Raw genomic sequence first — 57,671 nt, 5'->3', positions numbered from 1 at the left:
AGAGAAGGGTGTTTCCTTCTCAGCCGTTGGCATCCGAGTTTGTTCCATTTGCCCACAGGAATGGTGACGACCCACGCATGGAACTCCATTCCACGTTTGTGGCACTCGTCTATGGCAAACTGAAGGGCATCGTATCCCGGCGATTGCCCTGGATTGCCACTCAGGCAACCATCCCAAGGCTCAAGCCGAGAAGGGTAGATAGTTGTGCCTCTCACGCGTGTCTGCATAAGGATAGTATTAATGCCGGCTCGCTGATAAAGATCCAAAAGGGTGCGGAGTTCGCTTTTCTGTTTCTCAATCCCATATTGGTTTCTGGCGTAGTTGTGTGGCCAGTCCAACCCTCCGATAGTGGTTAGCCATACAGCACGAACTTCATGCTTGGGGGTAACGCCGGATTGGGCAAGAAGGGTAATCCATGAAAAAAATATATATAATGTGATGACAAAGCGTCTGTTCATTTGAATACAATTTGTTTACAAAGATAGTTATATTTTTTCGTTATTTCAAAAATAAACATTACTTTTGCAAATGATAGATAGGCTTTCTACCTGTTGCCTTGGCGATGAAATTGCGGGAGTGTGGCATGTAGCGAGATGTGTCAGGACTTTAGTGTTATATTAACATACAGTACAATTTTATGAAGAAATTTTTTATGCTTTTAACCGTACTGATGCTGACGGTTACAGCAAGTGCACAGTTTGAAGTGGACAAGAAGTATGTCGGTGCGTCGCTCACGGGTTTTGACTTGAGCTATAATGGATTGCAAGAGTTTCGTCTTGGAGTTTCTGCCCATGCAGGTTATTTTGTGGATGACAACCTGATGCTTCTTGGAGAGTTGGCTTACGATAATCCCGGAAAAGGTATTCCCGATGTTGTCTCGGTCGGAGTTGGAGGCCGATATTACATTGAACAAAACGGAATTTTCTTAGGTGCGAACTGTAAATATGAGCATGCTAAGAACTACAATGACTTCATGCCCGGCGTAGAGGTGGGGTATGCTTTCTTTCTCAGCCGTACGGTTACCGTTGAACCATCCTTGTATTATCAGCAGAGCTTTAAGCAACATTCTGACTATTCCACTATCGGTCTGAAGATAGGGGTTGGTATTTATCTTGAGTAGGATAGCAGGGCAGAGCTAATTTATAACATGGAGCAATATCCTTCGGCATTACTTGAAAAGGCAGTTTCGGAGTTTTGTAAACTGCCGGGCATTGGGCGCAAGACATCCTTGCGCCTTGTGCTGTATTTGCTGAGGCAACCTGTGAACCGTGTCAATGCTTTTTCTGACGCAATCTCATACGTGAGGAATAACATCAAATATTGCAAGATATGCCATAATATCAGTGACACCGAAGTGTGCTCAATATGTTCGGATACTCGTCGTGACAGCACAACGGTGTGCGTGGTTGAGAATATCCAGGACGTAATGGCCGTGGAAAGTACTCAGCAATATCACGGACTCTACCATGTGCTTGGTGGTGTGATTTCTCCAATGGATGGCATTTCCCCTGGTGATCTTCAGATCGATTCGTTGGTGGAACGCGTTGCACGCGGCGAAATCAAGGAGATAATCTTTGCGTTGAGTTCCACGATGGAGGGCGATACAACTAATTTCTACCTCTCTCGCCTGCTCAAGAAATACGACGTCAAGCTGAGCCTGATAGCCCGTGGTATCTCTGTAGGCAATGAATTAGAATATGCTGACGAGGTTACATTAGGACGGTCTATACTCAATCGTACGCCATTGGACTAAACTTCACCCCATTATGATGAAATCTGTTCGCAAAACATTAAGTATTCTGTTTGCGGTTCCAATCTTCCTTAGTCTCATTATAGTATTGCTCTATGAATGTGATTTGTTGATAAGTGGTGAAATGGAGAGAGATGCAGTGCTTGAATATCAATTAGTGGGCACCATGGAACTCATCACCATTTGTCTTATTCCATTGGCTTTAAGGCTCTTTAAGTTTAAGTTTGTGCATCGTCAGATCACAGACGAATCTGTCAAGGGCATGAAAAAATGGGGAATCCTGCGCATTGCCATGATAGCGATTCCCATGCTCGTCAATACTTTCCTATATTATCAATTTGTTAACGTAGCATTTGGATATATGGGGATTATAGGGTTGTTAAGCCTTGTGTTTGTCTATCCATCGGAGGAGAGATGTAGACGTGAAATGGGGGATGAGGCTTGAAACTTTCGATTATTATAGTAAGTTACAACGTCAAGTACTACCTTGAGCAATGTCTGTTGTCTGTTCGACGGGCGATTGAAGGCATTGATGCAGAGGTAATCGTGATTGATAATAATTCTCAAGACGGTTCAGTTGATTACCTTTCCAAGCGATTTCCTGATATTATCTTTCTTAAAAGCGACCAGAATTTAGGATTTGCTAGAGCCAACAACAAGGCTATAAAGCATAGTCGTGGAGAATATGTGTTGCTGCTTAACCCTGATACTGTTGTTGGTGAGGATGTGTTGCGAGAGAGTCTACGCTTTATGGAAACGCACCCGAAAGCCGGTGGAGCTGGAGTGCGAATGCTCAAGACCAATGGTGCCGATGCCAAGGAATCAAGACGTGGCATTCCCACTCCTATGACGTCATTTTACAAGATGATTGGACTCTGCAGCCGTTTTCCCAAGAACAAGGTGTTTGGAAAATATTACATGGGTTACCTGCCTTGGGATATCCCGTCTCAGATAGAGATTGTTAGCGGAGCATACTTCATGCTCCGTCGCAAAACCCTTGATGAGGTTGGCTTGCTCGATGAGGATTTCTTCATGTATGGCGAGGATATAGATTTAAGTTACCGTATCATCAAGGGCGGATGGGAAAATTGGTATTTGCCATTGAGGATTCTACATTATAAGGGAGAAAGCACAGAAAAAACCAATTTCCGTTATGTTCATGTTTTTTATGAAGCTATGTTTATCTTCCTTAGAAAACACTATGGACATCTAAGCTTTTTCTTTTCCTTGCCTATTCGTTTGGGCATATATAGTAAAGCGTTTCTGAGCATGTGCTCTATGTTTGTTGACAAGGTCAGGCGTCGTATCGTAAACGGAGGTCGTGAAACGACAGCCGGCGCAAGCTATTGCTTTGATGTGGAGGAGAGTCATCGCCATGCTTGTCAGGCTTTGATCCGGAGAAATGGTCTAAGTGCCCGATTTTACACGGATACTGACGGACAGAGTGAGACAGTTGGAGCCAGTGGATTGACTTATATGGTGTACGATATATCTAAAAACTCTTTCAAGGAAATATTGGAGAAAATCTCTTCAGGAGAGCATCCGGGAACCACAGTGGCTTTTTACAATCCAGACAACCAATCCGTCATCACAGAGTCAAACCTATTAGTATAAGCAACATGAAAGATCTTCCAGAAGTAACGCTTAGGGCTCTCGAGCCAGAGGATTTGGATATGTTATACCTCATAGAAAACGATCCGGAACTGTGGGATGTTGGCGTAACCAATGTTCCCTACTCGCGTTTTGCACTTCGTGAATATATTGCCAGCGCCTCAGGAAACATCTATGTTGATGGACAAGTGAGGCTGATGATATGTAATACACAGGGCGAGGCAGTAGGAGTGGTGGATTTAGTCAATTTCAATCCTCAGCACAACCGTGCCGAGGTGGGCATTGTTATTCAGACGCCCTATCGTAGCAAGGGTTATGGCATGGCAGCTTTACATCAGTTAATTTCTTATTCCCGAAAAACTCTTCACCTGCATCAATTGTATGCTTTGGTGAATGAAAATAATAATAGAAGCATTCAAGTTTTTGAACGGGTTGGCTTTCAGAGATCTGCAGAACTGAGAGATTGGCTTTATGATGGAAGCAGATACAATAATGTTGTAGTATTGAATTATATTTTATAAATTTCTTGTAGAAATGTTTGGTTGTGTGGAATAAAAATGCTACTTTTGCACCCGTAAAATTCAAACGGTGACCCATATAAAGTGGTTCTGGTGCGTTAGTTCAGTTGGTTAGAATGCCTGCCTGTCACGCAGGAGGTCACGAGTTCGAGTCTCGTACGCACCGCAGGGTTATATAAAGGGCATCATTTTGGTGTGTTAGTTCAGTTGGTTAGAATGCCTGCCTGTCACGCAGGAGGTCACGAGTTCGAGTCTCGTACACACCGCAGGACTTTCGAAACGCAATGTTTCGAAAGTCTTTTTATTTGTTTTTCATTGATTTACATCAAGAAATAAACCGTTTTTTGATTTAAAAGTCGTTTTGGCTCAATATTTTTTAATAATTCCAAGCCCTTTTAAAAAAAAACATTTAATTTTGCCAATGATGAGTTATAAAACAATAATTTGTTTTAATTCTAATATATTTTTTAGTTATGGTAGAAAAGAAAGAAGCAGTAAAGAAGGTTGCAAAAAAGACAACCGCAGCCAAAACCACTTCAACTCGCAGAAGCGCCGCCAAGAAGGCTGAGGTAACCGTAGACGCAGAGAATGCCGGATTCCGTGCAGGTGATGTTTATCAGGCTCTCTCAGCATCAGGTGCAGCACTGTCAGTGGCAGAGCTTGCCAAAGCCACAGAGAAGACCGAGGCTGAAGTTCTCCTCGGTATTGGATGGTTGCTCAAAGAAGGTAAGGTTAAGGGCGAAGGTGGCAAAGTTGTCTTAGCTTGATACTGAAAAACTGACAATAGAAAAGTCGGTTTAATAGCAATTCCTCTCTAAGATAGATAATAGAGGATTTCCTTCTCAATCACATGACGAACCATTGCTGGTCATTGCTCCCGTAGTAATGACAGTATGGTTCTGTTGTATATATACGGCTGAGAAACGAAAGAGAATTTGTTACGTTTACATTGGGATTATTTTTCGGTTCAGCACCAGATAGGGATGGTAATGTTTATTTGTTGAACATTACCATCCCTATATAAAGTAGTTGGATAAACCACATACCCACAGCATGATATCTCCAAGCTTGAAGGTCGAAGTAGGGTCAGCGTTTATCAATATTGGATGTCATTCCATTATGGTTACATGGCAAAGATATTGAATCCACCGTCTACAACTGCCACTGTGCCGGTTACAAATTTTGACGCATCGCTCATCAGATAGTGTATGGTGCCACACAACTCTTCTGGGTCACCCATACGGCCAAATGGTGTCTGTCGAATCACGTCCTGCCCACGCTGCGTGTAGCTTCCGTCAGGATTCGTGAGGAGTGACCGGTTTTGCTCCGTGATAAAGAAACCAGGTGCAATGGCATTCACGCGGATTGTTTCACCGAATTTCTTGGCAGTTTCGTGTGCCATGTAAGCTGTGAAATTTGAGACTCCGGCTTTGGCTGCAGCATAGCCGCAAACACGTGTCATAGGTCTGAAAGCTGCCATCGAACTGAAGTTAATGACGGTTCCTTTACCCTGCTTTACCATTGGTTCAAGAAAAACTTGGGTAGGGATGACCGTGCCCGTAAGGTTCAGATTAAGAACAGTTTGGAACTGTGCCGGATCGAGGTCAAAGAAGTTTTGGTCCGGGCCAATGGTGGCACCTTTCATGTTTCCACCTGCTGCATTGAGAAGGGTGTCAACGCGACCGAAGTCTCTGAGAATGTCCTCCCGATTCTTTTTTACAGTTTCTATATCCATGACATCAGTCTTGTAAAACTTGGCAACACCGCCAGCTTTCGTGATGTCGTCTACGATGGCTTGCCCGACGTTCTCCTTTCGGCCAAGAATGGCAACCTTTGCGCCATTCTGTGTGAGATACTTGGCGATGCAACGGCCGAGTATACCGGTTCCGCCTGTGATGACTACAACGTAGTCTTTAATGTTGAATAAGTCATTCATGTTTGTAGATGTTAAATTGGTAAGCTTGATTTAGTCAAAAAATCCCGGTTGCTTGTATTCAATTCCCAGTTCCCGGTCTATTGTGGCAAGAATCCCCTGAACCTGCCCCATAGCCAGCATCCGTCCCAGGAAACTATAGCCGGCGTTGTAACCACGACTTTCGTCACCCAGCATCGTCATACCATGGTCTACGCGCATCGGCAGATTTGGATTCTCCTTCTCGAAGATACGCACCAATTCAATGATGTCGGCGCGCCCGCCCAGGTGGCTTGCTTCAGTAAAGTCGCCATTGGGGAAGATGTGACAACTGCGCAGGTGGACAAACGAAGTTCGGTTGGCATATTTTCTGGCCAGGTCGGTCAGGTTGTTGTGTGCGCCTGCCGAGAGCGATCCTGCACAGAAGGTCAATCCGTTGTGTTTGTCGGGAACAGCATTAAGGAACCATTCTATATCCTCATCGCAAGTCACGATACGTGGCAGACCGAGTACCTGGAAGGGTGGGTCATCGGGATGAACACACATGTATATATCACATTCGTTGCAAGTTGGCATGATGGCTTCGAGGAAGTATTTCATGTTTTCCCGTAGTTGATCTCGGTCGATGCCTTGATATAATGCAAGCAGTTCGCGGAATAATTCGACGGGATGTTCGTCACCCTCCTTAAAGTTTCCGGATACAAATCCCTGTGTCTTGATCACAATATTCTCCACCAAGGCGTGATCCTTCTCGGGCGTCATCTTCTTTTTCAGCTCATCTACCTCTTTGAGGATATCCCGCCCGTTTGGTTCTCCGTCGGGTCCGAGCACCTTAAAGTTGCTCCAATCTTCACGGGCTCCCTCGCGTTTAAGGATATGAATGTCAAAGTAGGCAAATTCCGGTATACTAAAGTAGAGGTTGTATGCGCCATTGGGATTCTCGTGCATCAGGTCGGTTCGTGCCCAGTCCAACACCGGCATAAAGTTGTAGCAAATCGTATGTATGCCTTCTGCGGCTAAGTTGCGCATACTCTCTTTATACACTTCTATCTGCTTGTCGCGGTCAGGACCTCCATACTTGATGGTTTCTGTCACGGGCAGCGACTCCACCACACTCCAGCGCATGCCATAGCTTTCGATATATGACTTGAGGTCATGAATCTTTTCACGAGACCAAACTTGCCCAAGGGGCACGTCGTGCAAGGCGGTAACAACACCTTCAACACCAATTTGCTTCAGCATGGCAAGCGTTATTTTGTCATGCTTGCCAAACCATCTCCAAGTTCTTTCCATTCTTGATTTGTTTATTTAATGTATTATCTGACAATCCTATTTAAAATTAGCTCGCGCAGATCTGTAATCTGATGCGCCACTATCTTTTCTTATACAGAATCGTTTCAACGACCTCTGTATTTCCATCATTGGGTGCCGGTAATATACCCAAAACCTTGCATAGCAGCATATAAACATTCACATTTTCAAAATGAGGCAGTGAGACATGATCGAAGTCAGGTCCTATGGCACGGAAAACGGCATGCATATCTGACAGCGTTGGGTCATAGCCGTGCGTTCCACCCTGGGTGATGGGTTCATCGTAGACGACATATCCGATATCCGGACTGACCACCACGTCGCCTACCCGCTCATGCTTTCCATAATGCAGATAGGCTGGAATCTCTTGTTTTTTCCACACCTTCGCATGGTCTATGTGCTGCAGGGCCATATAAACCGAGTCCTGATATCCCTTTTGAGTATAGATGTTGCAGGGCACACTACCACTGATCATCAATGTCCATTCAGGTTTCAAGAGGTGTTTTATACCTATTGCATGGTGATTGTCCACCCAAGACATGCCGTGGTCGGATAATAGGATGAGATTAACGTCGTCGGCGTATGGCAGTGCTGCAATACTGTTGTACAGCGTTTGCAGCAGCGAGTCCGTGACGTGTACGGCCTGTCTTGTATTCTTGTGCTGTGGACCATACGTGTGTCCGTTGGCATCGGGTTGCTCCAGATAGGCCATGATCAGGTCCGGACGCTCACTTTCCGGGCGGCGCAACTCTTCTATCACGCCTTCAAGGCGGGCCTCCATGGACAGTCTGGGGGTCTTGTCGTATATGAGGAATTTATCAGGATATCGCCCATTGACTTTGACATCGGACCCTGGCCAATAAAACACGGCCACGCGTTTCCCCTGTCTTTGAGCCGTGTTCCATATAGGTTCACCGCCATAGAACCTTGGGTTCAATTTCTGTTCCTGACATTTCAGCGCGAAGTCAGTGTGTGTGACGGGATCGTAGAATTCATTGGCAACAATGCCGTGATGATCAGGGTATAGTCCTGTGGCGATGGTGTAGTGATTGGGAAATGTTTTCGAAGGGTAGGAGGGTATTAATCCCGACGAAACTCCTTTGTTGGCCATGAAGTCGATGAATGGGGTGTCATACCATTGCGGGTAGTCCCACCGAAAACCATCAAGTGACACCACAACTGTATAGTGCCTGGCCCGAACCGGCACCAACCACAACAAGCACACGGTGGCTAACACCAGATATTTTGTAGACTGCTTCATTGTTTCAATTTGTTACAAAGGTAGTGTTTTTGTTTGGACTGTGTATGTCAACACAAGTATTTCTTTCAAAAAAACATGCGATTTGATATCCAAACAGGAATAAAGTTGGTATCTTTGCAATTCCAGCTTTTAGTATTGAAAAGGATAACTATGGAAGAAAAGAATTTTAAATATACCGACGAACATTTTGCAGATATACAGATGTTGCGTTACCAACTGAATGGTTTTGACAAGCTGTCGTTGGGACAAAAGAAATACATTTACTATTTATCACAGGCCGCATTGGCCGGTAGGGACATCACGACCGATCAGTTTGGCAAATACAACCTTGTTATTCGCAAGGTGTTGGAAGTCTTATACACTGCGTATCAAGGCGACCGAACGTCTGATGATTACAAGGCCATGGTCGTGTATCTCAAGCGATTGTGGTTTTCCAACGGTATATATCATCATTATGGATGCGAGAAATTCGAGCCAGGCTTCAGCAAAGCATGGTTTTGCAAGGCGGTAGAATCCCTTAGTACCGAACAATTGCCGCTCGAATATGCTTCGTCCGATGATATGCTCGATGAAATATGTCCGGTGATTTTCGATCCCGACTTTTTGTCTAAGCGTGTCAACCAGAACGATGGCGATGACCTTGTGCTGACCTCGGCATGCAATTTTTACGAGGGCGTGACCCAGCAAGAGGCACAGCATTTCTATGCACAAAAGAAAGACCCCGAGCTTGGAGACAGGCAACCGTCATGGGGCCTCAACTCCAAGCTGGTTAGCAGAGACGGACGAATTTCCGAGGTGGTCTATTCTGCCAAAGGACTTTATGGTCGTGAGATTTCAGAGATTATATCTTGGTTGAAAATGGCTCGGGAAGAATGTGAGAATCCGCAGCAGGAGAAGGTGCTGGACTTACTGATAGAATATTATCAAACCGGAGACTTGAAAGTTTTCGATCGATATTCCATTGAGTGGTTGAAAGAGCAGGAGGGACAGGTGGATTTTATCAATGGATTCATTGAGGTCTACGGTGACCCGCTTGGACTCAAGGGCTCGTGGGAGGGCTTGGTGGAATACAAGGATCTTGTTGCCACGCGTCGCACACAGCTCGTTTCGCAAAATGCGCAGTGGTTCGAGGACCATTCGCCCGTCGACCCACGTTTCCGCAAGCCTCATGTAACCGGTGTCACAGCCACCGTGATTTGTGCGGCGATGCTTGGCGGTGATATGTACCCTGCCTCAGCCATTGGCGTCAATTTGCCTAATGCCGACTGGATACGAGCACAATATGGCTCCAAGAGCATCACGATAGGTAATCTTACTGAGGCCTACAAGAAAACTGCGCATGGCAATGGGTTTGACGAAGAGTTTGTCATCGATGAGGATACGCGGGCGCTGATCGACCGATATGGTGACTTGTGTGATGATCTCCACACCGACTTGCATGAATGCTTGGGACATGGCAGTGGCCAACTTTTGCCTGGCGTGGCGCCAGATGCACTGAAGTCGTATGCCAGTACCAATGAGGAAGCCCGTGCTGATCTGTTCGGTTTGTATTATCTCGCCGACCCAAAGCTGGTGGAATTAGGCCTCTTGCCCGATGCCGATGCTTACAAAAGCCAGTATTACCACTATATGATGAACGGTCTGATGACACAATTGGTGCGTATCAGACCAGGCCATCAAATTGAAGAGTCGCACATGCGCAACCGTGCACTGATTGCTCATTGGTGTCTTGAACAAGGTGACCATGTGGTGGAGTTGGTGAAGAGGGGAGACAAGACCTACGTTCAAATCAATGACTATGTTGCCCTACAGCAACTGTTCGGACAGCTGTTGAGCGAGGTTCAACGCATCAAGAGCGAGGGAGATCTTGAGGGTGCACGCCGATTGGTGGAACGTTATGCAGTGAGGGTGGATGCCGACTTGCATGCTGAGGTGCTTGCTCGATATGAAAAATTGAACATTGCACCCTACAAGGGCTTTATTAACCCATGGATGAAGCCTGTGGTCAATGCCTGTGGCGAGATTGTGGATGTCACTCTTGACTACACTGAAAGCTATGATCACCAGATGCTTCGCTATTCCAGGGAATTTGGCAGGTCATTCATTCATCATTCACAATCTTGAAGATATAGAGCCGTAGCAGCAAATGACAGAGGAAACAAGCACAAGAATAAGACAAATCAAGCAAGAGTTTCGCTTGATGATGAACGGTGAGGCATCTCGTTCCATGCGTGAAAAAGGCTTGGACTATCACCTCAACTGGGGTGTCTCGTTTATGGATTTGAAGAAGATGGCTGGTGAAATAGGACAGGACTATGAACTGGCCATTGAGTTGTGGAAAGAGAATATTCGAGAATGTAAGATTCTTGCCACGCTTCTCATGCCACCCGACGAGATGCCGATTGAGGTAGCACGGATATGGATGGAACAAACGCACTCGCAAGAGATGGCCGAAATGCAGGCTTTCAATCTCTACCAGCATGTGCCCTATGCCCCGGTCCTTGCCTATCAGTGGATGGCGCAGGAACGTGATGTTGAGCAGATTTGTGCCTATAACATTCTGAGTCGTCTTTTTATGAGAGGACAGGAGCCAAATGAGCGAGGAATCCACGAATTTATAGATCAGGCTGTTACGGCCATGCAGTCGGGTTCGGCCGGTGTTACCCATGCCGCCATGAATGCCGTGTCGCGTTTTGCCGAACTTGGCATCATGTATGAACGTATGGCCAAATCGGCACTTGCCCGACAGGGACTGAACTGGCTGTAGCATACCAATTGACCTTGGTGTTTCTCCAGATGTTTAAAATCTACGTCAGGCGAAAGCGACAATCTGGCTTGGTTGTTTCCCACGAATTCACAGTCTCAAGCACGAGAGGCTTTTCTCATCAAATGAACTATAATCACAAAATCAAGAAATGAATAAAAAACTTTTTTTAGCTGCTGGTATCGTAGGTATGCTGGCAACGGGCTGTGCAGGCATTGGAGGCGGAACCAAGGGTGGTTCCTCGTCTTCTTCGACACCTTCTCATACGGGTAATGTGTTGGGAGAAATCCTGGGAGCGGTAACCAATGGCGAGGCTTTGGGAAATGTGTTGAACAGTGTCATCGGAAGAGACAAACTGTCGCAGGAGGAACTCTGCGGTACGTGGAGGTATGATGGACCGGGTTGTGCTTTTACCTCGGAAAGTGCCTTGGCTAAGGCTGGTGGTGAGGTGGCGGCCACCCGGATCGAGGAAAAACTGGAACCGGAATATGCTAAACTCGGCCTAAACGCCAACAACACCTTTATCACCTTCAAACAGGACGGTACTTTTGTGTCCAAAATCGATGGCAAGAGATGGAGCGGAAACTACACCTATGACCCTCAAACCAGTGCTTTAACCCTGCGCGGATTACTCTTCAGCCTCAATGGGTTTGCTACTCGAAATGGGTTCGGAATCAGTGTACTGTTTGAGTCAAGAAAACTTCTGTCTCTCATACAGACCATTGCGGCCTTCAGTGGCAACACCACCTTGAATTCAATTGGAGAAATTAGCAAAAACTATGATGGAGTAAGGCTGGGTTTCGACATGAAGAAATAGCTGCAGAGGAGCTGCTTGTTGTCAAGAAAACTTCACTAAAAACAGACCATTTGATTTTCTCGTTTTAGAAACAAGATGTCACTGTTTGGATGGGAACAGTTTTGATTTTTATCCTGAAAGCTCAGATAGAAATGCGATTGCGGCTTAGTGACAGTGCGGTTAAGGCCTATCCGAACTGCCACGAAAGTCTAACCATGAAGCGATTAGGGCTTAGACGTGTTGCGATTAAGCCTTTGACGCATGGGCAAAATTAGGGCTTTATAATCCCATTTTTGTTCTTTGACTTGTAACTCTCAGTCAGAGAGAACGTTGTGAAACTATTGATTTTTTCACGAATTTTCGGTTCTGACTTGTTCGTTTTTAAATTCTTGCTGTATTTGAGGCCATTTGTCAATAAATTTAGAGGAATTTATTCTATTGTTGTTCGTATTTTCGTTCTGAATATTAATTCCAAGGTCAACTTTTCTGACAGTGTGAAAATAAGCTATTATAGGATGTTCTTGTTTTAAAAGTTTTTAAATCAACGAGATGCAGAGGCTTTTTAATATACTTTAGTAAGTATCTTTTTCTGCTCTTAAGATAAAATTGTATTTTTGCGCTTAAATTGAACATAAGTTAAAAAGCAAATATTATGGCAGAATCAGTAGATATTCGTGAATTAAACGCCAGAATAGAGCAGCAGAGCGGTTTTGTGACCCAATTGACGACCGGAATGAACCGTGTCATTGTGGGTCAAAAACATTTGATTGACATGTTGCTTATTTCTCTCCTCAGTGATGGACATATACTCCTGGAGGGTGTGCCTGGACTGGCTAAAACATTGGCAATCAAAACTTTGTCACAACTTGTCGATGCTGATTTCAGTCGTATACAGTTTACGCCCGACTTGCTTCCTGCAGATGTCATCGGAACGATGATTTATTCGCAGAAAGACGAGAAGTTCCAAGTTAAAAAGGGACCGGTGTTTGCAAACTTTGTATTGGCCGACGAAATCAACCGTGCCCCTGCGAAGGTGCAAAGCGCATTGCTCGAAGCCATGCAGGAGCATCAGGTGACCATCGGTGAGAGCACGTTTGTGCTGCCAGAACCTTTCTTGGTGATGGCGACGCAGAACCCTATCGAACAGGAGGGTACCTATCAGTTGCCCGAGGCTCAGGTTGACCGTTTCATGCTGAAGGTGGTTATCAACTATCCAACACTCGAAGAGGAAAAGCTCATCATTCGCGAAAACCTTGCAGGCAGCATGCCTGTCGTGACACCTGTAACTTCGGCCCAGGAAATATTGAAAGCGCGTGAGGTGGTGGGGCAGGTCTACATTGACGAGAAGATAGAGCGGTATATTGCCGACATTGTGTTTGCCTCACGATACCCTGACCGTTATGACTTGGCAGAGCTGAAGGATCTGATAACCTTTGGTGGCAGTCCGCGTGCCAGTATCAACCTGGCCAAGGCATCGCGCGCATACGCATTTATCAAGCATCGTGGTTATGTGGTTCCGGAGGATGTGCGTGCCATTGTACACGATGTACTGCGCCACCGCATCGGTTTGAGTTATGAAGCTGAGGCTGCCAACGTGACCAGTGAGGAAATTGTGAGCAAAATCGTGAACAAGATAGAGGTGCCTTAACCGAAAGACACCCCGATTGAGATAAAATGGAAACAAGCGAGATTTTAAAAAAAGTTAGGAAGATTGAGATCAAGACCCGTGGGTTGAGTCGCAATATCTTCGCCGGACAATACCACTCGGCTTTCAAAGGTCGGGGAATGGCCTTTTCGGAGGTCAGGGAATATCAGTTTGGCGACGATGTGCGCGATATCGACTGGAACGTGACGGCTCGTTTTCATCATCCCTACGTTAAGGTCTTCGAGGAGGAACGGGAACTCACCGTGATGCTCCTGATTGATGTTTCCGGCTCTTTAGATTTTGGCACGAACACACAGATGAAGCGTGATATGGCAGCGGAGATAGCAGCCACTATTGCCTTTTCGGCCATTCAGAACAACGACAAGATCGGTGTGATATTCTTTTCTGACCAAATCGAAAAATATATTCCACCCAAGAAGGGTCGCAAGCACATTCTCTACATCATTCGCGAGATGCTGCATTTTCGTCCGGTAAGCAATAAGACCGACGTTGGAATGGCTACGGCTTACCTCACAAGGGTGATGAAACGACGTTGCACATCGTTTGTTATCAGCGACTTCTACGACAGAAGGGATTTCTCCAGAGAGTTGGAAATAGCCAATCGCAAGCATGACCTGATGGCAATACAGGTATATGATCCGCGAGCCAGAATGCTGCCCGATGTGGGACTGATGAAGGTGCGTGACGCGGAGACGGGACATGAGATGGTGATCGACACATCGAGTGCGAAGTTACGTCGGGCGCATACGCGCCATTGGATGGAGCGTGAAGCCGAACTGAAACAGATGTTCTCCCGTAGCCAGGTGGACTGGACATCAATCGCCACGAACGAGGATTTCGTCAAGTCGCTGATGCTGCTATTCAAGCAGCGTACTTAGACTATCCTCTAAAATTCAAGATAAGCAAAATGAAAAAAAACATACGCAACGCATTGATGCTGCTTTTCCTTCTGAGCACAGCGACTGTCAGAGCACAGGTCGTGGTGGAGCAGACTGTCGATTCAGTGGGCATACTCATTGGCGAACAGGCACATCTGCGGCTCGGGGTGACCATGCCGAAGGGCGCAAGCCTGCAATGGCCTGAGCTAAAGGCGACTCAGTATGTTGTACCCGGAGTAGAGGTGGTGAGCATTGCCGATGGCGATACGGCAAAGGCCGATAATAACCAAGTGAAGATTGAAAGAACATACACCATTACTTCGTTTGATGAAAACCTCTATGCCATACCTGCCCTGACTGTGAAGGTGGACGGCAAGCCCTACAAAGGAGGTACGGCTGCGCTCAAGGTGATTACCATGGATGTGGACACGTTGCACCCCAATCAGTTCTTTCCGCCCAAAGACGTGCAGGCCAATCCATTCCTGTGGTCGGAGTGGAGCCCATGGTTCTGGTTGTCGTTGCTCGTGCTGTTATTGGCTTTGCTGGCATATTACCTCATTGTCCGACTTCGGGAGAATAAGCCCATCATCACCCGAATACGAATCGTGAAACATATTCCGCCCCATCAGCGTGCGTTGAATGCGATTGATAAAATCAAGGCTGAGCACTTGCAGACAAGCGAGGATCAGAAGACCTACTATACGCGGCTCACTGACACACTGCGCCAATATATTCGGGAACGATTCGGTTTCAATGCTTTGGAGATGACTTCTTCAGAGATAATCGAGCGCTTGCAAACGATGGGTGACCGCAGAATGCTTGACGAACTCACGGAACTGTTCAACACGGCAGACCTTGTGAAGTTTGCCAAATATTCCACGCTGGTCAATGAGAACGACTTGAACCTTGTAAATGCTGTCAACTTTATTGACAGCACGAAGGTTGAAGGTCAGCCCACGGAGGAGAAAATCGTACCGAAATTGTCGGATGATGACAAGCGCAAGCAACAGAGTCGTAAGACCATCAAGGGAATGCTTTGGGCGCTTGGCGTACTTATTCTCGGTCTGTTGGCATACATTGTATATAATGTGTACTTGCTGATGACCTAACGTACGGCGAATGGTTGCCGATGGATTAAAAGAAACAGATGTAAATGGAATTTGCAAATAAGGAATATTTCCTGTTACTCTTACTGCTCGTCCCTTACGTGTTGTGGTATTTCCTCTACCGTAAGCGCAGTGAGCCAACGATGCGCATGAGCGACACCTTTGCTTACCAAGCAGCGCCGAAAAGCTGGCGTGTTAGGCTGTTGTCGGTGCCGATGTTGCTCCGCTGCCTCACGTTTGTGCTGATCGTGTGCGCCTTGGCGCGTCCGCAGACACACAACTCGTGGGATAACAGGACTGTGGAGGGTATCGATATCATGCTGGCTATGGATGTGTCGACTTCAATGTTGGCCGAAGATTTGAAGCCCAACCGGCTGGAGGCTGCCAAGGATGTGGCCTCGGAGTTTGTTTCCGGACGTCCCAGTGACAATATCGGCCTGACTATTTTTGCTGGTGAATCGTTTACACAATGTCCCCTGACAATAGACCATGGCTCGTTGCTGAATCTGCTCAACAACGTGCGGACCGATATCGCTGCACGTGGACTTATTCAGGATGGAACGGCAGTGGGTATGGGACTGGCTAATGCCGTTTCGCGCCTGAAAGGGTCGAAGGCCAAGAGCAAGGTGGTGATTCTGCTGACTGATGGCAGCAACAACATGGGCGACATTTCACCGTTGACCGCTGCACAGATCGCACGTTCGCTCGGTATACGCGTTTATACTATAGGTGTGGGAACCAACAAGGTGGCTCCTTATCCTATGCCGGTGGCTGGTGGAGTCCAATATGTGAATATGCCGGTGGAGATAGATACCAAGACTTTGAGTGACATCGCTGCCATAACTGAGGGAAACTTCTATCGTGCAACGAACAATCGCGAATTGAAACAAATCTATCGAGACATCGATAAACTGGAGAAAACCAAGATGAATGTTACCAAGTTCTCCAAACGATATGAGGCATTCCAACCGTTTGCCATAGCTGCCGTGATTTGTTTGCTGTTGGAATTATTGCTTAGAAACACGATTCTGCGTCGTATTCCTTAGCGGGGAGATGATGCAAAATGAAGTGTAGCATGAGAAAAAGATATGGATATGCTGAGATTTGATGCTCCTATATATTTATGGCTGTTGCTGATCATACCGCTGTTGGCGTTGATTAGACTGCTCGTCGCCCGTCGTCAGAAAAGGAGACTGAGAAGGTTTGGAGATCCCGTATTACTGAAAGAGCTGATGCCTGACGTCTCAAGGTTCCGCCCATTGGTGAAGTTTGGACTACTCCTGACAGCCTTGGCCGTACTCACTCTGATGTTGGCGCGACCACAGATGGGTACGAAGATTTCTCACGAGAAGCGTGATGGGATCGAGGCTATCATCTGTATGGATGTCTCCAATTCGATGAAAGCTGAAGATGTGGCACCCAGTCGATTGGACAAGAGCAAAATGCTCGTGGAGAGTATGACGGAGCACTTTACCAACGACAAGTTGGGACTGGTGGTATTTGCAGGTGATGCCTTTGTGCAGCTCCCCATTACCAGTGACTATGTTTCGGCCAAAATGTTTTTACAAAATATTGACCCGTCACTTGTGTCGACGCAGGGAACTGATATTGCCAGAGCCATCACGGTAGGTATGCGCAGCTTCACTCAGCAGGAAAAAGTGGGGCGGGCCATTATTGTGATTACCGATGGAGAAGACCATGAGGGTGGAGCCATGGAGGCAGCAAAAGAGGCCAGAAAGCGTGGTATCAATGTCTTTATCCTTGGAGTGGGAAGCACGAAGGGTGCGCCGATACCCACGGGCAATGGCGGATATATGACTGATGCCACGGGACAAACCGTGATGTCGGCACTGAATGAGGAAATGTGTAAGGAGGTGGCCAAGGCCGGCAGTGGCACATACATCCATGTGGACAACACCTCGGATGCTCAAGAGCAGTTGAACGATGAGCTGACCAAGCTGCAGAAAGGCGAAACCAGTTCGGTTATCTACAGTGAATATAATGAGCAGTTTCAGGCTTTCGGCATTCTGGCCATACTCCTTCTGATAGCAGAAATATGTGTGATGGAGGCGCGGAATCCACTGTTGAGGAACGTACGACTGTTTAAAAAGAAGTAGAAATCGCAATGAAGATACGAAAATACATACTGACTGTACTTGTTCTGACGCTTTTCTCCCAGGTTGTGAATGCTCAGACCGACCGGCAATTCATTCGCAATGGCAATAAGCTGTACCATCAGCAGGAGTATGCGAAAGCTGAGACGGAATACCGAAAGGCCTTGGGACGGAACGGGAGTAATGCACAGGCCATGTACAACTTGGGCTGTGCGCTGATGTCGCAGCAGAAGGATTCGGCTGCCATCGTTCAGTTCGAACACGCCGGTAAGCGTGAGTCGGCGGCTAAACGCAAAGCTATGGCCTATCACAACATTGGCGTTATTTGTCAGAAACACAGAATGTACAATGAGGCCATCGAAGCTTATAAGGAGAGCCTTCGTAATCATCCGGAAGATCATGAGACCCGGTATAATCTCGCACTGTGTAAGCGTCTGGCTAAAAATCAGCCGGACAACAAGGATAAGAAGAACAACAAAAACGACAAAGACAAGAATAAAAAGGATAAGGAAAAACAGAAACAAAAACAGAATCCTGACCAAAACAAGCAGGATAAACAGAATCAGCAACCTGAAAAACAGATGAGTAAGGATAATGCAGAACAGTTGCTGAACTATGCAATTCAAGAAGAAAAGGCAACGCAGCGACGCATGAAGCAGCAACAGCAACAGCCACAGCGACGTCGACTGCAAAAGAATTGGTAAATCAAAATTAATGACACGTAACACGTTACATATATTTTTCTTATGGCTTTGCCTGTTTGGAGGAATACTTCCCTTGCAGGCACAGATTAAAGTATCCGTACCCTCACGCGTCGCCACTGGCGAAAACTTCCGCCTGTCGTACACAATCAATACGCAGGATGTGGACGATTTCCGAGCAGGCAACATCCCCAACGGCCTGGAAGTCATAGCCGGCCCCTACACCTCTCAGCAATCGAGCTACCAAATGGTGAACGGACACACGAGCAGTTCATCGTCTATTACGTTCACTTATACATTATATGCTGACAAGCCCGGCACCTATACCATTCCAGCTGCAAAGGCGAAAATCAATGGGAATAGCGTGTCATCTCGTTCTGTTAAGGTGACAGTCTCAGGAAAGGCACAGTCCAATGGCAGCGGAATGCCACAGATGCATCAGGACGACAACGAAGGAAGCCAGATGCGTGCAGCTGGTTCGAGGATATCCGGAAAAGACCTATTCATCAAAGTTTCAGCTAATAAGCGCCGTGTGCATGAGCAGGAACCGGTGTTGCTCACCTACAAGGTCTATACTCTTGTAGACCTTACTCAACTGGAAGGAAAAATGCCCGACTTGACGGGATTCCATACGCAGGAAGTGCCGTTGCCACAGCAGAAGAGTTTCAAGATTGAGCGAGTGAACGGCCAACCCTATCGAACCGTGACTTGGAGCCAATACGTGATGTATCCGCAAATGGCGGGAAATCTTAAAGTTCCTGCCATCACTTTTAAGGGTATTGTGGTGCAACAGAATCGTGCGGTAGACCCTTTCGAAGCATTTTTCAACGGTGGTTCGGGTTATGTTGAGGTTAAGCGCGAAATACAAGCACCGGGACTGACGATACAAGTAGACCCCCTGCCTACCAAACCTGCTAACTTTTCGGGCGGCGTGGGTAGGTTCAATATCTCGTCTCAACTGAGCAATACAGAAGTCAAGGCAGGCGAACCGATCACCATGCGCATTGTAATCGGAGGAACAGGAAACCTGAAGTTAGTGAAACTTCCGGAGATCAACCTTCCCAAAAACTTTGACAAGTATGATCCGAAAGTAACCGATAAGACAAAGCTTACGGCCAATGGCGTGGAGGGAAACATGGTTTATGACGTTCTCTTTGTGCCTCGCTCACAGGGAAAGTATACCATTCCTGCGGTAGAATTTGTGTATTTCGACGTGAAGAGTAATGGTTACAAGACCATTCGTACGAAACCGATAGATATTAAAGTAGACAAGGGTAGCGGTCGCAATTCAAGTTCGAATTACAACACACCTCGTGATAATGATATACGAAATATTAAGTTGGGTGCTGTCAGTCGCTATGGTACGAACATGCATTTTGTGGGCAGTGCCATATATTGGACGGCTCTATTGTTGCCGTTATTGGTTTTTGTCATCCTGCTGATAGTTTTCCGAAAACGTGCTAAACTCCATGCTGATGTCACCAATATGCGGCGAAAGAGAGCGGATAAGATAGCCCGCAAACGTCTAAGGAAGGCCAACCAACTGATGCAGCAAGGCAAGGGTGAGGCATTCTACGATGAGGTTTTACATGCCCTTTGGGACTATGTTGGATATAAACTCAATATGCCGGTCGAAAAACTTTCGCGTGAAAACATTGCCGATGCGTTTACGTTGTACGGAGTTAATCAGGAAGTCATCGATAAGTTTCTGTCAGCTCTTGATACCTGCGAGTACGAACGTTATGCTCCGGGCGATCCAGCCGGCAACATGGAGAAGACCTATGACACGGCTGCAGAAGTGATCAGTGAAATTGAAGGCGTAATGAAAAGGAGTCGTAAGCTATGATAGGATACCATTTTAATATAAACAGAGATTCGGCGACAAGCATTCTCCTACTGATATTTATGTTGCTTTGTACACCCGGATCCTCCATGGCTGTAACAAAACGAGATGCTGATATGGCCTACAGAAGGGGCGATTACCAGCATGCAATAGCAAGTTATCAAAATCTGTTGAAGCAGCGAAAATCTGCCGACATCTATTATAACCTTGGGAACGCCTACTATCGTTCAGACAGTATTACAATGGCTATACTGGCTTACGAACGGGCTTCCTTGTTGTCGCCGGGTGATAAGGACATCAGGTACAACTTGCAGTTTGCCCGTTCAAAAACCATCGACAAACTCACGTCGGATAGTGAAGTGGTATTCACAACATGGTATCGAAGTTTGGTTAATTTTACGACGGCAGATATTTGGGCACTGATCAGTATTGTGTCCATCATTCTTGCTTTCATTCATTTGCTTGTTTACTTTTTCGTTCCTCAGCTTGTTTGGCGCAAGGTTGGGTTTTTCGGCGGAGTACTGTTCATTCTTGTCTTTGCCTTATCCACACTCTTCGCATGGAGCCAGCATAAGGCTTTGGCCGAGGGAAAAGGAGCAATCATTATGGCACCATCGGTGAATGTGAAGAGTACACCGGTGCAAAACAGTGAGGATTCATTTATCCTGCACGAGGGAACACGCGTTGATGTTACCGACAGTAGCATGAAAACCTGGCGAGGAATCCGCTTGCCGGACGGACGGGAAGGATGGATGCCAGCCTCGCAGTTGGAGATGATTTAACACTATTATTTTCGTGTAATGACATTAGAAAGTCTGATAGACCTTGACCAAGCTCTCTTGTTGTGGTTCAACGGCAGTGACTCTTTGTTTTTGGATCGCTTCGTTGAGATGCTCACCTGGGGATTCACATGGACACCTCTTTATGTGGCTCTGTTTTATCTCGTTGTTAAAAATAACGAGACCATGTTGCAGATAGGTCTTGTGATGGTGTGTGCCGGATTATGTATCCTGCTTGCCACTGGTATGGCCGAGGGCATCATCAAACCTTTGATAGCCCGACCGAGACCATCATTGGACCCATATCTTAAATACACGGTGAATGTAGTGGACAACCATCGGGAATCCGGCTTCAGTTTTTTCTCGGCTCATGCAGCTAACACCATGTCGCTGGCAGTCTTTGTCAGTCTCTTGGTGCGCAACAAGTTCTTTAGTGTGGTTATGGTCGTTTGGTCTTTGCTGAATTGCTGGACCCGACTGTATCTTGGAGTACACTATCCGATCGATATACTCTGTGGCATCGTATGGGGCATCATATCAGGTCTTGTCAGCTATTGGGCATTCTATAAATTCTATTTCAAAGTAAGTCCTAAAATCAATTATATCTCCTCACAATACACGCCAACCGGCTATTCTACAACAGATATTGACGTTGTGATGGCTGTCATTGCCTTGATATTGGCGGTGGCTATGCTGCTCTCGTTGTCAGTGTCTTGACTTTAGGAATGATACATTTTTTTCGATTATGAATACAAAAAACATTCACATCTCTGATTATAATTACGAACTTGCCGATGAGCGTATCGCCAAGTTCCCCTTGACCCAACGCGATCACAGTAAATTACTGCTTTATAACAAGGGCAAGGTATCTGATGACGTGTTCTACAACTTGCCCAACTATCTGCCTGAGGGAGCACTTTTGGTTTGCAACAATACCCGTGTCATCCAAGCGCGCATGCATTTCCGCAAGGAGACAGGTGCCCTTATCGAGGTATTTCTGATGGAACCGGCTCTACCTGCCGACTACGAACAGATGTTTCAAAGCACGGGGCGGTGCAGCTGGCTCTGTATGGTCGGGAATCTGAAAAAATGGAAAGAGGGGACGCTTGAACGTGATTTTCAGATCAAGGGACATCGCCTGACTCTCACTGCCTCGATGGATCGCGACAGAACCCAGGAACAAAGCGGTGGCACCAACTATTGGATAGACTTCGTTTGGGATAACAGTGAGGTTAATTTTGCCGACATACTGGAAACCGTTGGCGAACTGCCCATCCCCCCCTATCTGAACCGTGAGGCGCAGGAGAGTGACAAAACTACTTATCAAACGGTTTATTCCAAGATTAACGGCAGCGTTGCCGCCCCCACGGCCGGATTACATTTCACTGATGAGGTGCTTCAGGCCATTGATGCCAAGGGTATCACGCGTGACGAGGTAACGTTGCATGTGGGTGCGGGAACGTTTAGACCTGTCAAGTCGGAAACAATCGACGGACACAGCATGCACACCGAGTATGTGGTGATTCACCGTCATACGCTCCAACGACTGCTGGAACATGACTGCCAAGCCATAGCCGTAGGTACAACGAGCGTACGCACACTTGAAAGCCTGTATTACATGGGTGTGAAGCTCTCCCAATGTTCCGACCTGACCGAAGACCAGTTGCACGTGAATCAATGGGAGCCTTATGATTTGCCTCATGATGCTGAAGGGCTCGTACTTGTTGAGGACAAGGCTGTAACGGTAAGGAGTGCCATTCAGAATCTTTTGGATTATCTTGATCGTGACAACCTCGACACGCTACACTCCAGCACACAGATCATCATTGCGCCAGGCTACACCTACAAGATTGTCAAGATGCTGATCACCAACTTTCACCAGCCCCAAAGCACACTGTTGTTGCTGGTGAGTGCTTTTCTGAAAGGCGACTGGCGCAAAGTTTACGATTATGCTCTCGCCAATGATTTCCGCTTCTTGAGTTATGGGGACTCAAGTCTTTTGATACCGTAGGCATATGGGGGTCGGCAGAGTAGGGAGAGTGGGAGATGGCCACAAATCAGATTGGTTCCACGACAGGCAGTGAAAAAGCTACCTTCACTTGACAAGACACTGACCACTCCGACCCCTTGAATTTCTCATTTAACATATAGACAATGAAAATAGGAGACAAAGTAAAATTCCTCAATGAAATTGGCGGTGGTATCATAGCCGGGTTTCAAGGGAAAAATATTGTGTTGGTGGAAGACGAGGACGGCTTCCAGATACCGATAAGCATCAATGAAGTCGTCTTGGATCAAGCCAACAACTACAACACATCGCGTGTGGCAAAGACCAATATAAACAAGTTTGGATCAAAACCAAACAATGCTTTCGAGAATCCGGAGAGCCGTTCGGTCAAAGCATTGTTACGTGAAGGACAGGACGAGGACGTTGATATGTCGGTGGCAGATGTCATCGACGACACCAAAGAAGTTACTTTCAGGGCGAAGCCCCGGGAGCGTAAGGGTGGTAACCAGTTGTCTGCTTACCTGGCATTCGTGCCTGTTTCGGCGGGAGGGGATGACGTCTCACGCTACGAGATGTACTTTGTAAACGACAGTAACTACTACATGCGTTTCGCTTGTTCCAAACGTACTGACAATCGATGGGAGCTCCAATCTGATGGCGAAGCTGAACCCAATGCCAAGCAGTTTTTAGGAAAATTCACCCGGGAAGAGGCGGCAGGACTTGGAAAGCTGGCCGTACAGATGATGGCTTATAAGCGCGATGGAGCTTTTGATTTGAAGCCATCGGCAGATGTACTGTTGCGAATCGACCCCCAGAGATTTTACAAGGTTCACACATTCAAGACCAATCCGTTTTTTGAAACAGCATCAATCCTATTCACCATTGTCGAAAACGACAAGGTTGACCGCCCCCGTGACATTGATGCCGAAAAGCTTAAAAATAGCATGTTTAAGGCAGCCGAGGAAGAGAAGACTGACCGGCAGTCCCTCTCTAAGAATCAACGCGAGCAGCTTGTAAGACGTTATGCTGACGACCAGCGCAAAGGAGGTCGGCGGAAAGCCCCCTATATGCACCACAAGGATTCCGACGACACTGTGGTTGTAGACCTTCATGCCGGACAGATACTCGACACCACTATGGGAATGGAGGCTGGTGATATATTGGAATATCAGCTTCAAGTTTTTCGCGACACCCTCGAAAAGTTGTCAGGCAAGAAAGGACAGAGGGTCGTGTTCATCCATGGCAAGGGCGAGGGCGTTTTGCGACGCGCCATCATCAGCGAACTTACCTATAGGTACAAGCCGTACACCTATCAGGATGCCTCGTTCCAAGAATACGGGTATGGAGCCACGATGGTGACGATTAAATAACATTCAAAACAGTGCACAACTCTAATTTGTATCAATATGAACTACGGATTTATTAAGGTAGCCAGTGCCATTCCTACTGTCCAAGTGGCCGATTGCAGGCAGAATATTATAGGGATAGAGTCTCTCATAGCCCAAGCTGAGGGCAGGGGAGTGGAAATAATTGTGTTCCCGGAGCTGTGCATCACAGGCTATACTTGTCAGGACCTCTTCAGGCAGCAGCCGTTGCTTGATGCGGCAGAAAACAGTATGATGCACCTGCTCGACTTCTCCCGCCAGCTTGACATTATCTCTATTGTTGGACTGCCTATCGTCGCGGGCGACCTTCTGCTCAACTGTGCTGTGGTTCTCCAAAAGGGTCGCATCCTGGGCGTCGTTCCTAAGACTTATCTTCCCAACTACGGCGAATTTTATGAAAAGCGATGGTTTGCATCTTCGCAGGATCTGCGGCCCACAACGCTGCGTTTCGCCGGTTGTACGATTGAAGTATCCTCCCGTCCGCAGCTTTTCCGCACATGTGATGGAGCCGTATTCGGCGTGGAACTGTGCGAGGACGTATGGGCTCCGACGCCACCCAGCAACGGTCTGGCTTTGGCTGGAGCCGACCTTATCTTCAACCTCTCGGCCAGTGATGAGCTGACTGGCAAGCATGCCTACCTCAAGAAACTGATTGCTCAACAAAGTGCACGCACCATCACCGGATATGTGTACAGCAGTGCCGGATATGGTGAGAGCACACAGGATTTGGTCTATGGGGGCAATGCACTGATTTACGAGGACGGTGTATTGCTGGCGGAGAGCGATCGTTTTGCCATGACCAGTCAGATGCAAGTGGCTCAAATTGACATTGACCGGTTGCGCAGTGACAGACGTAACAATACGACGTTTATCAATGCCCAACGTGTCATGCTCGGTGAACAGGCAGAGTTTATTGACACAGAAATCATTCAGACACGAGACTTCAAGCTGGAGCGCGATGTAGACCCGCATCCGTTCATCCCGGCAGCGTCCAATATGCAGGAGACGTGCGACGAGATACTGAACATTCAGGTCATGGCGCTGGCCAAACGAATAACCCATACCCAAACGAAGACATTGATCATAGGGGTCAGTGGTGGGTTGGATTCCACGATGGCTCTCTTGGTGTGTGCAAGGACTTATGACAAACTGAAAAAAGACCGCAAAGATATCATTGGAGTCACCATGCCCGGGTTCGGTACGACAGACCGTACCTATACCAATGCCATTGCACTGATGAAAAGTTTAGGCATCACAATCCGTGAGATCAACATATCCCAAAGCATCATGCAGCATTTCGAAGATATTGGTCACGACCCCAATGTGCACGATGTGACCTACGAAAATGCACAGGCTCGCGAGCGAACACAGATACTCATGGATCTGGCTAACCAGCTTCATGGTATGGTAATCGGTACTGGCGACCTGTCTGAATTGGCCTTGGGCTGGGCCACCTATAATGGCGATCACATGTCGATGTATGCTGTGAATACCTCGATACCCAAAACGCTGATGCAGTTCTTGGTGAGGCATGTGGCAACGGAGATGGACGAGGCTGTGGCTGCAACCTTGCTCGACATTGTCGACACACCGATTTCGCCTGAACTTATACCAGCTGACGAGGAGGGAGCGATCAAGCAAAAGACCGAAGATTTAGTGGGGCCATACGAGTTGCACGACTTTTTCCTGTACTATTTTTTGCGTTATGGCTTTGGTCCCCGTAAGATTTTCATTCTGGCACAAAAAGCTTTTGCTAACACCTCTGCCGAACGTACTGTAGGAAACTATGACGACGAGACCATTATCCATTGGCTTCAAGTGTTCTGCCGACGATTCTTTAGTCAGCAGTTTAAGCGTTCTTGCTTGCCTGATGGCCCCAAAGTGGGGTCGGTGAGCCTTAGTCCGCGCGGCGATTGGCGCATGCCGTCAGATGCTGTTTCGTCGCTTTGGTTGCGCGAGGTCGAGTCTCTCGGCAGTTAGAATACTGTCCGATTTGATCGTGCAAACATTTTTTCTCTGGTGTATTACGCCCGTCATACAAGCGTATGTCGAATGTCATCCAAGTGTATTGCGGACGCCAAGCACCTGTATACCGGGCGTGATACGTCAAGAAATAAACAATCTGTTACGAGTTCACATGTCATTTGTAATGGACAGCGACGCTAATTCGCCCTTAAAATAAATTAAAAACAAGAATTAGGTTGACAAATGTTTTGCTGTTTTAGAAAATATTTGTAATTTTGCACACTGTTTGGAATAAGTATCAAAATTGAAATCAAAAACAAAGAATAGCAATGTCTAAGATTTGTCAGATCACAGGAAAGAGGGCACAGATAGGTTGTAATGTGTCTCACTCAAAGCGCCATACAAAGCGGAGCTTTGATGTTAACCTATTCAGCAAGAAGTTCTACTATGTAGAAGAGGGTTGCTGGATTTCGCTCAAGATCAGTGCTGCTGGTCTCCGTCTTATCAACAAGGTAGGTCTTGATGCTGCTTTAAAGCAGGCAGTTGCCAAAGGATATTGCGACTGGAAAGACATTAAAGTAATAGGAGAATAATCACCATGGCAAAATCTAAAGGTAATAGAGTGCAGGTTATATTGGAATGCACCGAGATGAAAAATTCCGGTCTTCCCGGCGAAAGCCGTTATGTAACCACAAAGAATCGCAAGAACACTCCGGGACGTCTTGAGCTGATGAAGTATAATCCACTCCTGAAGAAGATGACGCTCCACAAGGAGATCAAGTAATCTTGCATAATCATTAAACGAAGGTAAACAATGGCAAAGAAAGCGGTCGCTACCCTCCATGAAGGATCAATGGACGGACGTGCGTATACAAAGGTTATTAAAATGGTAAAGAGCCCCAAGACCGGTGCTTATGTTTTTGACGAGCACATGGTTCCCAATGAGGCAGTTAAGGATTTCTTCAAGAAATAAGATTATCTATTATAAAGAATAAAGTCGCAGGCTTATGCTTGCGACTTTTTTTATTTCATATTTTAAAGACATCATGCAAGAATGCTGTTCTTGCTCAGATCGTGATTTCTCCGGCAAGTGACTTGTTCATCATGTTCCGGATAACCTGTGGATCATTATAATTTGCAAAGAGAAACATGAGTTTAGTAACGGCTGCCTCTACTGTAGAGTCATAGCCAGACACAACACCTATTTGTTTAAGTTGGCAACCTGTGTCGTAACGTCCCATCTCCACAGACCCTGCCACGCATTGGCTGATGTTCACAATGACGATGCCGCGCATGGCAGCTTCCTTGAGCATGTGCATGAGCCATGGTGACTGTGGAGCATTTCCGCTGCCAAACGTTCTCATGATAATGCCGCGCATCTCTTTGGCTTGTAACACATTGTTTATAATATGTTCTTGCACGCCTGGAAATAAGCTGAAGATGACGACGTTGGGGTTCATGGTTAAATGAGGAACCATGGGTTTGTCAAAATCCGGTTTGAGGATATGGTGTTCGTTGAATATAAAATCAACACCAGCTTCGCAAAGATGCGGGTAGTTAAAGGATTCGAATGCATGAAAACCGTCAGCATTCATTTTAGTGGAGCGGTTCCCTCGAATTAACTGTCCGCTGAAATATATACACACTTCAGGTACTCGGGCAAACCCTCGCTTGTCTTTGAGCGAAGCCAACTCAATGCTTGTAATAAGATTCTCTTTTCCGTCAGTTCGAAGCAGGCCTATTGGGAGTTGTGAACCGGTTAAAATGACCGGTTTGGTCAGGTTTTCCAACATAAACGACAGCGCAGATGCAGTATAGGCCATGGTGTCGGTTCCGTGTAAAATCACAAAGCCGTCGTACTGTTCATAGTTGCGTGAAATGATGCGAACAAGCTGGGCCCATTTTTCAGGGGCCACATCACTTGAGTCTATAGGTGGGGTGAATTGATAGACATCAATGTCTGTCTTGATGAGTTTAAATTCGGGCATAGATGCCACCAAGTGATTGAAATCCAAAGGCTCAAGAGCATTTGTAAAGGGATTCTTACCCATTCCTATTGTGCCTCCAGTATAGATAAGTAGTACTTTGTTCATCCGTGCCTATATATTTTATGCAAATATAGTTAAAACTCTTGACGTTTCAAACATATTATGCTAAATTTGCAGTAACAATCTAAAAGATAAACAAAACAAATCAAGATTATGAAACAGTTCATGGACGAAAACTTCCTGCTTGATACACCAACTGCGCAGGACTTGTATCACAATCATGCTGCTAAAATGCCAATTATCGATTATCATTGTCATTTAATTCCGGAAATGGTTGCAAACGACCACCAATTCCGCAGCATCACTGAATTGTGGTTGGGTGGAGATCATTACAAATGGCGTGCTATGCGCACAAATGGTGTAGCAGAAAAGTATTGCACAGGTTCAGATACCAGTGATTGGGAGAAGTTTGAGAAATGGGCCGAGACGGTACCTTATACATATCGAAACCCACTGTATCACTGGACACACTTGGAGTTGAAGACGGCGTTTGGCATTGATAAATTATTATCTCCCAAAACAGCTCGTGAGATTTATGATGAATGCAACGAAAAGCTGAAGTTGCCGGAATATCGTGCACGTGGCCTGATGCGTAGGTATAATGTAGAATGTGTCTGTACAACAGACGATCCTATTGACGATCTACGCTGGCATAAATCTACCCGGGAGAGTGGCTTTGAAATCAAGATGATTCCTGCCTGGCGTCCCGATAAGGCCATGAACATAGAAAAGCCAGACTTTGCTGACTACATGAAGAAATTAGGAGAAGTCAGTGGGGTAGAGGTGGATAGCTACGAGAGTATGATGGATGCTTTGAAAAAGCGTCATGAGTTCTTCGCAGCCAATGGTTGCAAACTTTCTGACCACGGCGTAGAGGAGTTTTATGACGACCCCTATACCGACTCGCAGATTGAAACTCTATTCTCGAAGGCTCTGCGAGGCATGCGACTTTCTTTAGAGGAGATTCGCCAGTACAAGCATGCGTTCCTGAGAGACTGTGCGATTATGGATGCGGAAGCCGGGTGGACACAGCAATTCCATTATGGTGCTTTAAGGGATAACAACACGTTGATGTATAATCAACTGGGTGCAGACACCGGGTTCGACTCCATTGGCGAGTTTAACACAGCGCGTGCCATGAGCAATTTCCTCAACGAGCTGAATATGGAGAATAAATTAACCCGTACGATTATATACACGCTGAACCCTTGTGCCAATGAGGTGATTGCAACAATGCTTGGCAATTTTCAGGATGGCTCTGAACCAGGAAAAATTCAGTTTGGTTCAGGCTGGTGGTTCAACGACCAACTTGATGGCATGACTCGGCAGATGAATGCCTTGTCTGTGCTGGGTTTGCTGTCTCGGTTTGTAGGAATGCTGACAGACAGCCGGTCTTTCCTGAGCTATCCTCGTCATGAATATTTCCGTCGTCTGTTATGCAACCTTCTTGGTAACGATGTGGAAAATGGGCTGTTACCCAATGATAAGGAGAGTTTGGCTCGTATGGTAGAGGATATTTCCTACAACAATGCAAAGAGATATTTTAAATTCTATGAATAGTCGGTGACAGTTTTCATCGATAGTCATACATTTCAATATTCAAGCCCTGTCAAAGCAGGGCTTGAATCGTATAATATGGTATTTGTTTTTCTTGATTTCTACCATATCATATAATGCTCTCTAATTTCATAATGGCATTTTATCTTCGTAAGAGTAATTGGCATGTTATTTGCTTAACAGTGGGTATAATAACAGAATACAAATTATTTAAAATGAAGACAGGTAATATCGGGGTTACAACAGAGAACATTTTCCCCGTCATCAAAAAGTTTCTCTATTCCGACCACGAGATATTTTTGCGTGAGATGATATCGAACGCCGTAGATGCTACTCAGAAACTCAAAACGCTTGCCCAGAAAGGTGATTTCAAGGGCGATGTGGGTGATACCACCGTGCGCGTCACGCTTGATGCCAATGCCAAGACGCTCACGATTTCAGACCGAGGCATCGGTATGACGGCTGAGGAGATAGACAAGTATATTAATCAAATTGCCTTCTCGGGAGTAACTGATTTCCTTGACAAATACAAAGACGAAGCCAATGCTATCATCGGCCATTTCGGCTTGGGCTTCTATTCCAGCTTTATGGTTTCCGATCGTGTGGATATTATCACCAAAAGTTGCCAAGAGGGCTCTCAAGCCGTGAAGTGGAGTTGCGACGGATCGCCTTCATACACATTAGAAGAGGTGGAGAAAGCTGATCGCGGTACCGATATTGTACTTCACATCTCTGACGACTGTAAGGAATTTCTGGATAAGACCCGCATAGAGACTCTGCTCAACAAGTATTGCAAATTCATGTCAGTGCCAATAGCCTTTGGCAAAAAGACCGAGTGGAAGGACGGTAAGCAGGTAGAAACAGAAGAGGATAACATCATCAATAATGCGGAACCGCTGTGGACCAAAACTCCATCGAGCCTGAAGGATGAAGACTACAAGAACTTCTATCGCACACTCTATCCCATGCAGGATGAGCCATTATTCTGGATCCACCTCAACGTGGATTTCCCGTTCCATCTTACGGGTATACTTTATTTCCCGCGTATCCATAACAATATCGACCTGCAACGCAACAAGATACAACTTTATTGCAACCAGGTGTTTGTCACCGACCAGGTGGAGGGAATCGTGCCCGACTTCCTCACGCTGTTGCATGGTGTGATCGATTCTCCGGATATCCCGTTGAATGTGAGTCGTAGCTATCTGCAAAGCGATGCCAATGTAAAAAAGATATCCACTTATATCACCAAGAAGGTAGCCGATCGTCTGCAGCAGATCTTCAAGGCCGACCGTAAGGATTATGAACAAAAGTGGGACGATCTAAAGGTGTTCATCAACTACGGAATGCTCTCTCAGGAGGACTTCTACGATCGTGCTAAGGACTTTGCCCTGTTTAAAGATGTAGACGGGAATTACTCGACTTTTGAGGAGTACCGAACTTTGATTAAGAGCGAGCAGACTGATAAGAATGGTGACTTGATATATCTCTATGCCACCAACAAGGATGACCAGTATGCCTATATTTCAAGTGCGCAGAACAAGGGTTACAGTGTGCTATTATTCGATGGACAACTGGATGTTCCGATGGTGAACATGCTGGAGCAGAAATTGGAAAAGAGCCGTTTCATGCGTGTAGACGGCGATATTATAGATCGACTCATTGTAAAAGATGACGACAGAAAGTTAACCATAGAGGAAGCCGACCGTGACATTTTGACAGAGATATTTCGTTCTCAGATGCCTGTTGTTGATAAGGCAACTTTCAATGTCGACGTAGAGGCGTTGGGTGAGTCAGGCACTCCGGTGGTGATTACCCAAAGCGAATACATGCGACGGATGAAAGAAATGAGCCAGTTTCAGCCTGGTATGAATTTCTACGGACAGATGCCGGACAGCTATACCGTGGTGTTAAACGCTGATCATCCATTGGTTAAGAATGTCCTTGATGACAGCAACAAGTCTACTGCCGAGAGTCTAAAACCGGTGAATAGCGAGATGAAAGGCATACAAGCGCGGCTGTCCGCACTGCGCCAAGGTCAGGATAAGAAGAAGCCGGAGGAGGTAACACAAGAAGAGAAGGACGACTTGAAGAATACTGAAAAGGCTCTCAGTGAACAAAAGGACAAGCGAAATACCATATTGTCTGACTACGCCAAGGGTAACAGTATAGTACATCAACTGATAGATTTGGCTTTGTTACAAAACGGCATGCTGAAAGGCGAGGCACTCGATAATTTTCTGAAACGGAGTGTAGATTTGATTAAATAAGTATCGGCTTGCCTTGTAAACCGGTATGATAATAAGGAGGGACTGTTATTCTACTGTTCTTTTGACTGCTCCTGAACGGAGTGGGGCAGGACGGAATGCCAGTCCTTCTTTCTTATATCAGATTTCGTTTGACAGAAACATAGCTAAGTGCGGATGTTAATGTTTGAAAATCAGAATGACATAATGACAAGAAAAGAACGTTACAGATACATATTGGATTATTTCAGGACTCACAATCCCAATGTGGGAACAGAACTGGACTTTGGTTCTGCGTTCCAATTGCTTTGTGCCACGCTGCTTTCGGCTCAATGCACCGACAAGCGAATTAATGCGATAACGCCGGAATTGTTTCGCCGCTATCCTACGGCAACCGAGATGTCAAAAGCTGAACCGGCGGAGGTTTTCGAATATGTTCGATCGGTGAGCTATCCTAACTCAAAATCGAGACATTTGGTTGAGATGGCTCGGATGCTGGTTGAACATTATGACGGCGACGTGCCTGAAGATCCCAGGGAGATGATGAAATTGCCCGGGGTAGGGCGCAAGACGGCTAATGTGATACAGGCTGTGTGGTTTGGCAAGGCGGCCATGGCTGTGGACACGCATGTTTATCGTGTGTCTCATCGTTTGGGATTGGTACCTAAGACAGCCAACACTCCGCTGAAGGTGGAGGAATGGCTGATGCGTTCGATTCCGGAAGAGGATATTCCCGATGCGCATCATTGGTTGTTACTGCATGGTAGATATGTCTGCCGAAGCGTTCGCCCTCAATGCGAGAACTGCCCGTTTGATTCATTCTGCCCAAAATTGATAGATGGGAGTAAATTAAATTAGAAATTATGGAACTGAAAAAAATAATGTCTTTCCTAAAAGGTGTGACTGCAAACAATAACCGCATTTGGTTTCAGGAACACAAAGAAGAATTCCTTGCAGCAAAGGCTTCCTTTGATGACGGCGTAGAAAAAGCAATAGCTGCTATTGGCAAAATTGATCCGTCAGTATCTCACCTCACAGCCAAAGACTGTACCTATCGTTTTTACCGGGATATTCGTTTTTCTCCCGACAAATCACCTTACAAGACTCATTTTGGGGCATACATAGCTGCGCATGGCAAGAAGAAGCTTCATGCCGGCTATTATATACATGTGCAGCCCGGTCGATGTTTACTCGCAGTAGGTCCCTATTGGTTGCCTACTAACATCCTTACTTCGGTCCGTAATGAAATTATGGGTAACATAGACCAGTGGCGCAAATGTGTGGAGAATGGGGAGTTTATCAAGAATTTTGGGTATGCCAACGACTCGAAGTGGGGCAATGACCATGTTGACCCAAAGGGGTTTGGCATCGAGTGTTTGAAGCGTGCACCCAAGGATTTCCCAAGTGATTATGAGTTTATCAGATATTTGAAAATGAAAGACTATTGTGCCTGGCAGGTAGTGCCTGATGATTTTTTTGAAGGAAAGAACTGGACACAAGAAATGCTTAAAGTTTTCAAAGTTGCCAAACCCATGATGGACTTCACCAATTCTGTTATTGACGATTATGAATAATGGTTAGTGTGTAGCTTTCCACCACGCTGTCTTCTCTCTTCCTTTCAACACGACAGAGTTTCGGCTTGGGTCTGAAATGGTCAGGCCTGAGTAGCTTTTTACCTTTGTATATGGCCTGAACAGTGCGGAGTATAGCGTGTCTGTCGTTGCCGTAGCTGTTACAACTTCACTAAGTCTGGCATGGAAGTCGCTAAGCAAGATGGGTTGTGTGCACAGCTTATCAACATACTGCCCCATGTCATAGAAAATGGGAGTTTCAAAACCATCTAACACCTGAAGACTGTCTCTCATATTGTCGTCCAGAACGTTTTGCTTATTAATCTGGAGCATCACCTCGGCCAGTCTTTCTACTTTTCTGCAGTCAATGGCCGAGAGTGCGCCATACGGCGAAGTGTATGATTTATAATAGGCGTTGAAAGCATCAATCGTCTTTTTATAGGCAGGTGTGGGGGTAGCAAGAGTATGCCATACGGTCTGATACGGCACTCCGATGAGCATAACTTCAGACGTGGAGGCAATCAGAAAGTTGGTAGCACGGCGTAGTTCGTAGGCTGTCTCAACGTTGGCCATATAGCAGTCATCGAACAGAATAAATTGCATTTTAATGCCGGCTTCTTGTATGCCAGCAGCAAGGTCTTCAACATCAATGGCATTGGTCATATCGTTCAGATTGCCGAAGAATCGGGTAGGAGGTGTTGGTGTGTTGCTGCTGAAATTGGCAAACGGCGAACGCTTTCCCTGACTCCAGTTTGCGTTGCCTGGTTGTATGAAATTCATTTTAGCCTGATAGGGGTAATTTGTCCAGTCGTTTTTATATGTCCAACCACAACCGTGACATCCCACCATCATGGCATAGTTGAGTGCAAAGGCGTTGGTTTTAACTTCATTCAATATTTGAGCGATGCCAGCAGCAGTGGTGTAGTCTTTCCCGTTGTACGTCTTAATCGGACTGTGTTTGATTTTCCCGTTCTCGTATGTGACTTCGTATAAATCCGACGCAGTTTCCGATGTGCTGAGAAACACGAGCAATCTCCCGTCAAGCTTCCTGGCCTTGATGATGGCTCCCTCGATACTGTCAAGATTTTCCTTGAATATCACCTTAGAGAGGTTGTCTCCAGTCCAAGGCATAAAGACAAGAATTGTTTGTTTGTTGATTTCATTAATATCTACTGCCTCCTCGTTGTTGCACGACGAGAAACCGCATGCAACAACGATGAGCAGTACAAAGAAATGAAGATATCGCTTCATCTTATTTTTTCTTTAAGCTGGCCAGAGATTCTCTAAGTGCAGCTATTTTTTCCTCAGAATCGCTTTGTTTCTTTCGCTCGCGGGCAACAACAGCTTCCGGAGCATGAGCTACAAAGTTGTCGTTCGAAAGTTTTTTCTTGATTCCGGCAAGGAATCCTTCTAAATGTTGCAATTCCTTCTCTTGTTTTGCAATCTCTGCCTCAACATCAATCAGGTTGCCAACTGGAACAGCAAACTCGTCGGTGCCCACCATAAAGGCGCTGGCATCACCTGTCTTCTCAGTTACAACATTGATGGATCGCAGATTGGCCATCTTTGTAATAATACTGTTGTAAGCCTCAAGGTTGTTACCTCCAATGACTTGTAATTCGAGAGGCTCTTTTTGTGTAATGTTCTTTTGATTACGTACCATGCGCACTCCAGAAATCACTTGCTTCACCTTCTCAATGACATCACAAAGTTTGTGGTCTTCAGTTGTAGGTGCATTGATATTGAGTGTGGCTTTCATAATACTTTCCCCATCCTTTCGATTGTAAATATGCTGCCATAGTTCCTCTGTGATAAAAGGCATGAATGGGTGTAGCATCCTTAGCAATTCGTCGAAGAATCCGAGTGTCGCATCATAGGTTACTTGATCAATGGGGTTGCCATACTCGGGTTTGATCATCTCCAAATACCAACTGGAGAACTCGTCCCAGAACAGCCGGTACACAGTCATCAGCGCTTCAGAGATGCGATAACCCTTAAATTGCTCATTGATGTCTGCATTTACTTCCCTGAGTTTAGCAGCAAACCATGAGACAGCTAATTTGTTTTCGGTGGGCTGGGCAAGGTCGGCCGTTTCCCATCCCTGAACCAGACGGAATGCATTCCAAATCTTGTTGTTGAAGTTTCGTCCTTGCTCACAAAGACTCTCATCGAAGAGAATATCGTTACCAGCAGGTGCCGAGAGCATCATACCCATACGAACACCATCTGCACCAAATTTCTCGATTAACATCAATGGGTCTGGTGAATTACCCAAGCTCTTGCTCATCTTACGACCCAGTTTATCGCGAACTATACCTGTAAAATAAACATGCTTGAAAGGTAGTGTGTCACGGTATTCGTATCCTGCCATAATCATACGAGCCACCCAGAAGAAAATGATATCCGGTCCAGTAATTAAATCGGATGTAGGGTAATAGTATTTGATTTCTTCGTTGTCGGGATTGTTCACGCCATCAAAGACAGATATTGGCCACAACCAAGAAGAAAACCAGGTATCGAGGCAATCACTCTCTTGTTCCAAGTCTGCTGCTTGGAGTGACGGATTTTTCTTTTGGGCTTCAGCCAAGGCTTGTTCAACAGATTCTGCAACAACACAATCTCTTTTCCCATTTTCATCCTCAAAATAATAGGCTGGGATACGATGTCCCCACCAAAGTTGGCGTGAGATACACCAATCCTTGATATTCTCTAACCAGTGGCGGTAAGTGTTCTTGTATTTCTTGGGATAGAATTCGATATCATCATCCATCACAGGAGCCAATGCTATGTCGGCAAAGTGTTGCATCTTAAGGAACCACTGCGTGGAAAGTTTGGGTTCGATAGGCACCTTGGTACGCTCAGAAAATCCAACTTTATTGTCATAGTCTTCAATCTGTTCCATGAGACCTGACGACTGTAAATCTTTCGCAATCAGGTTCCTAACATCCATACGGTCTTGCCCTATATAGATGCCGGCTGCCTCAGAGATTGTACCGTTGTCATTGAAAATATCTATGGTTTGCAGTCCGTGTTTCAAGCCAAGTGCATGGTCATTGATATCGTGTGCCGGAGTAACTTTCAGACACCCTGTACCAAATTCTATATCAACATAAGTATCTTCGATGACAGGAATGGTACGATTGACCAAAGGCACGATGACACGTTTACCATGCAGCCAAGTGTTTTTGACATCCTCAGGATTAATACACATGGCCGTATCTCCCATGATCGTTTCGGGTCGTGTCGTAGCAACTACGGCATAGTATCCCTTGTCATCTTGGTGCATCACGTTGCCTTCATCCTGACGTGCTACACTTGCCTGATCTTCAGGACAGACATAATATTTGAGATAGTATAGTTTAGAATGTTCATCCTTATAGATCACTTCTTCATCGGAAAGCGCGGTCTGAGCTTGCGGATCCCAGTTTACCATACGGACACCACGGTAGATCAACCCCTTGTTGTATAGATCTACGAATACTTTTATAACGCTTTTTGAGCGAATTTCGTCCATCGTGAATGCCGTACGATCCCAGTCGCAGGAGCATCCTAATTTGCGGAGCTGCTTCAATATGATACCACCATGCTCGTGGGTCCAGTCCCATGCATGTTCTAAAAATTCTTCACGACTCAGGTCGGACTTTTTGATGCCTTGTTCGGCAAGCTTGTTGACAACCTTTGCCTCAGTTGCGATGGAGGCGTGGTCGGTGCCTGGCACCCAACAGGCATTCTTGCCTTCCATTCGTGCGCGTCGCACCAAGATGTCTTGTATGGTGTTGTTCAGCATGTGTCCCATGTGAAGTACGCCAGTAACGTTTGGTGGTGGGATGACGACTGTATATGGCTCGCGATTGTCTGGCTTAGAGCTAAACAACTTGTTATTCAACCAATACTCATACCATTTCGACTCCACCTCTTTGGGATCATACTTGCTTGCTAATTCCATTTAAATATATATTATTATACCTTATAAATGCTATAAAAACTTTGCAAATTTACTAATTTCCCATCTAAAATAAGTAACTTTGCATCAAAAAGATAGAAAAGTGCACACACGAGAAGAGATATTAGCAGCTTTCGGTCGATTGTTGGATGTGCAACATCGTCTACGAAAGGAATGTCCGTGGGACAGGAAACAGACCTTTGAAAGTCTCAGGGCAAACACTATTGAAGAAGTGTTTGAGCTTGCCGATGCCTTGATAAAGAAGGATTATCATGAGATAATGAAGGAATTGGGCGACGTGTTGGAGCACGTCATGTTCTATTCGATCATAGGCAAAGAAGACGGAAAATTTGATATCGCCGATGTGTGTAACCAAGAGGCAGACAAGTTAATGTTTCGACACCCTTTTATTAATTGGAGCATAGATGAGGGAGAGTGGGGTATTGAGAATGAGCCGTTCCATGTCGTCAACCCGGATATGAAACTGAATGCTAAAGGACAGGTGACCTACAAGACCGAAGAATCCTCACTTAATGATAATCCGGAATCGGATGTAGAAGTAGAGCAAACCTGGGAGCGCGTCAAGCAAAAGGAAAAAGATGGCAACAGCAGTGTGCTGAGTGGGGTGCCACAATCATTGCCTTCGATCATTAAAGCATATCGTATTCAGGATAAAGCCCGTAATGTGGGCTTTGACTGGGAGAAGAAAGAAGACGTATGGGACAAGGTATATGAAGAACTCCAAGAACTGAAAACGGAACTCTCAAGGAAAGACCGGAAGAATTCAGAGAAAGAATTTGGAGATTTTCTTTTCAGTCTTATCAATGCTGCGCGTCTCTATCATCTCAACCCTGACAACGCCTTGGAATATACCAATCGTAAATTCATCTCACGCTTTGAATATCTTGAAAGAAAAGCAAAAGCATGTGGAAAAGAGTTGGCTGATATGACCTTGGACGAAATGGATAAATTTTGGAACGAAGCGAAAGAATTAGAAACTCAAAACGAATAGATATGAAAAAGATGTGTTTTTTGACGAAAGCAGCGTGTGTTTCATCGTTGTTTTTAACACTGTTTGTCATCGCTGGATGTCATCCCAACTCAACAAAGTCGGAAAGTCATGGGACAGACTCAACTTCGGTAGATTCATCTACGGCAGACTCCACGGTATATGGTACGTGTGGAGAAGGTACGGCCATGCACTCTTTGGAACTTATCACAGATGCCGGAGACACTTTGCAATACATCATAGCTGAAAACAAAGAAGGTCGCCAAGATGTCCAAGGAGGCTTGTTGGTTGGTGATCGGCTTGCCGTTATTGAGGGTGAAAGTATGGACGGAGACCGGATGGCCAAGAAGGTGGTCAACCTTACCACTCTTTTGGGCAAATGGATGAGTCTTGACAAGAATTTTGAAATACTTGAAGGTGGAGTTGTCAAGTCACACCTCAAGGCCGAGACGAAGCCTTGGACCAAATGGAAAATTCTGAACGGGCAATTGCTTCTTAACACAGATACCTTTGAAATTAACGAGTTGAACAAGGACTCTTTGTATTTGGAAAACAAGCAAGGGATATTCACGTATAAGAGACCTCTGTGATTTTCAGCGTGAGTTAGAGACAATGGAGTCATTTAAAGTATATATTCTGGGATGTGGCAGCGCGCTTCCTACACTGAGGCATTCTGCCTCTTCCCAGGTTGTGGAGATTCGGGGGAAGTTTTTTATGATAGATTGCGGTGAAGGAACCCAAATGCAGTTGCGTCGTACGCATGTGGGTTTCACCAAGATACAAGCAATCCTTATATCGCATCTTCATGGTGACCATTGCTTTGGACTCATCGGTTTAATTTCCACTTTTGGCATGCTGGGCCGCACGGCACCGCTACATATATATGCTCCAAAGTCTCTGGAACCTATGCTTGACTCTATGGTTCAGATGTTTTGTCCCAATTTGGAATATTCCATAACGTTTCATGCTGTTGATACAAGTCAGCAGTCTGTCATATATGAAGACCGGAGCATGACGATAGAGGCCATTCCCCTGGAACACCGAATACCTTGTTGTGGATATTTATTCCGCGAAAAACCAACTCTACCACATATCCGTAGGGATATGATCGACTACTATCATATCCCCATAAGCCAGATAAATAATATCAAGCAGGGTGCAGACTGGACAACAGCGGAAGGTGAGAGAATTCCCCACGAAAAACTTACCAATCCCTCAGCCCCACCTCGTAGCTATGCATATTGTAGTGACACGCAATACATGCCAGAATTGCACAAAATGGTGAAGGGCGTGGATTTGCTATATCATGAATCTACCTATGATAGCTCCTTAGCCGACCGTGCCAGACTGTATCATCATTCGACATCTGTAGAGGCCGCAACCGTCGCACGGGAGGCTCATGCCGGCAAACTCTTACTGGGACACTACAGTGCGCGCTACCAAAACGAAGAGGGATTGTTGAAGGAGGCACAGGAGATTTTCCCTAACACCATTCTCTCTAACGAAGGATTAGTTATAGACGTATAGACAAAATTATTGCCATCACATTTTCTAAGATTTTTATATAGCTACCCAGCAATAACAAATTGTTTTCCTTAGGCAATTTTTGAGGAATACAAACTGAAACCATGTAGAAGCCAAGAACAAACAAGGCGTGAGTCCGCTTGAAGTTTGAAACCGTATATTCACTCACTTTAGGCTTTCTATTGACAAGGTTGTTCTTATTTCTGTCTTCATTTTTGAAAATTTAGAATAGGTTAATGATTTTGACAAAATGCTTTTTCATTCTCGCTTATTTGAAAATCAGTTTGCCTTCGCTCGAAATACGTAAAATATGCGGAGCTTTGCAAACGCTTGATCGTCAGCGGTTTCAAAATACCAGCCCTTTCCCTCCTATCTTTATGCCCGCGATAGAGTATCGAACGGTATGACGAAAAGGCCTCAATCGTCGTGCGATTGAACTTCTTCCGAGCAACCACTAAGGTCTAACCGCACGATGAAAAGACCTCCATCGCAACAACTCTACACATTTTTATCATGCTTGTCTCGATTATGCCGAAAAAAGATGGCGTTTTTCTCTCTAAATGGATCGAAAAAAAAGTATCGAAAACAAGTATTTATATTTTACAATTTTGAAAGGACGTATACTCAAGTCAATACCATCATAACAATAAGTCATGGGTATCATCCTATCATTATAGGAAAGAACCATAGCCTTGGCGAACGTTGTGTAGAAATATTTTTTAATAAAAACAGACAAAAAATCTTGTTTAAAACATTTTTCTGTTTAAATTTGCAAACAAAACAAATCAAAAGCTACAGAACCATAAATATTTCGTCTCTTTACAGTCCATTTGGAACACGAAGTGTCCCATTGGATTCTAATGGGAAAGCTATCTAATGGAATAGATAATACAGTAATCTACAAACAATTATAAACTAAAAACAACATTTATGTATCTAACAAGAAAAAGAGCCGCTACGGCTTTATGTGTGGTTTTGTTTTCTTCGCCTGTTTTCGCACAGCAAAAACAAATCACAGGCAATGTCAAGGATGCTACGGGCGAGCCTATGATAGGCGTCACAATCCTGGCTAATGGACAACCGGCAGCTGTGACCGACATCGACGGTAATTTCACGGTCAAGAATGCCAACCCATCCACTAAGCTTACAATCAGTTACATTGGCTTTCGGGAGCAAAGTGTAACCGTTGGTAACCGTTCCAGTTTTGATATCCAGATGATTGCCGATAATCAACAACTCGACGAAGTCGTCGTTGTGGGATATGGTACTATGAAAAAGAAAGATCTCACGGGCTCTGTTGCCAGCGTGAAATCTACTGATCTCGCACAGGTAGCTGCGCCCAATGCCCTTCAGGCCATGCAGGCCAAAATTCCTGGCATCGACCTTCAAGAGTCAGATGGCCAGGCTGGTGGAAATATCAAGATGAAACTTCGCGGCAACCGATCATTGCTTGCCAGCAATAACCCCCTGATTCTTGTAGATGGTGTGGAATATGGTTCAAAACTTGACATTCCGGCAACCGATATTGAATCTATAGACGTTTTGAAAGATGCTGCATCCACGGCCATATATGGTACGAAAGGAGCTAATGGTGTGATCATTGTTACAACCAAACGTGGTAGGGCAGGACAAACCAAGGTAAATTTCAATGCTTTTCTCTCTTTCAATAGTCCCACGGGAATTACAAAGCCTTTGTATGGGGATAAAGAGGTGCAACGCCTAATCGATGCCAAGGACTATAATAACATGTTGAAGACTGGCAATTGGACGGCTGAAGCCCGCACCACTACAGCCGAGAATGTTCTTGAAGGCGAAAAATTGGATGATGGAACGTCGACACTCGACATTTACAAGGACAAATCGTACACCGACTGGCTCGACCTCATCATGGATAACAGTGTCTCTCAAAACTACGAAGCCTCTGTGCAAGGTGGTGGTGAGAAGACCAATTTCAACTTATCTTTAGCCAGTATGACCGACAATGGCATGATGAAATATGACAAGTTCCATCGTTACACAGGCCGTACAAATATTGATCATCGCATTAATAAGATAGTCAAGGTGGGTACAAGTCTCACCTATACCTACCGAAACAACGACCGGCGAAGTGGAGGAGTGTACAGCCAAGCCCAGAAGATGACCTCGATTACACATGCTTACCTCAAGGATGGATCCATCAATAAGCAACCCAACCCATGGTATGCAGCCCACTGTTCGCCACTGCTCGACGAGGATGGTAATTTCCAGCGTAACACGGAGACTTCACGTTTCTTTGGTAGCGCTTACATAGAACTCACGCCGATCAAGTCACTTCTGTTCAAGTCTCAATTCACCCTCGACCGATCTACCTCGCGCGATGGTCTGTATCAGGACTATGAGAGTCAAGGACGCTATCAGTCACCGAGTACCACCTTCATTCGTAACGACCGATCAACCAATACCAAATATGTATGGCAAAATGTGGCAAGTTATTCGATGAATGTGGCTAAGAAAAACGATTTTACCTTCATGCTTGGTCATGAAATGACCCAGATGGTGGGTGAATCCTCTGGTATTTCAGGAGATGCGGGCAAGGAACACTACCGCAAGGGGTCGTTCTACGATGTCTCTAAGATTATCTCGCCAACCACGTCTTCATCTTATGTTAAAGATAACATGGTGTCATTCTTCGGTCGTGTCAACTATGCCTATGACTCAAGGTATCTGTTCCAGGCTTCACTTCGTGCCGATGGCTCTTCAGTTTTGGCCAAAGGTCACAAGTGGGGATACTTCCCCTCTGTCAGTGCGGGTTGGCGTATTTCTGATGAAGCATTCATGCAGGATGCTAAGTCGTGGCTCGACAACTTGAAATTCCGTGTGTCCTGGGGTGTTTCAGGCAACTCTGCCATCAGTGAATATATGACGCTTGCCACCATTTCGTCCATCGTTAAAGGCTCTACAGAGAAAGCTCCGATGACCATGGCCAATGAGGATCTGACTTGGGAAAAAACATCGTCGCTCGACTTCGGGCTTGACTACTCTATCCTCAATAGTCGTGTTTTTGGTAGCATCGATTACTACTCAAGCCATACAACAGACCTGCTTTACTACAAAACCGCACCGGCCTCCAATGTTTATGTGAGTCAAATAGCCAATGTTGGCAAGACCCGTGGGCACGGATTGGAACTTTCCCTCGGTGCAGTCCCCGTGTTGTACAAAGACTTCCGTTGGGAACTCAGTGCGTCTGCCACATTTGCCCGCGATTATGTTGATGAACTTTCGGAGGGCATTGAAAAGTATCTTAAGGACGACGGTCGTTCTATTCTTAAATTGGATGAACCAGTTTCTGCCATCTATGCATACGAAACCAACAAATGTTGGAATGTTGGAGAATTTGATAAGTATGTTGAAGACAACTATACGAAGCAGGGTAAAACATTCAGCAAGCCGTACGCAGACTATGGTAACCCTGGTACACCAAAGATAGTGGATCAAGATGGAGATGGCATGATCGATGAAAGTGATAAAATCATTTATAACCTTTCTCCAACATCTATTCTTGGTCTGAACACCACATTTTCATACAAGGATCTCTCGTTGACTGTACAAATGATGGCTCGTCTGGGAGGCTACATGTATTATGAGGGCTATGGCCTCTATACCTATGACGGTTCTAACTGGGGCGATCTCGACTATTGGACTCCTGAAAATACGGGTGCTGAAATGCCTACACCGGGTGGAAAGGGTACAAGTGCCATCAGCTACAAAGATGCTCTTTGTATGCAGAAAGCCGACTATTTCAAGATCAAGGATATTACTTTGGCTTATCAACTGCCCAAGACCCTGCTACGCAAGGCATTCATGAGCAATGCTCGCGTGTATTGCTCCATGAGAAATTATTTTACTTTCAGTCAATTCAACAACTATGACCCGGAACGTGGCGGTAGCGTTTCTTTCCCATTGCGCAAACAAGTTGTTGTTGGCATTAACTTAACATTCTAACCGAAAGACTATCATTATGAAAAAGATATTAAGCTTATCATTTGCTGTTTTGGCTTTTGGCCTGACAACAACCTCTTGTTCCGACTATTTGGAAGAAGATAACAAGACAGGCGAAACGGCCGATTTGGCTTACAATACCGTCACGGGTATCGATGGACTGGTATACTCAGCGTATTCATACACTCGTGGCTGGTGGGGTAAGGAGCCTGCCTTAGGACTCTCGGAAATGGGGTCTGACCTTTTCTATTATGGATATGATAACAAGCAGAAGTCGCTTTGTAGCTATGATATGACTGCTGAGAGTTTTGGTTTCGACTCCAAGTCGGGTACGGCGGCTGTGAACAATAACCCATGTTTAGATCAATATTGGGAATTATTCTATGCTGGTATCGATGTATGTAATAACACGTTGAAATATGTATCTCAATGTTCGGTCATTAATGATGCCAAGAAAACAGCCTACGAGGGTGATGCCCTTTTCCTCCGTGCGCTGTATTATTCTCAGATGGTTGCCTTGTGGGGACCTATCCCTTACAACGACAAACCCATCACCAACGAGAACTACGGTACTACTCCTGTTCGCCAACCTGAGCCAATTGTCTACAAGCATATATTAGATGACCTGAAGCTTGCCATGGAAAAATATAAGACTGCGGGCATTATGACACAGGCTGATGCCACAGGGGCAGGACGAGCCTATTACTATTCTGCTAAGGCCCTTTATGCTCGAGTGGCTCTCTATGCAGCATCATGGCTTGGGGAATCAAGCGTAGAAGGCTATGGAAACCTTTACACAGAGGCACTTAATGCAGCCAACGATGTTATCAACAGTTCAGGTGCTTCGTTCTATAGTCGGTATTCTGACACATGGAATATGAAGAATGAGGAGAACAACAAGGAAAGCCTGTTTAGTGTTCATTATAACAATGTACTTTCGGCTGGTTTTGATAACTGTGTTCCCTATCGTTTCAGTGTTGATGCCAATGGCAATCACAACCAGTTCAACTCCTTGCTTACGCGCAAGGGCTACAATTCTAATGGCGGCAATGCAGGGTTGCTGATGTTTGTTCCGATGTGGAATAACGGAGCAACGGACCTTGGCGGAAACGGCACGAAGAATACTCAAGTGTTTGTGCGCTGCACCAAGCCAAGCAATGCAAGCATTACCAGTGCCAAAACGGGTAAAGGGGTTGACATTGCCAAATACTACTCTCCATACGGGCGTGGTTTTACACGCTATTTGCCATCTTTGTATCTATGGACTATTCTTGATGAGGTGAAGGAAACCGACCAACGGTACAATGGTACCATAATTACAAGTTACCGCATACCTGAAGAGCTGTCAAAAAATGCCAAAAACTATCCGGACATGAGTGACCAGCCGTTTGTGGACTATGAAAAGGCTTACGCTGTTGATGGCAACTATTTCAATGGTGGTGGAGCAGCTATCCGCTTCAGCCTTCTTGACGGGAATTCTCCAGAGGGTAAGGCATTGCAAGCCGAGGCAAAAAACAAATACAGACTACAGTTTGCAAGTGGTGGCGATATCCCCGTTTACACATCCATGGATCCGGCAACTGCCAAACCTACGGAGTTAGCCAAACCCAAATCCGATGTGTATGGTGACACGCGCTACAACACCTATAAAATTGGTGGTTGGTGTTCATTCCCAGGAATCAAGAAGTTTCTTGACGACCAATATGATCCCGAATATCCCACATACGACATCTCATACCGTGACTTTATGGTATTGCGATTGGCTGAAATGTATCTTATCAAAGCTGAGGCAGAGATGAAAACCGGTGCTAACAGCGCGTCTTTGGCCACGCTCAACAAATTGCGCACCGCTCGTGCCATTGCCGGCAAGGACAACACGTTGAACGGCACTGTAACCATAGAGACGATTTTGAAGGAGCGTGCACTTGAACTGTGTGGTGAGTACCAGCGATGGTTTGATCTGAAGCGTACTCATAAACTCATCGATCACGTGAAGTCTTACAATGCACAATCTTCAGACAACATTGCACTCAAGCACTATTATCGACCAATTCCACTTTACGAATTGGAGGCCGTGACAAACCTCTCGGGCGAGTCGTATAAGCAAAATGCTGATGGGGTGTTACAATATAATAATGTCTCAGATAAAATGTGGCAGAATCCGGGCTATTAATCATGCGATCTAAATCAGAAACGTAATAACAAGGGGTGTCTTAGGAAGTCTAAGACACTCTTTTTGTAGGTCTCACATGCTTTCCTTACACGACATAAAAAGCGTCCTTCCCGTTATTGGGAAAGACGCTTCATATTTTTTCTCACGTTAGAAGTGAGAATTGTGATTGAATCGTAAAGCTTTAGCCTTTGATGGCTGCTACACCCGGAAGGGTTTTTCCTTCGATGGCCTCAAGCATCGCTCCACCACCGGTAGAGACGTATGAAACCTGATCAGCCAGGCCAAACTTGTTGACAGCAGCCACAGAGTCGCCACCACCTACAAGTGAGAATGCGCCGTTCTTCTGAGTTGCCTCGGCAACATACTTGGCAATCTCACCAGTGCCGTGGGCGAAGTTTTCCAACTCGAACACGCCAACTGGCCCGTTCCAAAGAATTGTTTTAGAGCTGAGAATAATCTTCTTCCATGCTTCCAAACTTTCTTCACTTGCATCCATGCCTTCCCACTCATCAGGAATCTGGTCGATTGGGAATACCTTGCGTTCTGTGTCGTTTGAGAAATCCTTTCCACAAAGCGTAGCCACAGAAAGTGAAAGGTTTACGCCTTTCTCTTTGGCAACAGCCATCACGTTGAGAGCTTCTGGCATCAACTCATCTTCGTGGAGTGACTTGCCGATCTTGCCACCCTGAGCTTTAATAAAGGTATAACCCATACCTCCACCAATAATCAGGTTGTCAACCTTGTCAAGCAAGTTCTTGATTACGCCAAGCTTAGAACTAACTTTGGAACCTCCAATGATAGCAGTGAAAGGGTGCTGGGCATTTTTCAATACATTGTCGATTGCCGTAACTTCTTTCTCCATCAAGAAACCAAGCATCTTGGAATCAGCATCAAAGAAATCAGCAATAACAGCAGTGGAAGCGTGCTTGCGATGAGCTGTGCCGAATGCATCGTTTACATAAACGTCTGCGTATGAGGCCAGCTTTTTAGCAAACTTCTTCTGTGACTCCTTCAAAGTCTTTTTGGCTTCTTCATATTCGGGAGTGCCCTTTTCAACTCCAGATGGTTTGCCCTCTTCCTCTGGATAGAATCGGAGATTCTCGAGCAGCAAAGCTTCTCCCATCTTCAGGTTAGCAGCTTCGGTCTCTGCATTGCCACAATCTTTAGCAAACTTAACTTCCACGCCAAGAGCTTTCGAAATGTTGTCAGTAATCTGGCTTAAGCTTAATTTCTCATTAACCTTACCTTTAGGCTTACCCATGTGACTCATCATAATAACGGCACCGCCATCAGCAAGTATTTTTTTCAGAGTGGGAAGGGCACCACGAATACGAGTGTCGTCTGTTACATGACCATTTTCGTCCAATGGCACATTGAAATCTACGCGAACGATAGCCTTCTTACCGGCAAAGTTAAATTGTTCGATTGTCATTTTTTCTTTATTTTAAAGTTATCAATTGATCCATGCTGTAATGATGCAAAGATAAGCAATTTATGGGACAACATGGAAAGCGCATTGTTGTTTTTTGTTATTTTCGCACAATAACTAACTATTTGTCATGCAGATGTAGCAAAATGTTTGAGTCAAACAATAAGCTATTCTTCTTCATATTCCGTGAGATCTTTGATGCCGGCATCCTTGAGTGCTGCAATACGTTCAAGGCAAGTGCCACATTTGCCGCAGTGCCTTTCACCGCCTTTATAACAACTCCAAGTTTCGGTATAATCCAGTCCCAGCGCTTTGCCACGACAGGCAATGTCACCTTTGGTGATATCGGTGTAAGGAGCAAGAATCTTTATCCCAGGAAAAGTCCCGGTTTGGGTTGCCTTTGACATGGCACGAATAAATTCTGGACGGCAATCGGGATATATGATGTGGTCGCCAGAATGATTAGCCATCATAATATATTTTAGATTTTGACTTTCGGCCATGCCGGCTGCAATGCTTAGCATAATACCATTGCGGAAGGGTACCACAGTAGACTTCATGCCAACCTCGTTGTAGTCTCCCTCTGGAATAGCATCCGCTCCTTCAAGCAGGCTTGACTTAAAATATCTGGACATAAAATCCAAAGGAATGATGATGTGGGGGATTCCGAGTCGTTTGCAATGCATCTCTGCATACGGAATTTCTCTTGCATTGTGATTGCTTCCATAATCGAACGAAAGCCCCAAGGCAATACGATCTTGAAACTCGTAGAGCATGGTAATTGAATCCATACCACCGCTTACGATAATTATAGCGTCACGTTTGTTTGCTGAAGAAGACACATCAAGTCCCTTGAGGGGAGTGGAGGACTTACATTGATTAGTATTGTCAATCATATAACTTTATTATATAGCAATATCAATATTGAATGTTTGATTTAGTACATCGGCATAATTTCGCTGAGGTGGATATTTGGGTATTTATCCGAAAAGATATCTCAATGCCCCTTCTACTTTTTTCACAGGATGAAGCTCTATGTTGTATTTCGTGGCATTGAGATTTTTCACATTGTGCGAAGGTAAGATGATATGGTTGAAGCCAAGTTTTTCGGCCTCGGCAATGCGTTGCTCTACACGGCTCACAGGGCGTACCTCGCCGCTCAGACCTACCTCGCCACACATACACCAGCCTGACTCCACAGGTGTGTCGACATTACTGGAAAGTACGGCGGCTATCACACTGAGATCCATGGCCATATCAGTTACCCGCAATCCGCCGGCTATGTTGAGGAAAACATCTTTTTGCATGAGTTTGAATCCAACGCGCTTCTCTAATACGGCAAGTAACATGTTCAGTCGTCGCTGGTCGAAACCTGTAGCCGAACGCTGGGGAGTGCCGTAAGCCGCCGATGATACAAGAGCCTGCGTTTCTACAAGGAAGGGCCGGACACCCTCTATAGCCGAACTGATAGCTACACCCGACAGTCCGTCGTGGTCTTCGGTGAGCAGCAATTCTGAAGGGTTAGAAACCTGTCGCAGTCCGTTTTGCCGCATTTCGTATATACCCAGTTCCGATGTGCTTCCAAAGCGATTCTTTATGCTACGTAGAATGCGATACATGTAATGCTGGTCTCCTTCAAACTGAATCACCGTATCTACAATATGTTCCAGAATTTTAGGACCGGCCAGTGTGCCTTCCTTGTTGATGTGACCAATGAGGACAACTGGAACGCCACTGGTTTTGGCAAAGCGGAGTAGGGCAGAGGCACATTCGCGCACCTGTGTCACGCTTCCCGGCGATGAGTCGACCGTTTCAGTGGAAATGGTCTGGACAGAGTCGATGATGAGTAGTTCGGGCATTACCTCCTGAATATGTCCAAAGATGTTTTCCAACGAGGTTTCGCACAATACAAAGATAGACTCGGGATTGACTGGGTTCAGGCGTTCGGCTCGCATTTTGATTTGATGTGCGCTTTCCTCTCCGCTCACATAGAGAATGCGCCGTTCAGTCATTGAGAGAATGGTCTGGAGGGTAAGCGTCGATTTGCCAATGCCTGGCTCTCCACCCAGTAGAATGATGCTTCCCGGCACGATACCACCACCCAGCACTCTGTTAAACTCGGCGTCATGGGTGTCAATTCGAGGTTCATCTTTGGAAGATATGTCATGTAGTCGAAGGGGCTTGTTTTGGGAGTCGAGGTGAAGATGTGGATGCTTGTCACCGTGTCGAATTGTCATGGCCGCACTCTTGGCTGCGCTTGTGCCCGAAGTGTTGGCAACTTTTATCTCCTTGAACGATGCCCATTCGCCACATGCGGGACACTTGCCCAGCCATTTAGACGAGTCATACCCACAATTACTGCAAACATACATCGTCTTGTCTTTTGCCATATTTGTTAGGATTAAAAATTTAAAGGAGTTCTCTATTGATTGACCCTACAATTCAGTTCGAGTTGTTTTCTTACCTGTAGTTTAAGGGATTCGGGAAGCAGGCATCGACCATTATCCTTCCCTGCATATCCGCAAGTTCGTAGAACTCCCTGCTGTTATTCTTTGCAAAAGTAATCTTTTTTTCCAGTATTTGCAAAATATAATTATTATCTTTGCAATCAAATGAACCGACTGTTGTTATATATAATGACGCTCGTAACGCTTCTTGTTTTTTTAGGCTGCGGACAATCATACGAGCAAAAACAGGCTCTCACGCGGAAACAACACCGCGAGACGGCACGGAGAGACTCGGCAGCGCTGAAGATTGCCACTACACCGACGATGGACTGCCTTCCACTGTTCATTGCCATGGAAGACAGTCTATTTCAGAAAGGAGGTGTCGACGTGCATCTTCGTACAAGAAAATCTCAATTAGACGGAGACACTCTAATAGCGGGCGCCCATGTTGAAGGATTTGTAACAGATCTTATTCGTGCCGAACGACTCAGGAAAGGTGGCATTGCGCTGCGCTACGTAGCAGCCACCAACAGCTATTGGCAATTTATATCTAACCGTCTGGCTCGTGTTAAAGAGCTTAAACAGATGTCAGACAAGATGGTTGCTATAACACGCTACTCAGCCACCGATTATTTGGCAGGCCTTGCTATAGACAGTGTCAAACCTAAGTTTGACGTTTATCGTGTACAGATAAATGATGTGGATATTCGCTTAAAAATGCTTCTGAACAACGAGATGGATGCATCATTATTAACTGAACCACAGGCAACTTCAGCACGTCTGTTCAAACACATAGTTTTGATGGATAGCCGAGACAAGGATATTCGTTTGGGAGTGTTGGCCTTTAGAGAAAAAGCTTTAAAGGACAAGAATCGTCAGGCACAGCTCGACTCTTTTGTCAAAGTTTACAATCAGATTTGTGATTCGATCAATAAGTACGGGGTAGTCCACTATCACGGCATTATCAAAAAATACATGCATGTCGATGACAGAACCATAAAAGCTTTGCCAAAACTGCAATTTCAACATGCAGTCCCACCGCGCAAAAAAGATGTGGCACGTGCGAAACGGTACTGGAACTAATTTTTAATCTGTTGCCGTTACTTTCTTCATCCTTATTATTCTCCATTATGAATAACTTTCAGCAACCGTCCGACTGGACATCCCAACTTCAACAACTCCGACAAATACAACAGAGCATCACAGGGTCTGGATATTTAGGTAAGGCCATAGCAGGCATACGGGCGTTTTTGACCAACTTTCAGTTTGATTCGTTGGGTAGCAGGCTTGAAGAAATAGAGAAGAACTACCTATTGATGTGCGAATTTCTGAAGAAAGGATACCAGGACGATAAGCGTGAGGAACTGTATAATAGTCTGTTAGGGAAACTCTATGTGCTCTTACGCGACATTGAACTGGACTACCGCAAAGCATACGACCCGTCAGTTATCAAATATACTCCTGCTAAATCTGCCGTGCAATTAGACGTTGAAGAAATTAGACATAAACTGGAGGCTTTCGTCTCTGACGTTGCTATGGCATCCCTCGAACCGGAGGATATCAGAAAAACGAAGTTAATCGACTTGTACTCTGCTCATCACCAATACATCCAAACAGTTTTTAACTCACTGCTTTTATCTCATCATTGGACACACGATATTGGTATGAATATGGCTCGGATGCTGGTATCCCCAACCATCGATTCCAAAGACGCACGGCTCTTGATTTCTGCAGTCATGTTGGGGGCAATGATTTCGGGCGATCCGGAACGTATGCTCACCATGATTTACATCCACCAACATGCACAGGACGTGTATCTCAAGCAACGTGCCTTGGTAGGATGGGTATTTGCGCTTGATAGTCTGAGTCTTTCCATGTTCCCACAGGTTTATGAGCACATTCAGGAGTTCTTGAACGATAAGTCTATAAAAAGAGAACTCTATGAGTTGCAAATACAAATGGTGTATTGCCGCAATGCCAAGCGTGATAACGAGAAGTTACAGAGAGATATTATGCCGACCTTGCTGCGAAATCAAAGTTTTGAAATCGATGGCTTTGAGATTAGGGAAAAAGAAGAAAATACGATCGAGGATATTCTGAATCCCGATGCCGCAGACCAGAAGATGGAGGAGATGGAGAAAAGCATTCGAAAGATGATGGATATGCGCGACCAAGGTGTAGATATTTATTTCGGAGGCTTCTCGCAGATGAAGCGATTTTCATTCTTCTACACGCTTCCCAACTGGTTCATACCCTTCTCGACGGATCATCCACACTTGCAGCATCTGGCTCCTGACTTCCTTCATTCCAATATGGTTGAGACCATTTTGAAGAGTGGGTCGTTTTGCGACTCCGACAAGTACAGTTTTGTGCTGGGTATGGCAAAAGTTTATAATAACATTCCTGCTAACATCAAGGAAATGCTCAATTCCGGCAATGTGGCCATGATGGGAATGGGAGAGGAGCAAATAAACACACAAGACTCAAGTTACATTCGTCGGATGTATCTCCAGGATCTCTATCGTTTCTTCTCACTATGCGATGCGCATGCCATGTTCGATAATCCTTTCGAGAGTCCAAGATTTCTGTTTATGACCAATGAAGTGTTCAGAAAGCAGATGGGCAAGGAAGCTCGAAATATCCAGAAGTTTTTGTTGAAGAAAAAAATGTATTCTTCTCTTTCACAGATGTTTTACTCATACAAAGAAGCTAACAACATCGAAGATATGCGTATGGAAGCTGGTCTCAAGATGCGTGCACATAAATACATCGAAGCGCAGGCCATCTATGCCCAACTGTGCGACGTTTCTCCCGATGACCAACGGGCAATAATGGGCTATGCCCAAGCCAGTTTCTATGTGGAAGATTACGCTGAGGCTGCTCGGCTCTACAAGCAGCTTTTATATCAGTATCCCGACAACCGAAGCATTGCGCTCAACTTGGCCATATCACAAATCAACTCCGACAATGCAGAAGAAGGCATGAAGTTACTTTTCCGGCTCGATTATGAAAATGAGAAGGATATAAACGTGAAACGGGCCTTGGCATGGGGACATCTTTGGTTAAAGAACATTGATCAGGCAGACGAACTTTACCAGAGCATTCTGGCCAATAAGATGTGCGATGCTTCTGATTTCCTCAATGCTGGCTATTGCAATTGGTTTGCGGGTAGGGTAGACATGGCCATCACACTAATTAAACAGTCCATCGCCACATCCGAAAACGTTGTGGAATCAACCGATGACCTGATGCGTCAATTTGAAAAAGACCTGCCGCTGTTAGTCAAATACGGTGTGAAAGACACCGATCGGAAGATGGTAGCAGAAATGGTTATGGGGTAACCAAGCTGGACTTGGGAACGTATAAGCCGACACGTTTCGGATAGTTACAAAATATTGGCCATGTTTATTTGGTTCTTGGACGAACTGTCTAATCTTGGTTAGAGTTGTCAAACAAATTGTTGGCTTCGTCAATTTCGTCCTCATCAAACCATTTGCTCAATTTGTTGTGTGCCTTGGCCTTGACTTCTTCAGACACCTCCCCCCATACCTTATGCAACACATAGATAAGCACGGCCAGGTCATCGCCCAGTCCGGCAATGGGAATAGCATCGGGTACCACATCGAGTGGACTGATGAGATAACCCAAGGCACCAATGATTATTGCCTTGTCTTTCACCGACACTTTGTCACTTTCCAGTGTGTAGAAAAGTATAAGAGCTGCATAAACAAATTTGGCACCGGCACGTTTAGCTATCCGAGAGATTTTCTCAACAAATCCGTTGGATGTAAATTTGTCTTTGTATTTCATGAAGTCCTGAAGTTCTATTTTACGCATGACATTCAAATATTTAATCTTGTTTGTTGTTATGATAATTTATCACGGCATCAACATATGCCACCACATCAGGGTTAGAGTCTTTGTGCCGCTGAAGGTTTCTTCTCTTCATGACAACCCTTATGCCTTTAATAATCAATGATAACGCAACTCCAACAACAATGCCCACCAACAGCGTAAGCGTTTCGTTTTTCCAAGGTAGGAGTTGTATAGGGAAAGCACTGAGAACAATAACAGGAACCAAGGCAATGATGCCATAGACAGTCTGTTGTGAGCGTTGTGAACCCTCACTGTCAAGAATGGCTTGGTAGTTAAACAGATAATCATCTAACAGCTCTCGGTTAACACCAAAACTCTCCATCTCTGGAAAGTCAGATTCCTCTCGGTGCAGTTCTATAAGCTTGTTCACCTGATGTTCATAGTCGTTTAATATGTTGGGGTGTAACTCTTTCATTATATATTTAATAACTTCCAAATGGATGATGTTCGGTAAAAAAGCAAGACAGTGTCCCTATAAGCCGGGTTCTGTATCCTCCCCGAAGAAAGGAGCCCATCATTTATCTAATTTGCAAGTCACCCTGCAACTCAAGCGTTCTACCCTCCGTCGTTGCGCGAGCATCGGGCGGGCAACCCTTATTACGACGGTATACATGAACTTGCAGCCCCCAGACGGCACGGCATGGCGGTCACCCGTCACCCGGTAGTCTCTTACACCACCTTCTCACCCTTACCACCCACAAGGAGTGGCGGTTATTTTCTTCTACCTTCACCTACTGTCACCAATAGCTTCTACTTTCAGAAGTGGGGCACCCTGTGCTGCCCGGACTTTCCTCTCGCATCTCCTTGGATGCCAGCGATGGTGCCGGGGCACTGTATTGCTGTCTGCAAAAATAATAATTATATCCATAATAAACAAAAAAGCAACCAATATTTTGTACTTCTTAATTGGAATTAGCGCTAAGCATCGCAATCCTCTCATTAAAAGTTTGTAAAATAAATCGCTTCACAACTTAAGAGCCGTTAAGTGTTAAAATCAAAGTGTTAAAATCGAATAAAAAGATACGACAAAATGACACAAAGAGGATTTTTGCGCCTATATTTGCAATGTTTATTTTGAACTGATGCTGACAGCTTTCATCAATTACTTTCATGAAGACAGGCAGCGTTGAGTAACAGCAAAATTGATAAACACTAAATTATAAAACAAACGTATGAAAAAGTTTTCCAGTTATCTGCTAGCAGGCATTTGTATTGTTGCCTTAGCATTTTCTGCCGGCTCGTTTATTAGAGTTAATGCCATGACCAACGAGGTGGCTCAGTCGGGTGTGCCGGTGGACTTGACCAATGCAGCCGATAAGGCGCTTCCCGCAGTTGTACATATTAAATATGTGCAGAATTCCAAAACACAGACTATTGAAGTGGAGAGCGACCCGTTCTCCGATTTCTTCTCCGACCCATTTGGGTTCTTTGGCAACCCGCAGGGCAACGGAGGCAAGCAGCGCCGACAGGTACGCACCCCCAAACGTGAGGCTACCGGTTCTGGCGTGCTCATCAGTTCGGACGGATATATTGTGACCAATAATCATGTAGTGAATGGTGCTGACGAACTTACCGTGACACTTGAGGACAACCGAGAGTTCAATGCCCGTATTATAGGTGTTGACCCCACTACTGACCTTGCTCTTATCAAGATAGATGGCAAGAACCTGCCAACCCTTCCTATCGGCGATTCTGATAAAATCAAAGTAGGAGAGTGGGTAATTGCCGTTGGCAATCCATTCGGACTGAATAATACAGTGACTGCTGGTATTGTAAGCGCCAAAGGACGTTCGCTCTATCAGAATGGTGTGGAGAGTTTTATACAGACCGACGCAGCCATCAACCGCGGCAATTCCGGTGGTGCCCTTGTTAACACCAAGGGAGAACTTATCGGTATCAATGCCATGCTCTATTCTGAGACGGGTTCTTACGCGGGTTATGGCTTTGCCATCCCCACCAGTATTATGAACAAGGTAGTGGCCGATATCAAGAAGTATGGCACGGTACAACGTGCGTTCTTGGGTATTAAGGGCAGCGACTTGTTGAAATATATTGATAATCAAAAGAGAAACGACAAGGATGTGCCCGACTTTGGAACGAATGAAGGCGTTTATGTCGCTGAGGTTGAAAACAATGGTGCCGGTGCTGAGGCTGGCCTTAAGGAAGGCGATGTTGTTACGACAGTCGATGGCAGAAGAGTTTCTAAGATGTCGGATCTCCAAGAGATTATGAATGGGAAACGTCCGGGTGACAAAGCTACTATTAACTGGTTACGCGACAAGAAGAAGATGAGTAAGACTGTGACGTTGAAGAATCAGCAGGGTAACACCAAGGTGATGAAGACAGCAGATCTCGACGTTCTTGGTGCAAAGGTGATGCCGGTAGACAACAACCTGAAGAAGCAGCTTGGTATCAACTACGGTCTTCAGGTGAAAGATGTGAAAAATGGAGCATTCAAGGATGGCGGTATTGGAAATGGATTTATCATTATCAGTGCTAACGATAGACCCATGAAAGAAATCTCTGATCTCCAGAATGCAGTGAAAGAGGCTTCTCTGAGTAAGAATCCTGTGCTCTTTATTACAGGTATGTGGCCGTCTGGCAAGACCGATTACAAGGCTATTAAAGTGGCTGAGTAACACAAATTTATCATGAGTATTCCAACAGAATAAAAGAGCTATATATCACAATATTTGAACATCCGTGTAAGGCCCAACATCTGCTGACAATTAGCACAGCCAATGTTCGGGAATGCCCTTTACATCAAGATAGAAACCGTTTCAGCATACAATCAAAATGCTGAAACGGTTTTTTTAACTAATATAGGATGTTATCTTTGCTTCCACCTTTACGAAGTAGTGCTCAGCTGATATTTAATGGGGGAGCTAAAGGCTTAGTAGGTATTTTCTTTTGGGGGATACTGTAGGTCCTTGCGATTGTGGTAACCATGTAATTGCAAATAGGAGTAAAAACAGGAAGATATGATGTAGGCATAAAAGTTCATACGTGTAAATTTCTACTGCACTCAGACAATTCCTGAATCCGGTGAAGTAGTCTTTATTTATTCGCTGCTCCTCCTTCATCACACCTCACACTTCCCTCTCCTTTCTTCACTCTTCACTCTTCCCTCTCCTTTCTTCACTCTTCACTCTTCCCTCCTCATTCTTTATTTTATAAAATATAATTACTGTTTTTTGATCATTATTTTCGAGTCATCCAGAGCAAAAAGGGCTAATTTTTTTTGTCAAAACCAAGTCGAGTATTCCCAAAAATCATAAGAAGGCTGCGATTGGTGCTTTCTCATAGCATGCTTAGGCCTTATCGGCAGCGCGGAAGAGCCTCACACACACTGCGATTGAAGCCTTATCATCATGCCGTTCGATACTCAATCGCAGGCCACAAAATAGGAGATCAAAGGCTGTTTTCTCAAAGACACTGACTGTCAGTCATTTACAAACTACCGCAGATTTTGCGTATTTTGGACGAAGGCAAACTTATTTTT

Annotated in this window: 48 protein-coding genes, 2 tRNA genes and 1 other RNA gene (1 of these 51 only partly in view); 38 read left to right on the top strand and 13 right to left on the bottom strand. The window is 45.3% G+C overall.

Annotation, left to right across the window (positions count from 1 at the left end; translation table 11 throughout):
* Nucleotides 1-458: the 5' portion of a glycoside hydrolase family 10-like protein gene (locus HMPREF0645_RS06665; RefSeq protein ID WP_007174160.1), read on the bottom strand. It extends 1,180 nt beyond the left edge of the window; 458 of the gene's 1,638 nt are visible here — the first part of the coding sequence; its start codon is at nucleotides 456-458; the stop codon falls past the left edge of the window.
* Between the two features lie 179 nt (nucleotides 459-637).
* On the opposite strand from HMPREF0645_RS06665, the gene HMPREF0645_RS06660 reads away from it, so the two are divergent.
* The 8 genes from HMPREF0645_RS06660 to HMPREF0645_RS06625 all read left to right on the top strand — a co-directional run bounded on the left by HMPREF0645_RS06660 (nucleotide 638) and on the right by HMPREF0645_RS06625 (nucleotide 4,646).
* Nucleotides 638-1,120 carry an outer membrane beta-barrel protein gene (locus HMPREF0645_RS06660; protein WP_007174159.1) on the top strand — a complete coding sequence of 161 codons (483 nt, stop codon included), beginning with the start codon at nucleotides 638-640 and terminating at the stop codon, nucleotides 1,118-1,120.
* A gap of 27 nt (nucleotides 1,121-1,147) precedes the next feature.
* A complete protein-coding gene (gene recR, locus HMPREF0645_RS06655) occupies nucleotides 1,148-1,753 on the top strand; it encodes a recombination mediator RecR (protein WP_007174158.1) in 606 nt (201 codons plus the stop codon).
* Between the two features lie 13 nt (nucleotides 1,754-1,766).
* The gene (locus HMPREF0645_RS06650; RefSeq protein WP_007174157.1) at nucleotides 1,767-2,195 is read left to right on the top strand and encodes a hypothetical protein; all 429 of its coding nucleotides are present in this window, start codon (nucleotides 1,767-1,769) and stop codon (nucleotides 2,193-2,195) included.
* Nucleotides 2,192-3,364: a glycosyltransferase family 2 protein gene (locus HMPREF0645_RS06645; protein ID WP_007174156.1), complete on the top strand. Its 1,173-nt coding sequence runs from the start codon at nucleotides 2,192-2,194 to the stop codon at nucleotides 3,362-3,364. The genes HMPREF0645_RS06650 and HMPREF0645_RS06645 overlap by 4 nt, the downstream gene beginning before the upstream one ends.
* A gap of 5 nt (nucleotides 3,365-3,369) precedes the next feature.
* Complete coding sequence (locus HMPREF0645_RS06640) at nucleotides 3,370-3,882, top strand: GNAT family N-acetyltransferase (protein WP_007174155.1); 513 nt, start codon at nucleotides 3,370-3,372, stop codon at nucleotides 3,880-3,882.
* An 89-nt stretch (nucleotides 3,883-3,971) separates the two neighbouring features.
* Nucleotides 3,972-4,045 (top strand) — tRNA-Asp (locus HMPREF0645_RS06635).
* Between the two features lie 26 nt (nucleotides 4,046-4,071).
* Nucleotides 4,072-4,145, top strand: a tRNA-Asp gene (locus tag HMPREF0645_RS06630).
* Nucleotides 4,146-4,352: 207 nt separating this feature from the next.
* Complete coding sequence (locus HMPREF0645_RS06625; RefSeq protein WP_007174154.1) at nucleotides 4,353-4,646, top strand: winged helix-turn-helix domain-containing protein; 294 nt, start codon at nucleotides 4,353-4,355, stop codon at nucleotides 4,644-4,646.
* Between the two features lie 356 nt (nucleotides 4,647-5,002).
* On the opposite strand, the gene HMPREF0645_RS06620 is transcribed toward HMPREF0645_RS06625, so the two are convergent.
* The 3 genes from HMPREF0645_RS06620 to HMPREF0645_RS06610 form a co-directional block, all read right to left on the bottom strand.
* A complete protein-coding gene (locus HMPREF0645_RS06620; protein ID WP_007174153.1) occupies nucleotides 5,003-5,815 on the bottom strand; it encodes an SDR family oxidoreductase in 813 nt (270 codons plus the stop codon).
* A gap of 30 nt (nucleotides 5,816-5,845) precedes the next feature.
* Nucleotides 5,846-7,084, bottom strand: coding sequence for a mannonate dehydratase (uxuA, locus tag HMPREF0645_RS06615; protein WP_007174152.1), 1,239 nt, complete (start codon nucleotides 7,082-7,084; stop codon nucleotides 5,846-5,848).
* Between the two features lie 79 nt (nucleotides 7,085-7,163).
* Nucleotides 7,164-8,363, bottom strand: coding sequence for an alkaline phosphatase family protein (locus HMPREF0645_RS06610; protein WP_007174151.1), 1,200 nt, complete (start codon nucleotides 8,361-8,363; stop codon nucleotides 7,164-7,166).
* A 150-nt stretch (nucleotides 8,364-8,513) separates the two neighbouring features.
* Between HMPREF0645_RS06610 and HMPREF0645_RS06605 the strand changes: the two genes are divergently transcribed.
* The 18 genes from HMPREF0645_RS06605 (at nucleotide 8,514) to HMPREF0645_RS13335 (ending at nucleotide 27,341) form a co-directional block, all read left to right on the top strand.
* On the top strand, nucleotides 8,514-10,487 hold the full coding sequence (locus HMPREF0645_RS06605; protein WP_044123349.1) for a dipeptidyl-peptidase 3 family protein: 1,974 nt from the start codon (nucleotides 8,514-8,516) through the stop codon (nucleotides 10,485-10,487).
* 22 nt (nucleotides 10,488-10,509) lie between these two features.
* Entirely contained in the window at nucleotides 10,510-11,130 is a 621-nt protein-coding gene (locus HMPREF0645_RS06600; RefSeq protein WP_007174148.1) for a DNA alkylation repair protein, read from the top strand.
* Nucleotides 11,131-11,278: 148 nt separating this feature from the next.
* A complete protein-coding gene (locus HMPREF0645_RS06595; protein WP_007174147.1) occupies nucleotides 11,279-11,944 on the top strand; it encodes a DUF4923 family protein in 666 nt (221 codons plus the stop codon).
* Nucleotides 11,945-12,575: 631 nt separating this feature from the next.
* Entirely contained in the window at nucleotides 12,576-13,571 is a 996-nt protein-coding gene (locus tag HMPREF0645_RS06590) for an AAA family ATPase (RefSeq protein ID WP_007174146.1), read from the top strand.
* A 26-nt stretch (nucleotides 13,572-13,597) separates the two neighbouring features.
* Nucleotides 13,598-14,467, top strand: a complete 870-nt coding sequence (locus HMPREF0645_RS06585) for a DUF58 domain-containing protein (RefSeq protein WP_007174145.1) — start codon at nucleotides 13,598-13,600, stop codon at nucleotides 14,465-14,467.
* A gap of 29 nt (nucleotides 14,468-14,496) precedes the next feature.
* Complete coding sequence (locus HMPREF0645_RS06580) at nucleotides 14,497-15,576, top strand: hypothetical protein (protein ID WP_007174144.1); 1,080 nt, start codon at nucleotides 14,497-14,499, stop codon at nucleotides 15,574-15,576.
* 44 nt (nucleotides 15,577-15,620) lie between these two features.
* Nucleotides 15,621-16,619 (top strand): vWA domain-containing protein, encoded by a 999-nt coding sequence (locus HMPREF0645_RS06575; protein ID WP_007174143.1) that lies wholly within the window; start codon nucleotides 15,621-15,623, stop codon nucleotides 16,617-16,619.
* A gap of 48 nt (nucleotides 16,620-16,667) precedes the next feature.
* Nucleotides 16,668-17,690, top strand: a complete 1,023-nt coding sequence (locus HMPREF0645_RS06570; protein WP_044123446.1) for a VWA domain-containing protein — start codon at nucleotides 16,668-16,670, stop codon at nucleotides 17,688-17,690.
* A gap of 8 nt (nucleotides 17,691-17,698) precedes the next feature.
* The gene (locus tag HMPREF0645_RS06565; protein WP_007174141.1) at nucleotides 17,699-18,391 is read left to right on the top strand and encodes a tetratricopeptide repeat protein; all 693 of its coding nucleotides are present in this window, start codon (nucleotides 17,699-17,701) and stop codon (nucleotides 18,389-18,391) included.
* Between the two features lie 10 nt (nucleotides 18,392-18,401).
* Complete coding sequence (locus HMPREF0645_RS06560) at nucleotides 18,402-20,234, top strand: BatD family protein (protein WP_007174140.1); 1,833 nt, start codon at nucleotides 18,402-18,404, stop codon at nucleotides 20,232-20,234.
* Between the two features lie 86 nt (nucleotides 20,235-20,320).
* Entirely contained in the window at nucleotides 20,321-21,013 is a 693-nt protein-coding gene (locus HMPREF0645_RS14370) for a tetratricopeptide repeat protein (RefSeq protein WP_336433166.1), read from the top strand.
* Between the two features lie 18 nt (nucleotides 21,014-21,031).
* Entirely contained in the window at nucleotides 21,032-21,727 is a 696-nt protein-coding gene (locus HMPREF0645_RS06550) for a phosphatase PAP2 family protein (protein WP_007174138.1), read from the top strand.
* Between the two features lie 28 nt (nucleotides 21,728-21,755).
* Nucleotides 21,756-23,021, top strand: a complete 1,266-nt coding sequence (locus HMPREF0645_RS06545; RefSeq protein ID WP_007174137.1) for an S-adenosylmethionine:tRNA ribosyltransferase-isomerase — start codon at nucleotides 21,756-21,758, stop codon at nucleotides 23,019-23,021.
* A 143-nt stretch (nucleotides 23,022-23,164) separates the two neighbouring features.
* Nucleotides 23,165-24,388: a DUF2027 domain-containing protein gene (locus tag HMPREF0645_RS06540; RefSeq protein WP_007174136.1), complete on the top strand. Its 1,224-nt coding sequence runs from the start codon at nucleotides 23,165-23,167 to the stop codon at nucleotides 24,386-24,388.
* Nucleotides 24,389-24,424: 36 nt separating this feature from the next.
* A complete protein-coding gene (locus HMPREF0645_RS06535) occupies nucleotides 24,425-26,383 on the top strand; it encodes an NAD(+) synthase (RefSeq protein ID WP_007174135.1) in 1,959 nt (652 codons plus the stop codon).
* Nucleotides 26,384-26,697: 314 nt separating this feature from the next.
* Complete coding sequence (gene rpmB / locus HMPREF0645_RS06530) at nucleotides 26,698-26,961, top strand: 50S ribosomal protein L28 (protein ID WP_007174134.1); 264 nt, start codon at nucleotides 26,698-26,700, stop codon at nucleotides 26,959-26,961.
* 5 nt (nucleotides 26,962-26,966) lie between these two features.
* A complete protein-coding gene (rpmG, locus tag HMPREF0645_RS06525; RefSeq protein WP_007174133.1) occupies nucleotides 26,967-27,152 on the top strand; it encodes a 50S ribosomal protein L33 in 186 nt (61 codons plus the stop codon).
* Between the two features lie 30 nt (nucleotides 27,153-27,182).
* Nucleotides 27,183-27,341, top strand: a complete 159-nt coding sequence (locus HMPREF0645_RS13335; protein WP_007174132.1) for a DUF4295 domain-containing protein — start codon at nucleotides 27,183-27,185, stop codon at nucleotides 27,339-27,341.
* A gap of 94 nt (nucleotides 27,342-27,435) precedes the next feature.
* Here HMPREF0645_RS13335 and HMPREF0645_RS06520 read toward each other — a convergent pair whose 3' ends face one another.
* Nucleotides 27,436-28,461, bottom strand: a complete 1,026-nt coding sequence (locus tag HMPREF0645_RS06520; RefSeq protein ID WP_007174131.1) for an asparaginase — start codon at nucleotides 28,459-28,461, stop codon at nucleotides 27,436-27,438.
* Nucleotides 28,462-28,569: 108 nt separating this feature from the next.
* On the opposite strand from HMPREF0645_RS06520, the gene uxaC reads away from it, so the two are divergent.
* The 4 genes from uxaC to HMPREF0645_RS06500 all read left to right on the top strand — a co-directional run bounded on the left by uxaC (nucleotide 28,570) and on the right by HMPREF0645_RS06500 (nucleotide 33,793).
* Nucleotides 28,570-29,976, top strand: coding sequence for a glucuronate isomerase (uxaC, locus tag HMPREF0645_RS06515; RefSeq protein WP_007174130.1), 1,407 nt, complete (start codon nucleotides 28,570-28,572; stop codon nucleotides 29,974-29,976).
* A gap of 212 nt (nucleotides 29,977-30,188) precedes the next feature.
* The gene (gene htpG / locus HMPREF0645_RS06510; RefSeq protein WP_044123348.1) at nucleotides 30,189-32,243 is read left to right on the top strand and encodes a molecular chaperone HtpG; all 2,055 of its coding nucleotides are present in this window, start codon (nucleotides 30,189-30,191) and stop codon (nucleotides 32,241-32,243) included.
* A gap of 183 nt (nucleotides 32,244-32,426) precedes the next feature.
* A complete protein-coding gene (gene nth, locus HMPREF0645_RS06505) occupies nucleotides 32,427-33,077 on the top strand; it encodes an endonuclease III (protein WP_044123445.1) in 651 nt (216 codons plus the stop codon).
* Between the two features lie 5 nt (nucleotides 33,078-33,082).
* A complete protein-coding gene (locus HMPREF0645_RS06500) occupies nucleotides 33,083-33,793 on the top strand; it encodes a DUF2461 domain-containing protein (protein ID WP_007174127.1) in 711 nt (236 codons plus the stop codon).
* Between the two features lie 3 nt (nucleotides 33,794-33,796).
* On the opposite strand, the gene HMPREF0645_RS06495 is transcribed toward HMPREF0645_RS06500, so the two are convergent.
* Complete coding sequence (locus HMPREF0645_RS06495) at nucleotides 33,797-35,041, bottom strand: clostripain-related cysteine peptidase (RefSeq protein ID WP_007174126.1); 1,245 nt, start codon at nucleotides 35,039-35,041, stop codon at nucleotides 33,797-33,799.
* Between the two features lies 1 nt (nucleotide 35,042).
* On the bottom strand, nucleotides 35,043-37,736 hold the full coding sequence (locus HMPREF0645_RS06490; protein ID WP_007174125.1) for a valine--tRNA ligase: 2,694 nt from the start codon (nucleotides 37,734-37,736) through the stop codon (nucleotides 35,043-35,045).
* Between the two features lie 100 nt (nucleotides 37,737-37,836).
* Here HMPREF0645_RS06490 and mazG point away from each other — a divergent pair, with 100 nt between their 5' ends.
* From mazG to HMPREF0645_RS06460, 5 genes are all read left to right on the top strand, one after another.
* Nucleotides 37,837-38,745, top strand: a complete 909-nt coding sequence (mazG, locus tag HMPREF0645_RS06485) for a nucleoside triphosphate pyrophosphohydrolase (protein ID WP_044123347.1) — start codon at nucleotides 37,837-37,839, stop codon at nucleotides 38,743-38,745.
* Between the two features lie 2 nt (nucleotides 38,746-38,747).
* Nucleotides 38,748-39,332: a lipocalin-like domain-containing protein gene (locus HMPREF0645_RS06480; RefSeq protein WP_044123346.1), complete on the top strand. Its 585-nt coding sequence runs from the start codon at nucleotides 38,748-38,750 to the stop codon at nucleotides 39,330-39,332.
* A gap of 22 nt (nucleotides 39,333-39,354) precedes the next feature.
* Nucleotides 39,355-40,269 (top strand): ribonuclease Z, encoded by a 915-nt coding sequence (locus tag HMPREF0645_RS06475; RefSeq protein WP_007174122.1) that lies wholly within the window; start codon nucleotides 39,355-39,357, stop codon nucleotides 40,267-40,269.
* 927 nt (nucleotides 40,270-41,196) lie between these two features.
* On the top strand, nucleotides 41,197-44,247 hold the full coding sequence (locus HMPREF0645_RS06465) for a SusC/RagA family TonB-linked outer membrane protein (protein WP_007174120.1): 3,051 nt from the start codon (nucleotides 41,197-41,199) through the stop codon (nucleotides 44,245-44,247).
* A gap of 16 nt (nucleotides 44,248-44,263) precedes the next feature.
* Nucleotides 44,264-46,417, top strand: a complete 2,154-nt coding sequence (locus tag HMPREF0645_RS06460; RefSeq protein ID WP_007174119.1) for a RagB/SusD family nutrient uptake outer membrane protein — start codon at nucleotides 44,264-44,266, stop codon at nucleotides 46,415-46,417.
* 181 nt (nucleotides 46,418-46,598) lie between these two features.
* On the opposite strand, the gene HMPREF0645_RS06455 is transcribed toward HMPREF0645_RS06460, so the two are convergent.
* The 3 genes from HMPREF0645_RS06455 to radA form a co-directional block, all read right to left on the bottom strand.
* Nucleotides 46,599-47,849: a phosphoglycerate kinase gene (locus tag HMPREF0645_RS06455; RefSeq protein WP_007174118.1), complete on the bottom strand. Its 1,251-nt coding sequence runs from the start codon at nucleotides 47,847-47,849 to the stop codon at nucleotides 46,599-46,601.
* Nucleotides 47,850-48,013: 164 nt separating this feature from the next.
* Complete coding sequence (gene queC, locus HMPREF0645_RS06450) at nucleotides 48,014-48,742, bottom strand: 7-cyano-7-deazaguanine synthase QueC (RefSeq protein ID WP_007174116.1); 729 nt, start codon at nucleotides 48,740-48,742, stop codon at nucleotides 48,014-48,016.
* An 84-nt stretch (nucleotides 48,743-48,826) separates the two neighbouring features.
* A complete protein-coding gene (gene radA, locus HMPREF0645_RS06445) occupies nucleotides 48,827-50,236 on the bottom strand; it encodes a DNA repair protein RadA (protein ID WP_007174115.1) in 1,410 nt (469 codons plus the stop codon).
* Nucleotides 50,237-50,458: 222 nt separating this feature from the next.
* On the opposite strand from radA, the gene HMPREF0645_RS06440 reads away from it, so the two are divergent.
* Both HMPREF0645_RS06440 and HMPREF0645_RS06435 read left to right on the top strand, forming a co-directional pair.
* The gene (locus HMPREF0645_RS06440) at nucleotides 50,459-51,376 is read left to right on the top strand and encodes an ABC transporter substrate-binding protein (protein ID WP_007174113.1); all 918 of its coding nucleotides are present in this window, start codon (nucleotides 50,459-50,461) and stop codon (nucleotides 51,374-51,376) included.
* Nucleotides 51,377-51,423: 47 nt separating this feature from the next.
* A complete protein-coding gene (locus tag HMPREF0645_RS06435) occupies nucleotides 51,424-53,634 on the top strand; it encodes a tetratricopeptide repeat protein (RefSeq protein ID WP_007174112.1) in 2,211 nt (736 codons plus the stop codon).
* Nucleotides 53,635-53,722: 88 nt separating this feature from the next.
* Here HMPREF0645_RS06435 and HMPREF0645_RS06430 read toward each other — a convergent pair whose 3' ends face one another.
* The 3 genes from HMPREF0645_RS06430 to rnpB form a co-directional block, all read right to left on the bottom strand.
* Nucleotides 53,723-54,130 carry a YkvA family protein gene (locus HMPREF0645_RS06430; RefSeq protein WP_007174111.1) on the bottom strand — a complete coding sequence of 136 codons (408 nt, stop codon included), beginning with the start codon at nucleotides 54,128-54,130 and terminating at the stop codon, nucleotides 53,723-53,725.
* Between the two features lie 13 nt (nucleotides 54,131-54,143).
* Nucleotides 54,144-54,584 carry a hypothetical protein gene (locus HMPREF0645_RS06425; RefSeq protein ID WP_007174110.1) on the bottom strand — a complete coding sequence of 147 codons (441 nt, stop codon included), beginning with the start codon at nucleotides 54,582-54,584 and terminating at the stop codon, nucleotides 54,144-54,146.
* 44 nt (nucleotides 54,585-54,628) lie between these two features.
* Nucleotides 54,629-55,004, bottom strand: an RNA gene (gene rnpB / locus HMPREF0645_RS12995) — RNase P RNA component class A.
* A gap of 337 nt (nucleotides 55,005-55,341) precedes the next feature.
* Between rnpB and HMPREF0645_RS06420 the strand changes: the two genes are divergently transcribed.
* Nucleotides 55,342-56,808 (top strand): Do family serine endopeptidase, encoded by a 1,467-nt coding sequence (locus HMPREF0645_RS06420; RefSeq protein ID WP_007174109.1) that lies wholly within the window; start codon nucleotides 55,342-55,344, stop codon nucleotides 56,806-56,808.
* The last annotated feature ends 863 nt before the right edge of the window (nucleotides 56,809-57,671 follow it).

This window comes from Hallella bergensis DSM 17361 (assembly GCF_000160535.1).
Lineage (GTDB): Bacteria > Bacteroidota > Bacteroidia > Bacteroidales > Bacteroidaceae > Prevotella > Prevotella bergensis.
This window is presented reverse-complemented; position numbering and strand designations above follow the sequence as displayed.

Coding starts and splice junctions, on each gene's coding strand:
- HMPREF0645_RS06660 (WP_007174159.1), top strand. CDS start 638: ATGAAGAAATTTTTTATGCTTTTAACCGTACTGATGCTGACGGTTACA.
- recR (WP_007174158.1), top strand. CDS start 1,148: ATGGAGCAATATCCTTCGGCATTACTTGAAAAGGCAGTTTCGGAGTTT.
- HMPREF0645_RS06650 (WP_007174157.1), top strand. CDS start 1,767: ATGATGAAATCTGTTCGCAAAACATTAAGTATTCTGTTTGCGGTTCCA.
- HMPREF0645_RS06640 (WP_007174155.1), top strand. CDS start 3,370: ATGAAAGATCTTCCAGAAGTAACGCTTAGGGCTCTCGAGCCAGAGGAT.
- HMPREF0645_RS06625 (WP_007174154.1), top strand. CDS start 4,353: ATGGTAGAAAAGAAAGAAGCAGTAAAGAAGGTTGCAAAAAAGACAACC.
- HMPREF0645_RS06620 (WP_007174153.1), bottom strand. CDS start 5,815: ATGAATGACTTATTCAACATTAAAGACTACGTTGTAGTCATCACAGGC.
- uxuA (WP_007174152.1), bottom strand. CDS start 7,084: ATGGAAAGAACTTGGAGATGGTTTGGCAAGCATGACAAAATAACGCTT.
- HMPREF0645_RS06610 (WP_007174151.1), bottom strand. CDS start 8,363: ATGAAGCAGTCTACAAAATATCTGGTGTTAGCCACCGTGTGCTTGTTG.
- HMPREF0645_RS06605 (WP_044123349.1), top strand. CDS start 8,514: ATGGAAGAAAAGAATTTTAAATATACCGACGAACATTTTGCAGATATA.
- HMPREF0645_RS06600 (WP_007174148.1), top strand. CDS start 10,510: ATGACAGAGGAAACAAGCACAAGAATAAGACAAATCAAGCAAGAGTTT.
- HMPREF0645_RS06595 (WP_007174147.1), top strand. CDS start 11,279: ATGAATAAAAAACTTTTTTTAGCTGCTGGTATCGTAGGTATGCTGGCA.
- HMPREF0645_RS06590 (WP_007174146.1), top strand. CDS start 12,576: ATGGCAGAATCAGTAGATATTCGTGAATTAAACGCCAGAATAGAGCAG.
- HMPREF0645_RS06585 (WP_007174145.1), top strand. CDS start 13,598: ATGGAAACAAGCGAGATTTTAAAAAAAGTTAGGAAGATTGAGATCAAG.
- HMPREF0645_RS06580 (WP_007174144.1), top strand. CDS start 14,497: ATGAAAAAAAACATACGCAACGCATTGATGCTGCTTTTCCTTCTGAGC.
- HMPREF0645_RS06575 (WP_007174143.1), top strand. CDS start 15,621: ATGGAATTTGCAAATAAGGAATATTTCCTGTTACTCTTACTGCTCGTC.
- HMPREF0645_RS06570 (WP_044123446.1), top strand. CDS start 16,668: ATGCTGAGATTTGATGCTCCTATATATTTATGGCTGTTGCTGATCATA.
- HMPREF0645_RS06565 (WP_007174141.1), top strand. CDS start 17,699: ATGAAGATACGAAAATACATACTGACTGTACTTGTTCTGACGCTTTTC.
- HMPREF0645_RS06560 (WP_007174140.1), top strand. CDS start 18,402: ATGACACGTAACACGTTACATATATTTTTCTTATGGCTTTGCCTGTTT.
- HMPREF0645_RS14370 (WP_336433166.1), top strand. CDS start 20,321: ATGGCTGTAACAAAACGAGATGCTGATATGGCCTACAGAAGGGGCGAT.
- HMPREF0645_RS06550 (WP_007174138.1), top strand. CDS start 21,032: ATGACATTAGAAAGTCTGATAGACCTTGACCAAGCTCTCTTGTTGTGG.
- HMPREF0645_RS06545 (WP_007174137.1), top strand. CDS start 21,756: ATGAATACAAAAAACATTCACATCTCTGATTATAATTACGAACTTGCC.
- HMPREF0645_RS06540 (WP_007174136.1), top strand. CDS start 23,165: ATGAAAATAGGAGACAAAGTAAAATTCCTCAATGAAATTGGCGGTGGT.
- HMPREF0645_RS06535 (WP_007174135.1), top strand. CDS start 24,425: ATGAACTACGGATTTATTAAGGTAGCCAGTGCCATTCCTACTGTCCAA.
- rpmB (WP_007174134.1), top strand. CDS start 26,698: ATGTCTAAGATTTGTCAGATCACAGGAAAGAGGGCACAGATAGGTTGT.
- rpmG (WP_007174133.1), top strand. CDS start 26,967: ATGGCAAAATCTAAAGGTAATAGAGTGCAGGTTATATTGGAATGCACC.
- HMPREF0645_RS13335 (WP_007174132.1), top strand. CDS start 27,183: ATGGCAAAGAAAGCGGTCGCTACCCTCCATGAAGGATCAATGGACGGA.
- HMPREF0645_RS06520 (WP_007174131.1), bottom strand. CDS start 28,461: ATGAACAAAGTACTACTTATCTATACTGGAGGCACAATAGGAATGGGT.
- uxaC (WP_007174130.1), top strand. CDS start 28,570: ATGAAACAGTTCATGGACGAAAACTTCCTGCTTGATACACCAACTGCG.
- htpG (WP_044123348.1), top strand. CDS start 30,189: ATGAAGACAGGTAATATCGGGGTTACAACAGAGAACATTTTCCCCGTC.
- nth (WP_044123445.1), top strand. CDS start 32,427: ATGACAAGAAAAGAACGTTACAGATACATATTGGATTATTTCAGGACT.
- HMPREF0645_RS06500 (WP_007174127.1), top strand. CDS start 33,083: ATGGAACTGAAAAAAATAATGTCTTTCCTAAAAGGTGTGACTGCAAAC.
- HMPREF0645_RS06495 (WP_007174126.1), bottom strand. CDS start 35,041: ATGAAGCGATATCTTCATTTCTTTGTACTGCTCATCGTTGTTGCATGC.
- HMPREF0645_RS06490 (WP_007174125.1), bottom strand. CDS start 37,736: ATGGAATTAGCAAGCAAGTATGATCCCAAAGAGGTGGAGTCGAAATGG.
- HMPREF0645_RS06480 (WP_044123346.1), top strand. CDS start 38,748: ATGAAAAAGATGTGTTTTTTGACGAAAGCAGCGTGTGTTTCATCGTTG.
- HMPREF0645_RS06475 (WP_007174122.1), top strand. CDS start 39,355: ATGGAGTCATTTAAAGTATATATTCTGGGATGTGGCAGCGCGCTTCCT.
- HMPREF0645_RS06465 (WP_007174120.1), top strand. CDS start 41,197: ATGTATCTAACAAGAAAAAGAGCCGCTACGGCTTTATGTGTGGTTTTG.
- HMPREF0645_RS06460 (WP_007174119.1), top strand. CDS start 44,264: ATGAAAAAGATATTAAGCTTATCATTTGCTGTTTTGGCTTTTGGCCTG.
- HMPREF0645_RS06455 (WP_007174118.1), bottom strand. CDS start 47,849: ATGACAATCGAACAATTTAACTTTGCCGGTAAGAAGGCTATCGTTCGC.
- queC (WP_007174116.1), bottom strand. CDS start 48,742: ATGATTGACAATACTAATCAATGTAAGTCCTCCACTCCCCTCAAGGGA.
- radA (WP_007174115.1), bottom strand. CDS start 50,236: ATGGCAAAAGACAAGACGATGTATGTTTGCAGTAATTGTGGGTATGAC.
- HMPREF0645_RS06440 (WP_007174113.1), top strand. CDS start 50,459: ATGAACCGACTGTTGTTATATATAATGACGCTCGTAACGCTTCTTGTT.
- HMPREF0645_RS06435 (WP_007174112.1), top strand. CDS start 51,424: ATGAATAACTTTCAGCAACCGTCCGACTGGACATCCCAACTTCAACAA.
- HMPREF0645_RS06430 (WP_007174111.1), bottom strand. CDS start 54,130: ATGCGTAAAATAGAACTTCAGGACTTCATGAAATACAAAGACAAATTT.
- HMPREF0645_RS06425 (WP_007174110.1), bottom strand. CDS start 54,584: ATGAAAGAGTTACACCCCAACATATTAAACGACTATGAACATCAGGTG.
- HMPREF0645_RS06420 (WP_007174109.1), top strand. CDS start 55,342: ATGAAAAAGTTTTCCAGTTATCTGCTAGCAGGCATTTGTATTGTTGCC.